Origin of the sequence: Nocardia vaccinii NBRC 15922 (genome assembly GCF_001613305.1) — a bacterium.
GTDB lineage: Bacteria > Actinomycetota > Actinomycetes > Mycobacteriales > Mycobacteriaceae > Nocardia > Nocardia vaccinii.
The window spans coordinates 1-57,671 of the sequence record NZ_BDCC01000047.1 but is presented as its reverse complement, the minus strand read 5'-3'; the positions used below and the strand labels follow the sequence as shown (position 1 = coordinate 57,671).

The 57,671-nt window shown below is 63.9% G+C and carries 46 protein-coding genes and 6 pseudogenes (1 of these 52 running past the window's edge); 23 read left to right on the top strand and 29 right to left on the bottom strand.

Going from position 1 to position 57,671, the window contains the following annotated elements:
- A protein-coding gene (locus NV1_RS27305) for an ABC transporter ATP-binding protein (RefSeq protein WP_067897377.1) crosses the window boundary here: on the bottom strand, window positions 1–723 show its 5' portion. The gene continues 222 nt to the left of window position 1, outside the view; only the first 723 of its 945 coding nucleotides appear in the window; it begins with the start codon at window positions 721–723; the stop codon falls past the left edge of the window.
- Between the two features lie 423 nt (window positions 724–1,146).
- On the opposite strand from NV1_RS27305, the gene NV1_RS27300 reads away from it, so the two are divergent.
- Together NV1_RS27300 and NV1_RS42505 are read left to right on the top strand one after the other, a co-directional pair.
- A complete protein-coding gene (locus tag NV1_RS27300; RefSeq protein WP_067897373.1) occupies window positions 1,147–1,710 on the top strand; it encodes a nitroreductase family deazaflavin-dependent oxidoreductase in 564 nt (187 codons plus the stop codon).
- Window positions 1,711–1,712: 2 nt separating this feature from the next.
- A complete protein-coding gene (locus tag NV1_RS42505) occupies window positions 1,713–2,390 on the top strand; it encodes a PNPOx family protein (RefSeq protein WP_084525822.1) in 678 nt (225 codons plus the stop codon).
- A 62-nt stretch (window positions 2,391–2,452) separates the two neighbouring features.
- On the opposite strand, the gene NV1_RS27290 is transcribed toward NV1_RS42505, so the two are convergent.
- A complete protein-coding gene (locus NV1_RS27290; RefSeq protein WP_245713950.1) occupies window positions 2,453–2,743 on the bottom strand; it encodes a hypothetical protein in 291 nt (96 codons plus the stop codon).
- Between the two features lie 77 nt (window positions 2,744–2,820).
- On the opposite strand from NV1_RS27290, the gene NV1_RS27285 reads away from it, so the two are divergent.
- Window positions 2,821–3,195, top strand: a complete 375-nt coding sequence (locus NV1_RS27285; protein ID WP_067897371.1) for a dihydrofolate reductase family protein — start codon at window positions 2,821–2,823, stop codon at window positions 3,193–3,195.
- Window positions 3,196–4,108: 913 nt separating this feature from the next.
- Window positions 4,109–4,987, top strand: a complete 879-nt coding sequence (locus NV1_RS27275; protein WP_169813409.1) for an alpha/beta fold hydrolase — start codon at window positions 4,109–4,111, stop codon at window positions 4,985–4,987.
- Window positions 4,988–5,107: 120 nt separating this feature from the next.
- On the opposite strand, the gene NV1_RS27270 is transcribed toward NV1_RS27275, so the two are convergent.
- Complete coding sequence (locus NV1_RS27270; protein ID WP_067897363.1) at window positions 5,108–6,289, bottom strand: CapA family protein; 1,182 nt, start codon at window positions 6,287–6,289, stop codon at window positions 5,108–5,110.
- A gap of 610 nt (window positions 6,290–6,899) precedes the next feature.
- Here NV1_RS27270 and NV1_RS27260 point away from each other — a divergent pair.
- Window positions 6,900–7,298 carry a DUF4870 domain-containing protein gene (locus NV1_RS27260; protein WP_067897356.1) on the top strand — a complete coding sequence of 133 codons (399 nt, stop codon included), beginning with the start codon at window positions 6,900–6,902 and terminating at the stop codon, window positions 7,296–7,298.
- A gap of 311 nt (window positions 7,299–7,609) precedes the next feature.
- Here NV1_RS27260 and NV1_RS27255 read toward each other — a convergent pair whose 3' ends face one another.
- Together NV1_RS27255 and NV1_RS27250 are read right to left on the bottom strand one after the other, a co-directional pair.
- Window positions 7,610–8,209, bottom strand: a complete 600-nt coding sequence (locus NV1_RS27255; RefSeq protein ID WP_067897353.1) for a dihydrofolate reductase family protein — start codon at window positions 8,207–8,209, stop codon at window positions 7,610–7,612.
- An 87-nt stretch (window positions 8,210–8,296) separates the two neighbouring features.
- Window positions 8,297–8,596, bottom strand: coding sequence for a hypothetical protein (locus NV1_RS27250; RefSeq protein WP_067897350.1), 300 nt, complete (start codon window positions 8,594–8,596; stop codon window positions 8,297–8,299).
- Between the two features lie 181 nt (window positions 8,597–8,777).
- On the opposite strand from NV1_RS27250, the gene NV1_RS27245 reads away from it, so the two are divergent.
- The gene (locus tag NV1_RS27245) at window positions 8,778–9,815 is read left to right on the top strand and encodes a sigma-70 family RNA polymerase sigma factor (RefSeq protein ID WP_067897346.1); all 1,038 of its coding nucleotides are present in this window, start codon (window positions 8,778–8,780) and stop codon (window positions 9,813–9,815) included.
- Window positions 9,816–10,057: 242 nt separating this feature from the next.
- Here NV1_RS27245 and NV1_RS27240 read toward each other — a convergent pair whose 3' ends face one another.
- Both NV1_RS27240 and NV1_RS27235 read right to left on the bottom strand, forming a co-directional pair.
- Window positions 10,058–11,635, bottom strand: coding sequence for a glycoside hydrolase family 172 protein (locus NV1_RS27240; RefSeq protein ID WP_084525821.1), 1,578 nt, complete (start codon window positions 11,633–11,635; stop codon window positions 10,058–10,060).
- A gap of 278 nt (window positions 11,636–11,913) precedes the next feature.
- On the bottom strand, window positions 11,914–12,276 hold the full coding sequence (locus NV1_RS27235) for a hypothetical protein (RefSeq protein WP_157117400.1): 363 nt from the start codon (window positions 12,274–12,276) through the stop codon (window positions 11,914–11,916).
- 207 nt (window positions 12,277–12,483) lie between these two features.
- On the opposite strand from NV1_RS27235, the gene NV1_RS27230 reads away from it, so the two are divergent.
- On the top strand, window positions 12,484–12,828 hold the full coding sequence (locus NV1_RS27230) for a YrdB family protein (protein WP_067897336.1): 345 nt from the start codon (window positions 12,484–12,486) through the stop codon (window positions 12,826–12,828).
- A gap of 156 nt (window positions 12,829–12,984) precedes the next feature.
- On the opposite strand, the gene NV1_RS42495 is transcribed toward NV1_RS27230, so the two are convergent.
- From NV1_RS42495 to NV1_RS27200, 6 genes are all read right to left on the bottom strand, one after another.
- Window positions 12,985–14,958 carry a WD40 repeat domain-containing protein gene (locus tag NV1_RS42495; protein ID WP_169813408.1) on the bottom strand — a complete coding sequence of 658 codons (1,974 nt, stop codon included), beginning with the start codon at window positions 14,956–14,958 and terminating at the stop codon, window positions 12,985–12,987.
- A gap of 201 nt (window positions 14,959–15,159) precedes the next feature.
- Window positions 15,160–16,671, bottom strand: a complete 1,512-nt coding sequence (locus NV1_RS27215; RefSeq protein WP_067897326.1) for an nSTAND1 domain-containing NTPase — start codon at window positions 16,669–16,671, stop codon at window positions 15,160–15,162.
- Complete coding sequence (locus NV1_RS27210) at window positions 16,668–18,080, bottom strand: toll/interleukin-1 receptor domain-containing protein (RefSeq protein WP_067897323.1); 1,413 nt, start codon at window positions 18,078–18,080, stop codon at window positions 16,668–16,670. Before NV1_RS27210 ends, NV1_RS27215 begins: the two co-directional genes overlap by 4 nt.
- A 289-nt stretch (window positions 18,081–18,369) precedes the next feature.
- On the bottom strand, window positions 18,370–18,639 hold the full coding sequence (locus tag NV1_RS45970) for a DDE-type integrase/transposase/recombinase (protein WP_067897320.1): 270 nt from the start codon (window positions 18,637–18,639) through the stop codon (window positions 18,370–18,372).
- A gap of 124 nt (window positions 18,640–18,763) precedes the next feature.
- Window positions 18,764–18,877 carry a transposase gene (locus NV1_RS46935; protein WP_373864658.1) on the bottom strand — a complete coding sequence of 38 codons (114 nt, stop codon included), beginning with the start codon at window positions 18,875–18,877 and terminating at the stop codon, window positions 18,764–18,766.
- Window positions 18,878–19,250: 373 nt separating this feature from the next.
- On the bottom strand, window positions 19,251–19,994 hold the full coding sequence (locus NV1_RS27200) for a S1 family peptidase (protein ID WP_067897318.1): 744 nt from the start codon (window positions 19,992–19,994) through the stop codon (window positions 19,251–19,253).
- A gap of 280 nt (window positions 19,995–20,274) precedes the next feature.
- Here NV1_RS27200 and NV1_RS42485 point away from each other — a divergent pair.
- Window positions 20,275–20,466, top strand: a pseudogene (locus NV1_RS42485) (hypothetical protein); the annotation flags it as partial.
- 54 nt (window positions 20,467–20,520) lie between these two features.
- Here NV1_RS42485 and NV1_RS27195 read toward each other — a convergent pair.
- From NV1_RS27195 to NV1_RS27185, 3 genes are all read right to left on the bottom strand, one after another.
- Window positions 20,521–20,949, bottom strand: a complete 429-nt coding sequence (locus NV1_RS27195; RefSeq protein ID WP_067897315.1) for a lipocalin-like domain-containing protein — start codon at window positions 20,947–20,949, stop codon at window positions 20,521–20,523.
- A 305-nt stretch (window positions 20,950–21,254) separates the two neighbouring features.
- The gene (locus NV1_RS27190) at window positions 21,255–21,989 is read right to left on the bottom strand and encodes a dienelactone hydrolase family protein (protein ID WP_067897313.1); all 735 of its coding nucleotides are present in this window, start codon (window positions 21,987–21,989) and stop codon (window positions 21,255–21,257) included.
- Window positions 21,990–22,258: 269 nt separating this feature from the next.
- Window positions 22,259–23,638, bottom strand: coding sequence for an immunity protein Imm33 domain-containing protein (locus NV1_RS27185; RefSeq protein ID WP_444980812.1), 1,380 nt, complete (start codon window positions 23,636–23,638; stop codon window positions 22,259–22,261).
- An 868-nt stretch (window positions 23,639–24,506) separates the two neighbouring features.
- On the opposite strand from NV1_RS27185, the pseudogene NV1_RS46930 reads away from it, so the two are divergent.
- Window positions 24,507–25,001: pseudogene (locus NV1_RS46930) on the top strand (SMI1/KNR4 family protein); the annotation flags it as partial.
- Window positions 25,002–25,060: 59 nt separating this feature from the next.
- The gene (locus tag NV1_RS45965; protein WP_245713949.1) at window positions 25,061–25,933 is read left to right on the top strand and encodes an SMI1/KNR4 family protein; all 873 of its coding nucleotides are present in this window, start codon (window positions 25,061–25,063) and stop codon (window positions 25,931–25,933) included.
- 159 nt (window positions 25,934–26,092) lie between these two features.
- On the opposite strand, the pseudogene NV1_RS45960 reads toward NV1_RS45965, so the two are convergent.
- A pseudogene (locus tag NV1_RS45960) lies at window positions 26,093–26,293 on the bottom strand (TetR family transcriptional regulator); the annotation flags it as partial.
- A 96-nt stretch (window positions 26,294–26,389) separates the two neighbouring features.
- On the opposite strand from NV1_RS45960, the gene NV1_RS27165 reads away from it, so the two are divergent.
- Window positions 26,390–27,346 (top strand): NADP-dependent oxidoreductase, encoded by a 957-nt coding sequence (locus tag NV1_RS27165; RefSeq protein WP_067897300.1) that lies wholly within the window; start codon window positions 26,390–26,392, stop codon window positions 27,344–27,346.
- Between the two features lie 103 nt (window positions 27,347–27,449).
- On the opposite strand, the gene NV1_RS42470 is transcribed toward NV1_RS27165, so the two are convergent.
- Both NV1_RS42470 and NV1_RS27155 read right to left on the bottom strand, forming a co-directional pair.
- On the bottom strand, window positions 27,450–27,989 hold the full coding sequence (locus NV1_RS42470; protein WP_169813406.1) for a DUF4232 domain-containing protein: 540 nt from the start codon (window positions 27,987–27,989) through the stop codon (window positions 27,450–27,452).
- 445 nt (window positions 27,990–28,434) lie between these two features.
- Window positions 28,435–29,595 (bottom strand): epoxide hydrolase family protein, encoded by a 1,161-nt coding sequence (locus NV1_RS27155; protein ID WP_067897297.1) that lies wholly within the window; start codon window positions 29,593–29,595, stop codon window positions 28,435–28,437.
- Window positions 29,596–29,719: 124 nt separating this feature from the next.
- On the opposite strand from NV1_RS27155, the gene NV1_RS27150 reads away from it, so the two are divergent.
- Both NV1_RS27150 and NV1_RS27145 read left to right on the top strand, forming a co-directional pair.
- On the top strand, window positions 29,720–30,319 hold the full coding sequence (locus tag NV1_RS27150) for a TetR/AcrR family transcriptional regulator (protein ID WP_157117397.1): 600 nt from the start codon (window positions 29,720–29,722) through the stop codon (window positions 30,317–30,319).
- Between the two features lie 357 nt (window positions 30,320–30,676).
- Window positions 30,677–31,804: an alkaline phosphatase family protein gene (locus NV1_RS27145; protein WP_067897292.1), complete on the top strand. Its 1,128-nt coding sequence runs from the start codon at window positions 30,677–30,679 to the stop codon at window positions 31,802–31,804.
- A 205-nt stretch (window positions 31,805–32,009) separates the two neighbouring features.
- Here the strand turns inward: NV1_RS27145 and NV1_RS27140 are convergent, their stop codons facing one another.
- From NV1_RS27140 to NV1_RS27120, 5 genes are all read right to left on the bottom strand, one after another.
- A complete protein-coding gene (locus NV1_RS27140) occupies window positions 32,010–33,353 on the bottom strand; it encodes a family 1 glycosylhydrolase (RefSeq protein WP_067897289.1) in 1,344 nt (447 codons plus the stop codon).
- A 375-nt stretch (window positions 33,354–33,728) separates the two neighbouring features.
- On the bottom strand, window positions 33,729–35,708 hold the full coding sequence (gene mdoH / locus NV1_RS27135) for a glucans biosynthesis glucosyltransferase MdoH (protein WP_067897287.1): 1,980 nt from the start codon (window positions 35,706–35,708) through the stop codon (window positions 33,729–33,731).
- A 182-nt stretch (window positions 35,709–35,890) separates the two neighbouring features.
- Window positions 35,891–36,307: a hypothetical protein gene (locus tag NV1_RS27130; RefSeq protein WP_067897285.1), complete on the bottom strand. Its 417-nt coding sequence runs from the start codon at window positions 36,305–36,307 to the stop codon at window positions 35,891–35,893.
- A gap of 495 nt (window positions 36,308–36,802) precedes the next feature.
- Window positions 36,803–37,363, bottom strand: coding sequence for a hypothetical protein (locus NV1_RS27125; RefSeq protein WP_067897282.1), 561 nt, complete (start codon window positions 37,361–37,363; stop codon window positions 36,803–36,805).
- 613 nt (window positions 37,364–37,976) lie between these two features.
- Window positions 37,977–38,513: a helix-turn-helix transcriptional regulator gene (locus tag NV1_RS27120; RefSeq protein ID WP_067897279.1), complete on the bottom strand. Its 537-nt coding sequence runs from the start codon at window positions 38,511–38,513 to the stop codon at window positions 37,977–37,979.
- 422 nt (window positions 38,514–38,935) lie between these two features.
- Here NV1_RS27120 and NV1_RS27115 point away from each other — a divergent pair, with 422 nt between their 5' ends.
- The 5 genes from NV1_RS27115 (at window position 38,936) to adhE (ending at window position 46,150) form a co-directional block, all read left to right on the top strand.
- Window positions 38,936–39,547, top strand: coding sequence for a DUF2589 domain-containing protein (locus tag NV1_RS27115; protein ID WP_067897276.1), 612 nt, complete (start codon window positions 38,936–38,938; stop codon window positions 39,545–39,547).
- Between the two features lie 27 nt (window positions 39,548–39,574).
- Window positions 39,575–40,264 (top strand): hypothetical protein, encoded by a 690-nt coding sequence (locus tag NV1_RS27110; RefSeq protein WP_157117396.1) that lies wholly within the window; start codon window positions 39,575–39,577, stop codon window positions 40,262–40,264.
- A gap of 148 nt (window positions 40,265–40,412) precedes the next feature.
- On the top strand, window positions 40,413–42,749 hold the full coding sequence (locus tag NV1_RS45955; RefSeq protein WP_245713948.1) for a DUF4185 domain-containing protein: 2,337 nt from the start codon (window positions 40,413–40,415) through the stop codon (window positions 42,747–42,749).
- A 156-nt stretch (window positions 42,750–42,905) separates the two neighbouring features.
- Window positions 42,906–43,169 (top strand): hypothetical protein, encoded by a 264-nt coding sequence (locus tag NV1_RS43855; protein WP_157117395.1) that lies wholly within the window; start codon window positions 42,906–42,908, stop codon window positions 43,167–43,169.
- A gap of 320 nt (window positions 43,170–43,489) precedes the next feature.
- A complete protein-coding gene (adhE, locus tag NV1_RS27100) occupies window positions 43,490–46,150 on the top strand; it encodes a bifunctional acetaldehyde-CoA/alcohol dehydrogenase (RefSeq protein WP_067897270.1) in 2,661 nt (886 codons plus the stop codon).
- Between the two features lie 50 nt (window positions 46,151–46,200).
- Here the strand turns inward: adhE and NV1_RS27095 are convergent, their stop codons facing one another.
- Window positions 46,201–46,479, bottom strand: a complete 279-nt coding sequence (locus NV1_RS27095; protein ID WP_157117394.1) for a hypothetical protein — start codon at window positions 46,477–46,479, stop codon at window positions 46,201–46,203.
- 416 nt (window positions 46,480–46,895) lie between these two features.
- Between NV1_RS27095 and NV1_RS27090 the strand changes: the two genes are divergently transcribed.
- The 3 genes from NV1_RS27090 to NV1_RS27080 all read left to right on the top strand — a co-directional run bounded on the left by NV1_RS27090 (window position 46,896) and on the right by NV1_RS27080 (window position 50,455).
- Window positions 46,896–47,219 (top strand): hypothetical protein, encoded by a 324-nt coding sequence (locus tag NV1_RS27090; protein WP_067897264.1) that lies wholly within the window; start codon window positions 46,896–46,898, stop codon window positions 47,217–47,219.
- Window positions 47,220–47,311: 92 nt separating this feature from the next.
- Window positions 47,312–48,910, top strand: a complete 1,599-nt coding sequence (locus NV1_RS42465) for an asparagine synthase-related protein (RefSeq protein WP_084525814.1) — start codon at window positions 47,312–47,314, stop codon at window positions 48,908–48,910.
- 90 nt (window positions 48,911–49,000) lie between these two features.
- Window positions 49,001–50,455, top strand: coding sequence for a glycoside hydrolase family 27 protein (locus tag NV1_RS27080; RefSeq protein ID WP_157117393.1), 1,455 nt, complete (start codon window positions 49,001–49,003; stop codon window positions 50,453–50,455).
- A gap of 419 nt (window positions 50,456–50,874) precedes the next feature.
- On the opposite strand, the gene NV1_RS27075 is transcribed toward NV1_RS27080, so the two are convergent.
- Both NV1_RS27075 and NV1_RS46460 read right to left on the bottom strand, forming a co-directional pair.
- The gene (locus tag NV1_RS27075) at window positions 50,875–52,503 is read right to left on the bottom strand and encodes an AMP-binding protein (RefSeq protein WP_067897252.1); all 1,629 of its coding nucleotides are present in this window, start codon (window positions 52,501–52,503) and stop codon (window positions 50,875–50,877) included.
- 561 nt (window positions 52,504–53,064) lie between these two features.
- A pseudogene (locus tag NV1_RS46460) lies at window positions 53,065–54,282 on the bottom strand (CocE/NonD family hydrolase C-terminal non-catalytic domain-containing protein); the annotation flags it as partial.
- Between the two features lie 73 nt (window positions 54,283–54,355).
- Between NV1_RS46460 and NV1_RS46925 the strand changes: the two are divergent.
- Together NV1_RS46925 and NV1_RS27060 are read left to right on the top strand one after the other, a co-directional pair.
- Window positions 54,356–55,006 (top strand): annotated as a pseudogene (locus NV1_RS46925) (MFS transporter); the annotation flags it as partial.
- A gap of 23 nt (window positions 55,007–55,029) precedes the next feature.
- A pseudogene (locus tag NV1_RS27060) lies at window positions 55,030–55,674 on the top strand (integrase core domain-containing protein); the annotation flags it as partial.
- A gap of 447 nt (window positions 55,675–56,121) precedes the next feature.
- On the opposite strand, the gene NV1_RS27055 reads toward NV1_RS27060, so the two are convergent.
- Together NV1_RS27055 and NV1_RS27050 are read right to left on the bottom strand one after the other, a co-directional pair.
- Window positions 56,122–57,018: an NHL repeat-containing protein gene (locus tag NV1_RS27055; RefSeq protein WP_067897246.1), complete on the bottom strand. Its 897-nt coding sequence runs from the start codon at window positions 57,016–57,018 to the stop codon at window positions 56,122–56,124.
- Window positions 57,019–57,332: 314 nt separating this feature from the next.
- On the bottom strand, window positions 57,333–57,671 hold a 339-nt coding region (locus tag NV1_RS27050), incomplete at its 5' end, for a hypothetical protein (RefSeq protein ID WP_218027217.1).

Genomic DNA, 57,671 nt, shown 5'->3' with positions numbered 1-57,671 from the left:
GCCCGGGACGCGGCTCAGATCGCCTGGATCGCCGGTCAATTCGGCCTTGATCGAGGTCCGGCTGAGATGGCGCATCTCGGCCAGCGTGCCGCTTTCCACGGTCCTGCCGGCGCGGATGATGGTGACTCGATCGCACAGCGCTTCCACCTCGGACAGGATGTGGCTGGACAGCAGGACGGTCACCCCGCGGGCGGCGGCCTCGCGGGCGCATTCCCGAAATACCTTCTCCATCAGCGGGTCCAGGCCGGAGGTCGGCTCGTCGAACAGCATCAGCCTGGCCATGGAGGAGAACGCCGAGACCAGGACGACCTTCTGCCGGTTACCTTTGGAATAGGCACGGGCTCGCGTGCGCGGGTCGAACTCGAAACGCTCGGTCAGATCCCGGCGCCGTGCCGGGTCGAGTCCGCCGCGCATGCGAGCCAGCAGATCGATGGTCTCACCACCGGACAGTGACGGCCACAGAGTGACGTCGCCGGGAACGTACGCGACGTCGGCGTGCAATGCGACCGCATCGGCCCACGGGTCGTGACCGAGTACCCGGACCTCACCCGAACTGCGGGCCAAGATACCCAGCAGAATGCGCAGCGTCGTGGTTTTGCCCGACCCGTTGGGGCCGAGGAAGCCGTGTATCCGCCCTTCACCGACATCGAGGTCGAGACCGTCCAGAGCCCGCACATGTCCGAACGTCTTACGCAGATTTCGGACAACGATAACCGACGACATCGAAACTCCTTATAAGGTCAGCGTTTACGACTTCTCCTCGCGAGCTTTCGGCATAACGAACGCGGCGAAACGTGGCGGCTCTCCGCCTAGCGGCCTACTTCGCCCGTTCCCGGATACCACCCTGGCCCAGTCGATGATGCGCCGTTGGCGACCAGTGAACCAGGGCCGTTGGGCATACCGCGCCGAGTCGATCGACCCGCTGTGCCTGCCATTGCGCGGCGATCAGCACGTGCGTCCCGAGATCCCGTCGAGGTGCGGGCCGACGGGGGTAGTGCGCGAACGCCCCGACGATCCGTGCCGACTCCGGCGTGTGGGTTCATCGTCCGATCGACGAGCGACCTGGCGGGTCCTGGGCAGCGATGACCTTCGTCTCTGGTGTCGCGCCCGGTGCCCGGTGTGAGCTTGTCGAGGAAGGAGGCGCTCATGAGCAGCGACAATGGATTCGGTCGGCAACGGCTCGCCGGCGTTGTTCTCGTCGTGGTGTCGGTTCTGGCCGGTGTGGTGCTGGCGTGGCTGGTGATCTTGCCGAGGATCGTCAGGCGGTACCGGGACACCCTGCTCGGTCGCGGTCCTGTCCGAAAGCTGGTGCACAGGTACAACGACACGACCCGCGCGATCTCCGGCACCGAGCGATCATCCTGGGGACTGCTGACCCACGTAGGGCGTCGCAGCGGCCGCGTCTACCGGACGCCGCTGGGCGCGCATCCCTACGGTGACGGCTTCCTGCTGCCCCTGGGCTATGGCACGCACACCGACTGGTACCGCAACCAAATGGCCGCGGGGACGGGCGAGCTCGCCTGGAAAGAGCGCACCTACCGGCTGGAGCGGCCGGAGATCGTTTCCGGGCGCGAGGCAATGTACGCGTGGCCGACGCGGGACCGGCTGCTATTGCGGCTGGCCGGAATGCACGAGTTCGTCTGGCTCCATGCAGGCGCGGACCAGCCTGCACAACCGCAGGCCGAATCACCGGTCGAACACGCACAGTGACCATGCGCTCTCGCACCGTGACTCGACACCGCGGCAAGCTGGGGTCGATCCCCGCAGGGGTGCCGCACACCGGTCCGTGCCGGTACTCCGGCGCCGAAGCCGCCATCGGGTGCGGCACCCGATGGCCGGGAACGGAGCGGGAGACCTCCTCGGTCGGCCGGACCTCGTCGGCGCAGATGTTGCGGATGCTGGTGTCGGTACCTGTCATTGCGATCGGCGTCGCCCTCGCGTGCTATCTGCTCTTGCTCGGTTACACCGGGCTGATGCGGTTGGGTTGGGTCAGCGACCGCACGCGCCGGTTCAGCAGAACGGTGAATCGGCGTCTGCCCGATGGGATCGCCGGAACGCGCCTGGGGATGCTGTACTTCGACCTGAGCGTCCTGCACCATGTGGGGCGGCGCAGCGGCAGGCCGTATTCGACGCCGCTGAGTGCCTTCCCGCTCGGCGATGGCTTCGTCCTGGCGGTGGCCTACCCCCGGGTCGACTGGTGCGAAAACGTGCTGGCCGCCGGAAGATGCACGCTCACCCGCAACGGGGAACATCATGCGCTGGAACGGCCCGAACTCGTTCCGATCTCGGACGCGCTGAAGGCATATCCGCTACTGGTGCGGCCGTTCATCCTTGCGGCCGGAATGGACAAGTTCCTGTGGCTACACCGCTCGGCACCGGAACAGTCCTGACGCCGACCTCACACCGTGTCGGACAACTATCAACCGCGGTATGTGGCTCCGGCGGCGGTTGCTCAGCTGGCGGGGATGGCGCGTTCCACGATGGTGTGCACCAGTTCGGCGGCGCGCTGGTCGTCGAAAACGCCTGGGAGGGTGAGGCGTTCGAGGATGAGCCAGTTCAGGGCGAGGTACAGCAGCACGGCGGCGTCCTCGTCGCCGGGCAGCTGCGATTCCCGGTAGTTGCGGATGTTGAAGTCGAGCTCCGCGCGCACTCGATCGGTGAGCAGGGCCTGGAGTTCGGGCCGCCGCGTGGCCTCCAGCCGCAGTTCGAGGATCGCGAGATAGCCGGTGTGGAAGGTGGACACTCGCTCGACCAACGTTCGCCCGCGAGCACGTCGGCCTGCCGCTCGATACGCCGAACAAGACCTTCGACACTGTGCTCATGGGCCGGGGCAGCTATGAACCGGGCCTCGCGGTCGGCGCCACCAGCCCGTACAACCACCTGAAGCAGTACATCTTCTCCAGCACCCTCGCACCGGTGGACAACCCGCGGGTGAAGATCGTCGACACCGATTCGGTCGAGCTGGTCCGGCAGCTGAAATCCGAAGAGGGACTGGATATCTGGCTCTGCGGAGGCGGCAATCTGGCCGGGCAGCTGCTCGGTGAGGTCGATCGGCTGATCATCAAGAGCTACCCGGTGATCGCCGGCGAGGGCGTGCGCGCCTTCGCCGGTAACTTCTGCCCGACGCAGTTCACGGTCACCGGGCGCGAGGAATTCTCCAGCGGCGCGCAGGTCACCTGGTGCGACCGCGCATGACTCGTTCTACCGCCATCCCCGCCCACCAGCTTCGTGTCAGGCGATACCGATAGGCGAAAGCAGCACGCGTGGCAGACCCTGTGCGATCACTTGGCAGCGGAATTGTCCGAAGCGGAGCGCGGGCGAACGTCGCCGTGCATCACCGCTTCCCACCAGGAAACCAACGGACTGGGGTCAGGCCACACGACCGAATTCCGAGATTCATCGTCCGGGTGCTCGGGCCTGTTCTGAACCATGGAGTGCTCCTGTCCGTTGGATCGGGCGGCCGCGCCGATCCCGACACGGACGTCCATGTCCCATTCTCGCCGCGGCGCCACTCGCCGGACAGGGCAGCACGACACGCAGAGTGCAGGACTTTCGTCTCCGGCGATTCCGCTCCGGTCGCGCCGCCGACGATCGCGCTGCGTGCGCGGTCACTCCGCCCGCCCGCGCACCGCATGCGCAGATCCGTCGACAGTCCGTCGGTGCCGCAAGCATCGGCCACTGCCGCGGCTGCCATCGCCTGCTGCGCGAGGGCACTCCGCAGTGGATCGACGACTACGCCGGTGTCGACGACGTCCCGCACGAACCGAGGATCACCAAATCAACACGCGGCTGTGATCCATCACATCACTTCCCGTGTATGGCGAAGCCGGTATTCGCGAAAGGCGCGTTGCCGCGGGAGCGGCAAGCAGCACAGCACGGGATCGGGCGATGCCGAAAGTCCCGGGATCGAGAAACGGTCTACCCGGACATGCCCGACGTTGCGCCCTTCCGACCGTATCCACTCTCCGACGATTCTCGATATGAGTTCGCTTTCTGTAGTGGCGGGACAAGTAGAAGCCCCTGTCGCTGTGGCTCCGCTACGCACTGCCTCGATGTGCGGGGTCTGTTCACACACTGACGCGATAGCCATGCGGTGGTAGGTATGGACATGAAACAGTCACCACAGCCCGACTCTGCTCGACTACGGTGGCGGTCGATCTCGGTCGAGGGCCGCCTCACCCGATACGCGAGCGGCGGGCATGGCCCCGACGTGCTGTTCTTGCATGGCTGGGGACTCGGCGGACGCGCCTACACTCGCCCGCTCAAACAACTCATCCGCATGGGAGTGCGCGTATACGCGCCTGCGCTGCCCGGGTTCGGCGGCACCGCCGGCCTACCGACCGAGCAGCGAACCCTCACCGGGTACGCCTCATGGGTCGGCCACTTCGCCGACGCGATCAGCCTGCCCCGGCCGGTGACCGTGGTCGGGCACTCCTTCGGTGGCGGCGTCGCGATCAAAACCGCCCACGACCTGCCCGACCTCGCCGCGCGGCTGGTACTGGTGAACTCCATCGGCGGCTCCACGTGGACCGACGACCGTGGAATCGCACGCGCGCTGCGCGACCGCCCGCTGTGGGACTGGGGCCTGCACCTGCAGGCCGATCTGCTCCTCGGCCGCCAACTGACCCGCGTCATTCCGGTGATCTTGCGCGATGCGGTGCCGAACATGCTGCGCAACCCGACCGCAGTATGGGAAGTCGCTCACCTCGCCCGCACCGCCAATCTGGCTCCGGAACTTGCCGCGCTGGCAGAACGCCGGCTACCCGTCTTCGTGGTGTGGAGCAAACGCGATACGGTCATCCCCGAATCCACCATCATGTCGCTGCAGACCGCCCTCGGTGACCCGCACAGCATCACCGTGCCCGGCGGGCATACCTGGCTCATGTACGAACCGCGCGCCTTCGGCGAACTCATCACCAACGTGATCCGCGAACCGGACACCGGCCCGATGACACCGCCGGACCTGCAACAGAACAATCATGGATGAGAGCGGACATCCCGGCCGTCGACAGATCCCGTTCACGGCCGCACCAAGCGCTCGCGGCACGCGCGAGATCGGGCAGGCAATTCACAGAATCACGCTGGATGACAACATTTTTCGGCAGCGTTATTCGTGGGCGTGGGGTGGCGACGTGCTGCGGGCGAAGTGACCGGCGAACAAACCTCGAGTGTGCTCGGCGACCAGCAGCCCATCCGGTCCCGCCACGATCCCGGTGTGGAATGGGCGGCTGATGTGATCCATTGTGGCGCACAACCACTCGGCTTCGGCGGCACCGGCGGGTTCCAGGCGCATCCGCCGGATCCGCAGCGGCAGCATCCGCACCCCCGAGTCACCTCCAGGGGCAACCGAGACCACGAACAGTAAGTGCAGGTCCGGGTGATACCACTGGTAGCCGCGAATGCCTTCGTAGTCGTTGATCAGATCCCCGCACCCGTACAGGATCGGACGGCCGCGGTAGAACTCGAGCGGGCGCGGATGATGGCAGGAATGCCCGTGCACGACATCGATACCAGCGTCGATCAGCCGGTGCGCGAACACCATCTCGCTGTCGGCGACGCCATACCCCCAGTTCGGTCCCCAATGCACCGACACCACCGCCACATCACCGGCCCGCTTGTGCGCCGATACGATCGCAGCGACCTGATCCGAGGCGGCCGGTGACGACAAGTCGTCGATGCGCCATACGCCGGGGCGGCGCGGTTGGGCCGCCCACGACCCGGGCACTCCGCTCGAGGCGGCGGCGACCGCCGCAACGATGACATGCCGACCGTCGTCGAGGTCGACGACCGCAGGCCGGTACGCGTGATCGCGGGTGAGACCCGCGCCGGCGGTGGCGATCCCGGCGTCGGCAAGTGCGGTGAGGGTGTCATACAAGCCGCGAGGCCCGAAATCGAGGACATGATTGTTGGCCAGCACGCACACATCGGGCCGCCCGGCCGACAGGGCTGCGATATTTCGCGGACTTATCCGATAGTGAATGCCCTTGCCGCGAGCGAACTCCCCATCCGCGGTGATCGCGGTCTCCAGATTGATCACCCGGGCGCCGATGTCGAGGTGACCCAGCATCGCCGAGACCTCTCCCCACGGCCAGGCAGGTGCGACAGGGCGGGGAATCGGGCCGCTTGCCTGCTCGGCCAGCTCCACGTAGCGGCGGGCGTCGTCGACGCAAGGTTCACGCAGCTCCGGATCGACCGGATGGGCGAGAACCTGATCGATGCCGCGACCGAGCATCACATCACCCGCCAGCGCCAGCAGCACCGGACCGGGCTGAACCGGCGGGCTGGTCATCTTCCACCTCGAGCCAGGTCGGCCGAATCACAACCCCGGGCCAGAACGGTAACGCGGTCACGATGTGACCGGGCGACCTCGAACGCGACCGGAACCCCGCCACGTGGCAGTCCGAACACGACCACATTCGCGTGGGAGAGCAACCGAACATACGCCGCGAGCCGACCGCCTGCGTCAGCGCGATCGCGGAACAGCATGGCAACCACCTCCGGACTCTCTTCGTCTCCCGGTCCGCCGCACCGTGTAGTGACCACGCTCGACGGCGTCGCGCACCTCACCGGACGAGGACAAGTCCGGTAACAGGATCATCTCCTGTGGTGGGCTGGGGAATTTCTGCGCACCACCCGATTCCACCGCCATCAGCCGATTCCAGACAGAGTCCGTGGACCGCGCCCGGTGTGACGATCGTCGTGCGGCATGCGGACCAAGACTGCGGTCCCACATCACATCGACCAGACGTGCCGGTGAACCCACCGCGACCGCAGCCGACGACGACCGGTTGCGCGTTCTCGGACTCCGCCGGCACCGAGCGCGCGGGCTCCTCAACCACCAGCGCGGTCGTGCTGAAAGTTGGGATCGGTAGGAGGCGCGCGCCGGATCTACTCACCCCATGACATCTTCTCAACCTCCCGCGAACCAACCGCAGTCCGCCGGCCCGGACAAGAAGACCAGCGCGATCCTGTCGTACGCGCTGGGGTGGCTCACCGGAATCATCTTCCTGTTCGTCGGGAAGAACGATCCCGATGTGAAATTCCATGCCTCGCAATCGATCGTCTTCTTCGGGGCGGTATCGATGGTCAATATCGTCCTGAGCATCGTCGGCTCGCTCCTCGGGGTCCTGGGGATCATCTTCAGCCTCGCCGGACTCGCGGTCGCGATCTTCGCGGTCGTCATCTGGATCATGGCCATGGTCCAGGCGAACAACACCGGCGGGGTCCGTGCGGGGCTTCCCATCGTCGGAAAATTCACTGCCCCTTATGCCGATCGGTTGGCCAACTCGATCGAATAGCGGCGCATTCGAAGTCCCAGCCGAATTTCGTAATCGATGATGCTGTCGGCATCCCTGCACGGGAGCCGGATGCGACAGTCTGGAGATCAACGGCCCGAGCTCAGCTCGGGCCGTTGGCGTCCGCGCAGAACGGGAGCGCACTTGCCGAAGAACCACCGCTCGGAATTTCGCAGGTCCGTTCGGTTCGAGCTGATTGTGATCAGTTCCAGATGCCCTTCGTGAGCCTACGGCGTTCCCGGCCCCACCGGCCGCATCGTGTCGCTATCCCAGCAGGTCAGCCGGGGGCGGGTGGTACAGGCAGTGTTCCCCGTTCAGTTCTTCTCGAATTCGTAGGTGCAGAACAGCAGGCCGTCACCGAGTTTTCGTGTGTTGACCAGGTGTAGCGGCTTCGTGTCGCTGTTCTCGTCGAAGATGCGCAGGCCGGTTCCCAGCACTACCGGGAAGACCACCAGCCGCAATTCGTCGGCCAGGTTCTGTTCCATCAGCATGCGCACCAGCTGATAGCTGGCATAGACCAGGATTTCCCCGTCCACTTTGCGCTTCAGTTCCGAGATCTCCTTTACCGGATCGCCGTTGAGGACCGCGGTGGCGTTGCTCCACCGAGGATCATCGAGAGCCGACGACACGATGTACTTGGGCATGCTTGTGATTCTGGCCGCCCACTCGGGACCTACACGCACATCCGCGCCCGCGAGCGCCATCCGGGACGCGAACCACGCACTGGTCCGCCTGCCCAGCACCAGTGCCTCGGCGCCCAGCGCTTCCTCCGTCTCGCGGGTAACCCAGTCTTCGAGGTCCTCGGCCCCCACGTACTGGTGGAACCAGCCGCCCCGCTCGAAGCCCTCCTCGCCGTCCGGGTCTTGGACCACGCCGTCGAGTGTGACATTCGAGCTGATGACAATCTTTCCCATTTCCGTGCTCCTTTGACAATGTTGACAGTGGTTGTCGGCTGTTACCGGTCTCGACGGCGCGCCATCGTTACGGTCGGGGCGCGGCGCTCACGACCCAGCCACTTCCATCACGGGGCCGACCTCGACGCCGCCGCCGACCCGCAGCGCCGGGCAGTCCTCGGCCAACGCCAGCGCGGAGTCCATGTCCTCGGCGGACACCACCGAGTGGCCGATCATCCGGGAGCCGCTACCGCCGACCTCGCCGAGTGAGCCGTACTCGGTCACTGCATGGCCGACGTCCACCAGGGCCGAGCCCAGCCCGCCGAACCAGGCCCGCCAGTCGGCCGGCGTCCCGGCGTCGGGCCTGTAGTCGGAGGGCACACGGTAGGAGAAAACATAGTTGGCCATGATCTGTGGTCCTGTTCTGTATCCGGGGGCGCGCCCCGGATCGGGACCGCCTCTGAACAGGTAGACGCCGGCCCGGCAATGAGATTGGGCGCGTGGACACCGCCCAATTCGCGGGCCCGACGGCGTCGACATCAGTAAGCGAGCCGAACGCGGCCTGCGGAAAGAAGAAGAGCGAGGATGCATGGAGATAGATACGACGGACCTGATCGCCCGGGCTCGGGCCGGCGACCACGACGCGTTCCGCGACCTGGTCGAAGTGCACTCCCACGAGTTGCAGGTGCACTGCTACCGCATCCTCGGGTCACTGCAGGACGCGGAGGACGCGCTCCAGGAGACCCTCGTGTCCGCCTGGCGTAGCCTCGGCGAGTTCGGCCGGCGGTCCTCGCTGCGGACTTGGCTCTACAAGATCGCGACCAATCGCTGCCTGGACATGCTGCGCGCCGACAGTAGACGCCCCCGCATCGCTCCCCCGCTGCCCGAGGCCACCCTGCCCGAACCCACCGGCGCCGGCGACCCGCCCTGGTTGGAACCCTACCCCGATGTCCTTCTCGACCGCTTCGTCGACCAGCGCCCCGGACCGGAGGCCCGCTACGAGACAACCGAGGCCATCTCGCTGGCCTTCATCACCGCCCTGCAACTGCTGCCGCCGCGCCAACGCGCCGCGCTCGTCCTGCGCGACGTCCTTGACTATCACGCCGCCGAAGTCGCCCGGATGCTCGATGCGACCCAGGAATCGGTTCAAAGCGCCCTCAAACGCGCCCGCGCCACCGTCGACAACCACCTCGCCGACGCCGGCGGCACCGGCGGCGGCAGGCCTGCGCGCCAACCCGACACCGCGGCCGAACACCGGCTCGTCGCCCGGTTCACCGACGCCCTGGAACGCGCCGACCTGGACACTCTGATCGAACTGCTCGTCACCGACGTGAGACTCTCCATGCCCCCGGCCATGCTGGAATACCGCGGCATCGAATCCGCACAGCGCCTGTTCGCAGCCGTTGTCTTCCGCCCCGGCCGCACCTACCGCGTGGTACCCACCCGTGCCAACGGCCAGCCCGCCTTCGGTTTGTACCTGGCAGACCCCCACGCAAGTGTCTACCGCGCCTACACCCTCCTGGTCATCGCCACCGCAGGCGACCACATCACCGCCATCACCGGCTTCAGCAATGTCAATGTCATGACGCGCTTCGGACTACCCCGAACTCTGCCCGAAACAGATTGACAGACTTCCGGCGCCACCCGCCGTCCGCGCCTGAAGGTGTGCGGACGCCGCTGTTCGCCGGCAAGAGGGTCGTCGCTCACGCGGCGACGACCGCTCTCGCGGGGCCCGGGTAACGGGCCCGAGAGCGCTCGGCCATCGATTACTCGATGCACATATTTCGGCACCAGGTATTCGGCCGGCGCGGGCACACCAACGGCCGTACGAAGGAACGGCCTCAGCTACCCCGCTCCTCGTTCGCCGGACTACCGGTACAGGAAGGCGGTCGAACTGTAGTCGGCCTGCTGATCATCGTCGAAGGGGCCGTGCTGGATTCCGAACCGTAGGGAGAACAGGTAGTTCACGGCGTCGGGGAGCATCAAGCGGTACGCGGTCAGGCAGTAATCAGCGCATCCGGGGCCACTCGAGCGCTCGGTGGGCGAACCGGTCAGCGGCAGGCTGAAACGCCGTCCGAAATCGAAGAACCAACCGCCCTCGTAGAAGTCCTCGGTGCCGGTTCCGGGGATCTGCGGAGTCGATGCGCCATCCACATAGGCGCGTTCATTACCTTCCAGGAACGCCGGCCACCGAATACCCGACGACGTACCGATTCGGTGACCACGCATCGTGTGAGATACCCCGACGAACTTGCCGTGCCCCAGTTCGTCGGCGAAACTCCAATCCTGCCCTGGCACAGTCGGTCCCGCGTGTGAGTGAGTACTGAAGTGTCCCGCCGCGCCGGTGGCCAGCGCCACTGCCCACAGCGGATCCGGGTCGACCACCATATCGGTGTCGACGCCACGCACGGGCACTCCCGTCGTATTCACCAGGCTCACAGTGACGTTGGCGATGAACGGCATCGGCCACCACGCCGAGAGCCATCCGCCGGGAGCGAGATCTGCCCCGAACATCAGTGACCGCACCGGAATCGCGCCGGGAGTACCGAGGCCGAGGCCGAAGAACTCCGAGACCGGGGCATCGACCGTCTGCCGGCCATCGAAGCCGATTCGCAAGCGCAATCCCGTGAACGCGGCCTCGCTGGGCATCCTCAACCGCAGTGCCGACACAGCGCCCGGGCCTGCCGCCCGCGCCACCGGCACTGTCGCGCCGGGCAGGATATCGACTGTGCGCGTTTGCCTTTGCGCGTTGGCCTTGGGCGGCTTGGGATCACTCATGCCCGCCCTGCGGAGCATGGCCAGCACATCCTCGGCGCGGTCCGAGCGGTCGAAGGTCCGCACACCGATCGGATCCGGGAACCGGCGGTAGGTCACGTGGTAATACTGCAAATTCCTCGCGATACTGACGCGCATCGAATCTCGATACGGCATAGGCACTTTGATGTATACACCGCCCGGCGAACGACCGGCGTCGGCCACCAGCGGAAAGGCGAACGGCGCACCGACCGAGCCGCTCACCACAGCCTGCAACGGCGCATCGAGGACGATTGCCCCATCCAGTTCGATACGGATGTTGCCCATGGATGCGACATTCCCACGGTCCCGCGTGAACCAGATCGAATCGATCTCGCCGGGACCATGATCCTCGGCCACCACACATCCCGCACCGCCGCCGTGCAGACAACCGCCGCCGCCGTCGTTGTTGCCACCGCTGCGGTCATAACTGGAGAACTGCTGCGTCTGCACCCCGGGGGCCAGGTACGGCAACCGATCCAGCTGTCGATAGGTATCCCAGCCCACCAGTGCGCCCGGTGTCGGGGCGAATGGTTCCGCATGGACCGACACGGTCACCGCCGCCGGCAATGCCGCCGCACACGACACGACAGCCGCGCGCAGCACGGCCTTGCGCAGTGTTCGACGGCAATTCTCGATTACACGTAACGGCATAGGCCGACCTCCTCGCCGGGCGGCGGTCTGCGAAGCAACGGCACGATCCTGCGAAGGTATCAGCGCACCCAGGCAGAACCGCGGAGCTCGTGCCGCGTCGGCGCGTATCGGTCAGGAGTCGGAGCGACCGGTCCAACCACCTCATCCAGCCGGCGACAGATCGCCGGTCTGCGCCGTGGATCCATGAATGGTGTTGCCGACGAAGCCTTCTCGTCACCTACGCAGCAATAGTCCAGCAGAATGCGAACGGCACGTCGCCAGCGCCGAACCACGCGAGGTCACACGTCGGCCGTGCTCGCCGAACTCGGTGATGGTGATGATGTTGCGGCACTTGTCCTCTGGCTCGCGCTCGGCACGGCTGCGGGCCCGAACAAGGACAGCTGTGTGGCGGCGGGCGCGATACTGGCCCCGAGGATGCGCAGACACCGCGCGCAAGTGACCGGGGCCGAGGTCGGACGTAGGACATCCGGGTCCCACCCGGACACCCCGGTGTGGCACAGCAGCTCCGGCGCGAGTTCCGCCCCGACCCACTGCCCGAGCTGCACCGCGTGCACGGTCCGGCCGCTACGGACGGTCGCGTGCGCAGCCGCAGTCCCGAAGCGCGCCCGCGCGCCCGCGGCGAGCGGGCCGATATCGGTCATGCCCGGGACGATAGCGCTAGGCTCCGACATTCCGGACTCGGCAACAGAAGGCACGCACGTCGTCCGGACGGAACTGCGACGCTGCCCGAACCTGATCCGGCTATCGGCGTCCCACCCTGGGAGGCGGCGACTTGACGAAGTCGAACCAGCCGTACACATTGCTCTCATCAGAGAGCGTTGCTCTCACGTGCCCGAGGGAGAACGGAAATGCAGGAAGCCTGGAAATGGGCCAACCTCACGCTGGCATTCGTGATGGAGCTGGTCGCGCTCGCGGCGCTGGGGCTGTGGGGCTGGACGACCGCCGGTGCGACTCCGATCAAGTTCGTGTCGGCTGTGGTCGCGCCTCTGCTCGCGGCGCTGGCCTGGGGCCTGTTCGCGGCGCCGAATGCGGCATTCCACTACCCACTGCTCGCGGGCGTCACCAAAGTCGTGGTCTTCGGCGGTGCTGCGGTCGGGCTGTGGGTCGTGGGCTACCGAGCGGCCGCGGTCGTCTTCGTCGCCGTCCTGGTCGCGAACCTGCTGGCGATCCGGCTCGGGCACCTGACCTCGTGAGCAGTTCCGGCTACGCGTGGCGTCCGATCGTGTGGGGAACTCGAACCACGAGCGGGCTTTTCGCCTGAAGGAGATTGCGTAGAGCAGGTGTTGCTGCCCTCGACTTCTAGTACACCTCGCCCCTCCGCGACTGTGAGGGTCCGATGACCCATCCGCTCAGCGGGTTTGGTCCCGCGCGTCCGGGAGGTCCGGGCAGGTCTTGATGTAGTCGATATCCGGTGAGACCCATTCTCGCCACTGCTTGTGGCTCATGTTCTGCGTGAGCTTACTGCATAGCTGATGCTGAAGCGGCAGGCAGATTTTGTGGTAGTCCTTCTGGAGTGACACCCAGTTTCGGTACGGCTGGTGGCTGATATCGATGGCGAGCTTTCTGCAGGGATCCGGCGGGGGCACCGGCGCCGGCCAGACCCGTACCGTTCCGTCGTGGCTGCTGGAAACGATGTTCTTTCCGTCGGGACTGAATGCCAGCCCTTGGATGAGATCTTCGTGCGCGCCTATGCCCGCACCAACAGTTACGCCATTCACGGCATTCCATAAGCGGAACGTTCCGGATGCATCGCCTGTGACCAGAAAGCGGTCATCAGGGCTGAAGGCCACGCTCGTCACCTGCTGTTGGTGAGACATAGTTGGCCGGCTCATCAGTTTTCCGTCCTTGGCATCCCACAGCATCACGGTCCCATCTTGACCGATGGTGGCGATGCGGCTGCCGTTGTGACTGAATTCAATGTCATACGAAATCGAATTGTGATCCTCGAGGGGAACGCCGATCTGGTCGCCGGTACGGGCGTTGAACTGCATAACTTTCGAGCCAACTGCGGCGAATATCCGCTCCCCATCCGGGCTGTACGTAATAGCGTAAACCGCATACGGTTGTTGCTTTAATGACAGCATCCATTGACCCGTACCGACGTCCCACACCTGAATGGCACCGTCTTCGTGAGATGTGGCGATACGCTGGCCATCGCGGCTGAATGCAGTCCCTTCAACAGGACCACGTCCGGTAGGCACATTGAGGATCTGCTCGCCGGTATCAACGTTCCAGAGTTGAAGTGTTCCGTTTTCGTCGGCGATTGCCATTCGGCGCCCGTCGTAGCTCAAGGTATCGCTGGATTTACCTTTACTGGCAAGTGGCGGGCCGATGGCAGCCCCGTTTGCCGCGTCGTACACCTGCACGGTGCCGCCCCCGTCGGAAAGTGCGATGCGAGTTCCATCGCCGCTGAATGAGGCACCGCCAAGCTCGGGATATTCGATAAGCGGATGAACTCGGGGCCAATCCCACCGCCGGATTGTTCCGTCCAGGCTCGTGGAATAGATCTGGTTGCCATCAGCACTGAACGCCACATCCCGAACGGGGGCGGTATGGCCGCGCAGTGGTTGGCCGACAAGCTGGAGTGGGTCGACCTTCCACAGCCGGAGGGTTCCGTCTTCGCCGCCGGAGATGACGTGATGCCCGTGATGACTGAACGCCAAGCTGTCCACTGTAATTTTGTCGGCGTCAACCGGTTCGCCAATAGGCCGAGCCGTATCGGCGTCCCACAGGCCAAGTTTCCCGCCGCCGTGCGCGGAAACCAGGCGATGGCCGTCAGGGCTGAATGCGAGGCTGGTGACTTGCGGCTCGTGACCACTCGGCACATCGATGGTGAGTGCCCGACCGATCGGTTGACGAGTGTCGGCATTCCACAACCGTATGGAGTTGTCGTCGGCCCCGACTGCGAGACGCTCGCCATCGTTACTGAACGCTATCTCATCAACTTTCGGCCGCTTCGATTGGCCGGCCAGTGGTTCGATAGTGAGTGGCCCGCCGATGGGTTGGCCAGTGGCTGGATCCCAGATGCGAACAGTCCCGTCGGGACTGCCAGACGCCACGCGGCGACCATCAGGACTGAATTGAACTGCCGTTACCCATTGTGAATCGTCTGGTTTGGAGTGGCTGATCAGTTGGCCAGTTTGTGTGTCCCAGATGACAATCTCGCCCTCGTCGCCTCCTGCGGCAATACGCTTGCCGTTGGAACTGATCGCGAGAGAGTAAAGCTTATTCTGCGAGCCTGTGAGAGGTTTGCTGATAGCCGCGTCGTCTTGTGTAATACTCCAATTTTCGATCTGACGCCGATCGCTGCTGATTGCCGCCATGCGACTTCCATCGGCACTCAACTTCGGGTATATATTCATCATTCCAGAAAAATCGCGGATTCCTGGAGTTTTGATGACCTTGCCGGTGCTGGCCCGGTTTACCGCTGCGACATAGAGAGGGGCCGAGCCAGGGGTATTCTCGAGCGACTGGGCAGCAAGCAGCTCTTGAAAAGCCCGGATGTCACCGCCGGTCCGGGTGCCCTACAATATACCCTGCGCATCGTTCTCGAGTTTCTCACCGGTGGCATCCCAGAAGCTGTTCCGCGCTTGATCACCTTTCGCGACTGCCACGACACCGAGAACCACAGCCACCACGGTGGTGATGGCGGTCACCGCGAGTGCCGCCATGAGTATCCGTGAACGTTTCCGCAGCGCGGCAGCCTGCTGCTGGGCGGTTCGGAGTTCGGCCCGCTGCTGTTCCGCGCGGGCCGCCAACGCCGCCTTCTCCTCTTCGGCGCGCCGCCGGTCGCGGTGTTCGCGCACGACTCCGGTGAGGACATCGTGGGTCAGTTCGATCCGTTGCGCGCCGTAGCGTTCCTCGAGGCGTAACAGCCGCAAGCGAATGAGCCGGGTGAGTTCGTCGTCGGTCAGATACAAAGGCACAGCGTCTTCGCGGGCGTAGCTATTGCGGTACCCCTTTTCGGTGATCAGTTCGGACTCGATGAAGCGGGCGACGCGTGGCGGCAGATCACGCACACACGACGAATAGTAGTTGGACAGGACGTCGCGCTTGGCGTCCTCGACCAGCTTCTCGTCGAAGTGCGACTGGCAACGCCGCTTCCGCTCCTCATTGAGCTCGCGGCAGAATAGGCTCAGCAGCGCAGGCTCGACTTCCGCGCCGTCGAGTTCGTCACCGGGACGGGCGCCGTCCGGCGCGGCGGTATCGCGATCGCGGTGCATGCCTTCGCCGGCGATGATGCGCACCACCCGGCGCGCCAACGCATCCGTCATCAGGCCCGCAGCTGGTTCGTGCACCGCATCGAATGCTTCGGCTGCCCGCAAGCGAAGCAGCCGCATCCGCTTGCGTCCCAGCGCGGGAATAAGCTGACGCCATTCTTCGAGTTCGGGAAGGAAGTCTTCCCGCAGGCTTATCACCAGCTTGTAATTGCGCGACCGCAACCGAAACCGCGCAGCTACGGTCTCATCAGCCTCGATCCGCGCGACCAGATCGTCGGGAATGCGGTTCTCGGCCAGGTCGCCGAGATCATTCCGGAACGTCTGGACGAGATCGCCAACCCGCTCGCCGAGCGTAAACAGCTCTTCGAATTGGTCGAGCACGATAACCGGCGTCAGGGGATAGTTATCCGCACTCCATAGCTCGAAGTCCACGCGATGCAGGTATTCCCATACAGATTCCTGGTCCGAGGGCAGAATCGCGTCGGGAACGTCGGCGCGGATCGAGTTCCGGATAATCTGATGTAGCTGATGATTGAGCGGCGCCGCACCCGGTGTGACATCGAAGCGCACATAGATCGGCAGAAGATTATTTTCGCGCAGCATGGGGAACAAGCCCGCTCGCAGCAGAGATGTCTTGCCGAGCCCCGACCGTCCATACAAGACCGTAACCGGCGCGTCGAGCACGTACTTCAACAACGATTCTGCTTCACGGTCGCGCCCGTGGAAGAACGCGCGCGCGTTTTCCTCGAACGCCTCGAGCCCCGGCCACGGGTTGTCGGCGTCGAGTTGCACGGCCGCCGCCGTTGCGCTGATCACGCCGCTGCCTCGGCGCTCCGCATAGCACGGATTTCTTCCTTCAACATCTCCAGCAGAGCCGTATCAGGGTCACCGCCCGGCGCGCGACCGAATTGCAAGTCGCTGAAACCAGGCGGAATCCGTTTGTACCGACTTGGATTACCCTGGTAGTCGTTGTCGACGACGACGGGCACAATGAAGTGGCGCCCCAGAATGGAGTGCGATTGGTCTACCGCTTCGTACCACTCCTTGAACACATAGGCTTGCGATTTCAGCTCGGTGTTGGCCGAGATGACCGGGATGAACAATCCCACAGTTCTGCGGATGGCGGTCAGAATCTCCTGCTCCCAGACATCGCCCGGATTGAGTCGGCGCTCGTCCAGCCAAGGATCCCCACCCAGCCTTTTGATCGCCTCGCACAGCCTCCGGGCAGCATAGATATCCTCGTGCGAGTAGCTGATGAAGATCGCCGGTGTGTGCGGAGCAGGAGGACTGATGGCATCAGAGGAGGTGCCTCGCCTCGGGGTGGATTCCTCCCACCGCCTACGCAATTCCGCAGCGAACGCGGCCGGTTTCATCTGCAGCTGCCGGATCTGTGTCCTGCGACAGTATGTTGTGAAGAAGTCCGATAGTGACGGTTCGCCGGAGGAACAGACGAAGAAGAACTGCTTGGACTGCAGGGACAGGCGAGTTGGGCTCTCCATGCGCAGGAGAAACCGCGCGTGCCAGTCGGGGATCTCGCAGCCGACGAACAGCATCGGCTGAGACTTCAGCGGTTCAGCAAGCCAGCCGGGAAGGCGAGCGGCATTACTGAGCAACGCGTGCAGCCACTCGAGCTTATCCTCCTCGTGAATCGCATACTGCGGAGTGGAGGCCGCTTGACCGAACAGGCTCAGGACCACGGTTTCGGCGGGGCCGGCCGCTTGGTCATTTCGATCATGTTGATTAGTGGACAGATTCAGCGAGAATGGGACTTCACGTGTCGGCGGCAATCCATGGGAACGGACCTGGTTGAGTGCTTGCGCCAGCAGCCGGTCAGGCGTCGTACTCACGAACAGGCGCAAGTCAGTGATCGCGGCGAGGTTTCGAAGCGCGTCCCCAGGCGCCGGATCGAGTTCCTTGATTGTGCGGTTGATGATGCGATATAACTCGTCGAGCACCTCTGCCCTGTCTCCCGGGTGCTGTCGCAGGATGGCCGCCACCGCTTCGCCCATCGTGGTCGTTCCCGGTGGCAGGGACAGCTCATACTGATCAACGAGGCATTGGCCGATGAGCGTAGTAAGCGTTTGTTCGGTGCCGTCGGCATTGACCGTCGTCAGCTCGGGTCCGACAACCGGTATCAGTACCTGCTCCCTGATATGGTCGAGCAGATCATCCCAAAAGTCTTCGTTCGCGCCCTCACACGGGCTCGTCGCATTGACTTCTTTCACTGGCTCCTCCCGGTGTGGTAGCGACGGGCAAAGTAATTGGGAGTAGCCGAGATCGCAGCGACCACTCGACCAGCTTGCTCATCGTTAACCATATGATTGCTAGCCGGGCTGATTAAGTCTCCTTAGGGCTCAAACCGGATGACCTAAGTCCTGCAATCCGCTTGGGCTTTCAATTTGCTTGATTTCGGCAAGTCCCTGGTTCTCTGTGCATCAGTGGCACTGTCGTGATGTATTCGGCAAGTGAGATCCTTTGGCTTGCAGCCGGCGTCGGTGATGCGGCGGCTGACGCTCAGGAAATGAACTGGGTGCCGTGGTCGCTGTGAACGACGGTCCGGTCGGGTGAACGTGCCGCAATGGCCATGTCGAGTGCGGCGAGCACGAGCGACGCGGTTGGCCGGAGTCGATGGCCCAGCCCACGATCCGTCGAGAGTATGCGTCGATCACCGCGCAGCAAAACCTTGCCCTCACCGGTGCGGTGTTCGGTTATGTCGGTGCACCACAGCTGATTCTCTCGCTCAGCGGTGAAGTTCCGTTTGACCTGAACACCAATACTTTTCATGCCGGCCGCGCTGCACGCAGCTCGTCCTCGAGCTGTTTGATGCGGTTCAGCGCGTCCCGCAGCTGTGCCGATTCCACCGTGGGGATGCCAGGTGCCTCACCGCGGTCGACGAGGGCTTGCTGCGCTATCGGTACAGGCTGCCTTCGGCGACTCCCAGATCTTGGGCGACGGTGGCTACGCGCCGACCTTGTTCGAGGATCAGACCGACTGCGCGCTCCCGGGATTGCGGTGAATACATCATCGGCACGGGCGGAGATCCTTCCATCGAAACGGGTAGGAATCTCACAACCTGGCGGACAGAACCTCAGGACAGCCCACCCAGGGATATCAGCTCCACCGTGTCGGTATCGGTGTCGGCGACATAGGAGCCGACCATGCATGCCTCCCCCGGCACCACAAGACAACCACGTTGAGCGGTACGTCGGTGATCGATCGCATCGCGACCTGGCCCCACACGAATCCACGCGCAATGCCACATCGTACAGGGCCAGGTCGGCGGTGGGCGACGCCGCGCAGCCGGGTCGCTGTCGGCCTGTATCGGCGCAGCCCTTCGTCGGACACCCGCACATATTCCGCGAAGCTGCGCACTGCAGGTGTAACCGGGGTGTCCTTCACAGGAGTATGAATCCGGCTCCTACGGCGTTAGTGCTGCGGTTGATATCGGCGAGCGCGTAATTGATCTGGAGGGAATCCATCGGGCTGTGGATAGGGTTTTGAGGATCGCGACACCGGTATAGTTCGGAGTTCTTGAAGGCGATCTCGAAGTGGTTGATCATTCCCACCAGTCGGTCACCGAGCAGGACCGGGCCGCCGGAGTCTCCCTTGTCCACGCACGCATAGTGGATGAAACCTTGTGCATCGGAGTCCAGGACGGCGCCGCAGGTGAATCCGGTACTGCGGCCGTTTTTGCAGATGATCTGGCCAGGTACGGGTGGCACGCCGATCCCGTTGATAACGGTGGCGCCGACCTGGCGTACCGGGTTCACCCGTGCGGGATCGAATTCGATGATCTCCCAGTCGTGGTCGATGCGATCCTTGTTAGGGTCGTATCGAGGATCTACCCGTGCGACGTGACCGATTACCCCGGACTCCGGGAATTTCTCCGCCAGAACCGCGGTTCCGCTCGGGGCGCAGTGCCCCGCGGTGATCCCGACGAGCCGGCCGGCATGGTCGTGTCCGATCGCAGTCAGCGTGCACAGTGCTTGCTTGCCGGAATCGTCGGTCTCGAGGACGATCCCGGAGCCGCCGCCGATGACCGCGGGCGGCGCGGCGTGCGCGTGCCCTGCAGCTGGCCAGGCCGAGACCGCCAGTATGAGGACGGCGGTCCTGGCGAGGAGTTTTCGTACCGTTGTCATGCCGACTTCCTTCCCGAACGAGAGGTGTCAGTGATGCCGCACAGTACAAATCGGTTGCTACTTTAATGAGGCCGTGGTGGCGGCTCAGTCTTGTGGCCGGACCGTGTCCGGGTCGATATTCGGCCGTGTTTCACGCTCGGAGGCAGGGGTAAGCTCGCCGCCTGATACCACACTGCCCGCTTCCGGCTGATGCCCGCGCCGGCGAAGGCATTGCGTTGGTCCTCGGCAGAAGAAGGTTCGCGAGTATCGGGGTCGGATACCGTCTCCGGATCGGCCGACGACGGACCTCTCTCGCTGGGGCGCACGGGATATCGCGGCCATCGCACACGCCCTCGACACGCGACCCCGCAAGACCCTCGGCTGGAAGACACCCGCCGAAGCCTTCGCCCAGCAACTACGATCACTCCAGCGAACCGGTGTTGCGACGACCGATCGAATCCGGCCCAGCCACTTCCAGCTGGTCGGGTATTAGCGGCCGGAAATGTCGGAAGAACTCGAACAGAGTCCGGCCGGCGCTTGTTGATCGCTACTCCGCGCGGACCCAGTACAGCCGGTTGACCAGGACGTACTCCCCTACCCGGGTCGGCGGCGTAGCGAGTACCAGCCGGTCGCCGGACAGTTCCGCCGTGCGTCGCTGCTCACCGCCGACCCAGTTCGGGAACAGGCTCATGCGCAGCGTATGCACGACCACGTCGGCCTCCAGCCGGTATTCACCACAGTAGGCGATGTAACTCGAATACGCCTCGGCCCGTTCACCTTCGGTACCGGCGAGCACCATCGGTGTCGACAGCTCCCGCCGATCGGCAACGGCGAGTTGACCACTCATCCACCCGCCGGAAGTGTAGATCACACACCCTTGCGGCTGATCACCGAAAGGCGTTGAGATCGAGCCATTTTCGTCGATGGCAGTCCACGCGACCAATTGCCACCGCCCTACCAGTTCCTCGACGTCCATGTCCCGATGCTAGCCCCGCCCAACGGGGCGGCCCGGTTGGCGAGCAGACGATGCAGGGACGCATCCGCACACACCGACCGGCGCCGGACCATCCAGCCGGCGGGAGGGGGCGCGTCGACGAAATCCGTGCGCACGACTATCGTCTGGCCGAATCTGCCACTCAGGCTGTGAATGGCGGAAAACCGCTCGATAAGCGGCTACCGTGCGTCGACGGCGGCACCGCTATCGAGGAGGGCCGGGACCTGTCCTCGATAGCGACTCCGGCCGACGGCTCTATTGTCTGCAGTTGGCCTGACGGCCCGGCCTCACTTCAGGTGCCGGGTGAAGAACCGGTTCGCCTCCTCCCCGGCGTGCTGCGGGACGCCGGTATGCCCGCCCATATTGGCGTGCAGCGTCTTCTCCTTGGAGCCGAAGGCGTCGAACAGGTCCAGGGCCATTTGCCGGTCGTTTCCTTCGTCGTCCCATTGCAGCAGGACGTGTAGCGGAATGGTGACCTGCCGGGCCTCCTCGAGTATGGCGCGGGGCACGAAACTACCGGCGAACAGAACGGCGGCCGCGATGCGCGGCTCCACCACCGCCAGCCGGGTGCCGATGGAGATCACCCCGCCCGAGTAGCCGACCGGGCCGCCGATCTCGGGCAGCGCGAGGAGGGCGTCCAGGGTGGCCCGCCATTCCGGGACCGCCTTGTCGACCATCGGGAGGATGAGCCGGTCGACGATCTCGTCGTCGACCGGGCCGTCAGCCGCCAGCGCCCGGTGCAGGTCGGCGAGGGCCTGATCGGCGGCTGACGAACGGGGCCGGTCGCCGCTCCAGGGGAGCTCGATGGTGGCTACGGCGTAGCCCTCCGCCACGGCGTGCCGGGCCCGGGCCAGCAGTCGCGGGTACGCCCGGCGCAGCCCGAGGGGAGGGGGGCCGACCAGGATCAGCGGCACCGGTGTGGACGCGGATCCGGGCGTCCACAGGATGCCGGGGATCTCGCCGAGGGTGAACGCGCGTTCGAGGATGTGGTCGTCGAGGCGCTGTTCGGTAATGAATTGCACGGTCGTGCCTTTCGGGAATGCTGTTGAACGGCGCTCCCGGACGACCTATCGCCCGACCGTGACCCCGGAGGGGAGCACCCATGTCGATACTGCGTTCACGGGTACCACCTCCTCGTTCTCTGGCACGGCCTCCGGAAAGGTAGCAGTGGTCGCAATCGTTCGCCAACGGATTTTTGCGGCGGCTCCGCGGCTGGACGCACACAAGTCGGCAGTTGCGTACGTTCCCAGAGATGTGAACGACCCGGTTCGCACCACGCTCACCGACCGCGTCAGCGGGTGAGGCCCAGGAGTTCGGAGGTGTACGAGCCGGGTTCGGGGATGAGCTCGTTGCCGAATATTCGGACGCTGGAGCGGATTTCGGAGCCGCGCGGGCCCTGCGGGGTTTCGATCAGCACCTCGGTCCCGCGCGGAAGGGCCAGGAATCGGGTCAGGAAGGGCAGGGATCGAGTCAGGTCCCACAGGCTGCGCACGTGTCCTGCACCGTGCTCATGCTGCCGTGTGCAGCGCAGGGTCCAGCCGGAGTGAGCCGGATCGTCGATGGACTCGCGGAACAGGAACACCGCCGAGTCGGAATCGGTGACGCAGTCGGTGACGGTCGCGTCCTGAGTGTCGAGGGGAAATGTGGTCCACTCCTGCGGCCCCAGCCCGGCGACCACCTGCTGCTGTGCCCACAGCTCACGCAGTGTGAGGTCGATCTGCTCGGCCCACGTCTCTCCGGCGGTCCGCTCCTCGAGGCCCAGCATCCCATCGGGACGGCTGATGAGCCGCAGTGTGCGCCAACCGGATCGGACGGTCTGACCGGCTGCGAACCGAGTACCCTGTGCGATCGCGTCCTGCAGCTCGTCCAGCACCAACGCGGCCCAACCGGACCCGGGCGCCGTCGCAGGCGCCGGCAGGACGGTCCAGGCTGCGATATCCGGCAGGCCCGATCGCTTGCCCACGGTGGTCCAGGTCATTCCCCGGCCGTCGGTCAGTAGCGCGTGTCGGGCCGGGGTCGGCTCGGTCAGCGCCGGCTCCGGTCCGAATCGGGTGCCACCCGCGGTCAGATCGTTTCCGTGGTGCAACACCATCGCTGTGACGGCACCGTCCGGGCGCTGCGGCGGGGACATCACGACCGCGGTCTCGGGGGGCAACGCCAGGAACTGACGCAGGTACGGGAAATCCGCCATAACCTGCCCGAGTTCGACGTCGATGACCTGTTCGTCCTCATGTTTGTCCAGGCAGATCACGCGCCAACCGGACACCCCCTCCCCGTCCGGGGTATGGCGGCTGAAGGCGATCTTGTCCGCCGTCGCAGCGCAGCGGTGCATGATCACCCGATGCTGTTCGGTGATCTCGCCCCAGGATTGCGCGAGGCCGAGCTTGCGACACACGACGGATTGGTTGTGCAGATCGGTGATCGTCTCATCGACCTGCTCCCGCCAGACATCCGGCGCGACCGTCTCCTCGAGCCCCAAGGTGCCGTCCTCGCGCGCGATGACGCGAAGCACGCGGCATCCGAAGCGGAAGGTCGCTCGCGGCTCGATCCATCTCCCCCCGAGCACCATGTCCCGGAACGCGTTCAGAACCGAGAACACCATGGATATCTCCGGAACCTCCCCAGACACGGTCGCGGTGAATTCGGCATGACCCGATCCGGCCTCGGTCATTGTTCGCACACGCATCACCCCGCCGACTCAACCCTTCGCGACCCGATTTCGCAATACGTTGCGGCGGAATCGGTTTCGCGTCCCGGCGGAACGCAATATCACCCGACTACACTCCCGGCGCATTTTCGACCGGAAACCGGGTGGGGCTCAGCAGATATCGCGCTCGGCCCGGGTCGTGCTCGTTCTCCGTGCGGGGCACGATCACCCGGCGCAGCTCCGAGCTGTTCCAGCTCCTCGCCGTCCGGCCATAGCGCGCGCTGTCGGTGGCCGACGAGATCCCTTGCCGGATAGGCATTTCGTGGTCGAGATTGGGTGTCAACTCCGAGATCAGCACGGTGTCAGCTGGCTGTTGTGGGTCGTGACGCCGGTGACGCGTGCGCGGGTGGGGTGAGCCGAAAAGGGTCGGTCCGAAGGCGTGAACCTGCGGCGCATCGGAATTGCCCCATCCCAAGTGTTCGATGTACATCGCGCACTCAGCGGCAGTTGCGGTCGTTCAGCCGATCCAAATGATCTCAGCCCGTTGATCTTTCGAGCCCGTCAAGATCACCCCGAACCGCTCGCGCAGCGGCATTACAGGATGTTCTGCGTGCGGTGCCATCGCTCGCTGTGTCGATTCGATCGAGGCCGGTGCCGGCCTTGTCGGCGATGGGATTTCTGTGGCGATCTGGCATGGTGGTAACGGACGTGGTCGACGGGTGGGAGAGGGCTGGGCGTGCAATCGGAGATTCGACAGATCGCCGAACGGATCGCGACGAGTGCTCCCGGCGGGTGGACGCGGGCCGTCGTGACCGGTGTCGCGGGCCGGAGTGGAGGTGTCAGCGTGCTCGGGACCTACCTGGTCCCCGGCGCGCCGAACGGGCAAGTCCTGATGAAGCCGATGATCGTAATGGGGATGATGCCTGGCTTCACTCGAATGCTGGTGCGGACGAACGGATGGCAGCAGGCGTGCCTGGAACTGTGGTGCGAGCCGACCGGGACGTTCACGTTCACGGCGGCCTCCGGTCCCATCACGCATGAAATCGTCGGAGGGCAGAGTTGTTATGTCGCGATTCTCGACGGCGAATACCGGTTGCCCAGGTCCGGCGCGGCGCAGCAGGCGGGCAACTCGGCACCTACAGGCGATCCGGACCTCGCGGTCGCCCGGTTCCGGACGTACCTCGCACGCCGGGACGCGATCCTCGGAAGGCCGGCAACGCTGTCGCCTCCCGCGACTTCGACCGCGATCGAGGAAACCGAGCGTCGACTCGGCTGCCAACTGCCGGCAGATCTGCGGGCGCTCTACCTCATCGCAGACGGCGAAGCGGACGACGACGGCGATCTGTTCAACGGCTACCGATGGCTTCCGCTGAACTTGCTCGCGGACTACGTCGAGGAGTTCCCCTCGATGTGGGATTACGAGAGCACGTTGGACAAGGCGCTGTATTGGCAGTGGGTGGTTTCGACGCCGATCCGCCGGAGACGGTGCGGCGCTGCGCCGATCATCCTGCGTGGCTGCCGTTCGCGGCCAGCGACGGCTTCAATTTCCTGGCGGTCGACCAAGCCCCAGCGCTCCGGGGCCGTCCTGGCCAGGTCATTTCCATCGGTCGTGATTTCCGCGAGTCCGTTTGGTACGAGGCCGATTCGGTCACCGCGTTGCTCGGTCAGTACCTAGCTGAATTGGACGCGGACAACTATCGGGTGGACGGCGATCGCTTGTCGTTCATCGAGCCCCAGCGGCGTCTCGGGCCGGAGATGCTGAGCACGACCACCCTGCCGAGGGAGATCGCTCCCGCTACCCAGGACGTACACATCAACCACGTGGTCGAACCGGTCGATCTGTCACCGCTGGCGGCGGCACCGCGCATTCGACGTCTCAGTGTGACCGGGCGCGGGGGAACCACAGATCTGTCACCGATTGCGGGGATGCCGGTGGAAGTGTTGTCCGTTGCGCTGGCCGGCGGGGATCTGACACCCCTCGCTGGGCACCCGGATCTCTTTTCGATCCAGGTGAGCACTACGTCACCGCTGGATATCACGCCGTTACGCGCCAATGCCAGCCTGCGGTGCCTGGACTTGTCGGCCGCTGAGGTCATCGACCTGACGATATTGGCCGATATGCCCGAACTTCGTGCGCTCGCGCTCACGGCGCCGCAGTGGGCCGCGTTCCTCGATGAAGCCACGTTACCGTCCACTCTCGCCGTGGCGCATCTGCGTGGCGTCTCGTCCATCGACGACGCGCTGACGTGGTCCACTCGACTCGGTCTCCCCGCGGGAGAGGTCGTCCGCATCGACGGAAGCGGCGCTGTGGCCGGCTGATGCAGCAGCCCGCGAACTCGCAAGGGCTTCATCGAAGGTCGAACCCGGTGCCGAGCTGCAGATCTGGGGCGACCCCACCCCGAACAAATCCAAACCATCCGCCTGGCCTGGGCAAACGCTGCAGCCTGACTGCGAAACACGAGATACTCGGCCACACCTTTGGGCACGGTAAACCGCCTCCACCAAGGACACGCGGGTGGTGAAACGGCGGCAGAGCGTGCCGATGCCGACGCCGGCCTCGCGGGCGATGACGCGCATCGACGTCTCCGTCTCGATGGATGCGAACATACGCGCCGCGACCTCGATCAGCTGTTCGCGGTTACGCGCGGCATCGGCCCCGCGGCGCCCGCGGTTCCCGATCCATCAAACGGATCGCGCTCCGGTTATGCTGACTTCCGTAAACGGAGCATAGTCCGTTTCAGGGCGGATCCGCGAATGCGAGGGAGACGAGGAAGCATGCAGCAGCACGACGACGGACTTCGAGACAACACGAGCAGGGCGGTCCGGCTGGAGTCGTTCGGCGGCCCGGAGACACTGGCCGTCCTGGACGGGCCCGAACCCCGAGCGGAGCACAGGCAGATCCGCGTCCGGGTGACAGCAGCCGGTCTGAACCCGATGGACTGGTTCATGACCGCGGACGCCGAGACTGCGGCACGGTTCGGCCTGAGCCTGCCCGCCGGGTTCGGGACCGACTACGCGGGAGTCGTCGACCAGGTCGGTGCGGGCGCGGTCGGCTACGCGGTCGGCGACCGCGTATTCGGGGCGGCATTGTCCCGAGCGGTCGCCGACTTCGTCGTGGTCGACGCGAATGGGAACATCGCGAGCGGCGTCGCCCATCACACCCCGGACGACGTCGATGATCGCACCGCCGCCACCCTCTCGATCGCGGGCAGCACCGCGGCCGCCGCTCTCGCCGTCCTCGACCTCGGTCCGGACGATACGGTGCTGATCGGCGGCGCGGGCGGCGGAGTCGGCGTGTTCGCAGTGCAGTTGGCGCGAATCGCAGGTGCGCGAGTCATCGGAACCGGCTCGCCATCGACGGCGGAGTACCTGGAAAGCCTAGGCGCCGAACCGATCGCGTACGGCGACGGCCTCGTCGACAGGCTCCGCGACCTCGACGCGGGCCCCATCACCGCGGCACTGGACCTACACGGAACGGATGCGGTGCACGCCGCCCGCGAGCTCGGAGTTCCGGATGCTCGCATCTGCACCATCGCGGCCGTGGTCGACGGAGTCCCGGCTGCCAACGGCGCCAACGCCGCGCCCGATGCTCTCGACAACATCGCGCGCCTCATCGCAGCCGGCCGTCTGCGCGTACCCATCGCAGCAACCTTCCCTGTCGAAGACATTCGCGCGGCCGTCGATCTCCAGGCGGCCCGGCACGTCCACGGCAAGGTCGTGATCGACCTCTGATCGGCGAGCTCGATCCGGTCGAGGCCGCCACCACCTCGCGGGAGGGGCAGAACGCGGCATGGTCCCGGCAGGTCCGAGGCCCGGCACCTGTCGGGCTCTCGACCTACGGGGTGATCGGGTGGACGAGGACGTTGCAGGGGAACATGTTGCCGGTTTCCACCGGTTGGGTGGCGGTCATATCGGGTGGGGTGACATTGAGGGTGTGCGAAACCGGGCAGGGCTTGCCCGCGTCGGTTGTGGTGGTGCCTTCGACGATGGCGTGGGCGGGCCGGCCGGGTTTGATCGTGACCTGCTGCGGGGCCGAGTAGCTGTGGTCGGGGTTGCCGCCGAGGAATCCTTGCAGGGAGCGCTGGGCGTGCTCCCAGTTGTTGTTCGGAGCCCACATGTCGACGCCTGGGAAGCCGACCATCCAGCACGCGGTGTCGCCGGTGGTTTCGAAGATCAGCGCGGTGCCGACGTGGTTCCGGTTCGAGACCGCCAGGTTTTCGGCACGAACGTGGATCTGACCGTTCGCGCATTCGGCGATGGGCGCAACCGTCGGCAGCCCCGGGGCATCTGCGGCCGATGGCCGGGAGCCGCCGGAATCCGGCGCACCCCCTGACCCCGGCGACACCTGTACGCCGCCCGGCGTCGACGGTGCCACACTCGAACCCGACGGAACCGAGCTCGACACGGTGACCGGCGCACCCGGGCCGGGCGTCACCGCCGGCGATCCGCTTCCATTCGCAGAGCAGCCGGCGGTCACCGCAACGAACGCGCAGGTCATCACTGCCGCACTCGCGATATTCCGATTCATGATCGCGATCCCTCCCTCGTGCTCGCCCGTATCCTGTTGCGTCGCAAACCGATCGGCGAACTACTTCGACGGTGGGTATGTCTGCGCAGCCGCCACGGGCGTTAGCAAGCAATGTTGTTTCGGTTGACTCCCGATCTGTGCGGGATCGCCCCTCATCCGGAGTTGGAACGGCAGCGCTGTCACGCGGTGACTCGTCCTGCCATGAGCGCGTGAGACGAAAATGTAAATACCTCAGCCCGGCGGGGACTGTCCCAGGTTGGATGAGACGATGTGCCCGGCATGAGCGTTGGCGTCAGGAACGAAGGGTGCGCAGCCCGGTGCGGATTTCGCTGACCAGGATCTCGGGCTGTTCCAAGGCCGCGAAGTGCCCGCCCTTGTCGGCCTCGCCGTAGTGGATCAGATTGCTGTAGGCGTCTTCGATCCAGCTTCGTGGCAGGCGTGGGATATCCCTCGGGAAGACGGTCACCGCGACCGGAAGCGTCAGCTTCGGGCCGGCGAAAGTGAGCGACTTGTTCTCCCAGTAGATGCGGCCGGACGACGCTGCGCTGTTGGTGAACCAGTAGAGGGATATCGCGTCGAGCATGTCGTCGATGCCGAGAGCGTCCTCGGCGAGCCCGTGGTTGTCGGTCTTGGACTGGAACTTCTCGTAGATCCAGGCTGCCTGGCCGGCGGGAGAGTCCGCCAGGGCGAATCCGACGGTCTCCGGCTTCGTGCCCTGAAGGTGGTTCGACCCACCGAGATCGCCGGTGTAGAGGGCCAGGGTCTCCACGGCGTAGCGCTGTTCGGGCGACAAGGTGTCGGGTATCTGTTCGGGAAAGGCGTACTGAGTGTTCAGATGAATTCCGAGGAGCCCCTCGGGTTGCATGGCCCCGAGGGCGGTGGTGACGACGGCGCCCCAATCACCGCCTTGCGCAACCCATCTCGGGTAGCCGAGACGCTTCATCAGCTCCACCCACGCGCTTGCGATGCGCGATACGGTCCACCCGGCCTGGGTGGGCTTCCCGGAGAACCCGAACCCGGGGAGCGACGGGACGACGACGTCGAACGAATCGGCGGCGTCCGCTCCGAACGAAACCGGATCGGTCAGAGGGCCGATCAGCTTCAGGAACTCGACGATCGAGCCCGGCCATCCGTGCGTGAGTATCAGCGGCATCGCGTTGGGATTCTCGGACCTGACGTGGATGAAGTGGATGTCCAGCCCATCGATCTCGGTCAGGAATTGGGGGAAGCGATTGAGCTCGGATTCCAAGCGCCGCCAGTCGTAGCCGCGCTCCCAGTAGTCGACTAGAGATCTGGCGTTCTCGACGCGAACCCCTTGCGACCAGTCGCCCACCGTTTCCCGATCCGGCCATCGAGTTCTGGCCAGTCGCTGCCTCACGTCGTCGATGTCCGAATCCGAGATCGAGACGGTGAACGGGCGGACCAGGGCCGAGGTCGGCGGCGGTGTGGTCATTGCCTTCTTCTCCTGAGCTTCGAAGCACAGCGCAACTTTTCGTTGCACACTAGTGTGCAGCCTAATTCATTGCACACTAGTGTGCAGTGTGATTCATTGCACACCAATGTGCAACACTGGTGTCGTGCCCACCGAGTCCTCCCGTGTGCGCTCGATGAACGAGACACGCGACCGCATCCTCGACGTCGCCCTCGATGTGCTGGGAGAAAACCCCGACGCCGGAATGGGCGACATCGCCTCCGCTGCCGGCGTCGTGCGTCGCACCGTCTATGGCCATTTCCCCTCGCGCCTCGACCTGGTTCGGACACTCACGGAACGGGCCGTCACCGAGATGACAGCCGTGCTCACCGAAGTCAACGCCTCCGACGCAGAAGCGGACGCAACCTGGGTCGAATTCATCGCCCGCCTCTGGCCGGTGGCGCACCGGTACCGAGTGCTGTTGGCGCTGCGCCGCGGCGAGTACGGCGAGGCGATCCACGGCCTGCTCGGGCCGGTCGATGAGCTTCTCGCCGACCTGGTGAAACGGGGCCAGGACAACGACGTGTTCGCACAGCACCTGCCGGCAGACATTCTGAGCCAGGTCGCCTACGGCGCCGTGTTCGCCATCGCGGACAGCGACCTGTCGAACGGGACCCTCGGCGCCCGAGCAGCGACGATCACGAGCCTGCTGATGCTGGGAGTTCCCGAGACGCGCGCAATCGCTCTCGTGGGCGACCAGCCCTGACCCGCAGCACTCGAACGGAGCCGCGGATCGTCCTGCTCCGGGCCCTGGCGGTGAAATATGCGGAATTCGTTCGCGCCCCGTAACTCGAACTCGACTGAACGCCCCTGATCGCCGCTCGCGCGAATACGAACCGCCGGACCCACCGCAGCTCCGATAACTGGGCGGATCGGCGGTCACTGCGCCGTCGTCTCGGTGTGCGTGGACCGAGCGGCCGCTGGGAGGCCGTGGTGGACGACGGTGGCGATCGCGTGTTTCGGCGATCGACGTTTGCCGTCGGTTCATTCGGTCGGGGAGGCTCGGTCACTTGCTGCTGGTTAGCTCTGTCGCGGCATCTTGCCAGAGACAAGGAGATACCCCATGAAGAAGCCGCAGATCCAGCGGGCCTTCGCCATTGCCGCCTCCGTCGCGGCCATGATTCTCAGTAGCGCCGTGGCCGGCGCCGAGCCCGGTCGAGGCGATGCTCCGGACCACATCTTCTACATCATGATGGAGAATCACGGGTACTCCCAGGTCATCGGCAACACCGCCGATGCACCGTACATCAACTCGCTGACCACCCGGGCGAACGTGGAGACCGCTTTCCACGGTGTGACTCACCCGAGCCTGCCGAACTACCTCGCCGCGTTCTCCGGCGACTTCCAGGGCATCTGGGACGACTGCGCCGCCGGCGCCAATATCACCTGCGCCCCTGAGGAATTCGTACCGACCTCCGGCGACGCCTCCGCGAGCGCTTCGCTGACCCCGGACCAGATCGCCGGCGCGACCGCCAAGCGGCACATGTTCAACGGCCGGAATCTGGTCGATCAGCTCGAGACCGCCGGCAAGTCGTGGAAGGCGTACATGCAGTCCATGCCCACGGCCGGCTTCACCGGCGCCAAGGACCCGAAGTCGCTGTACGCGGTGAAGCACAACCCGTTCATGTATTTCTCCGACATCGCGAACAACCCGGCACGCACGAACAAGGTTGTGCCGCAGGAGGGTAACCTCGACCAGGACCTGTCCACCGGCAACGTCGCGCAATTCACCTGGATCAGCCCGGACGTGTGCCACGACATGCACGGCGCGTCCACCGCCATCGCCACCGGCGCGGGCATCTCCAACTGCGCCTACCCGGCCTCGAGCCTGGACCACAGCGTGATAACGCTGGGTGACCAGTACCTGAAAGACACCATCGGCAAGATCACCAGCTCGCCGATCTGGTCGAAGGGCAACAACAGCATCATCATCGCCTGGGACGAGAACGACTACGCCGGCTATTCCGGCGGCCCGGGCAGCCCGGTCGGCGCGAAGGGTGCCGTCCTCGGCGGTGGCGATGCCCCGATGTTGGTCCTGAACAACAAGGGTAAGCAGGGTCACAAGATCAACACCCGGGCCGACCACTACACCACGTTGGCGACCATCGAGAAGCTGTGGAAGCTGGGCTGCCTGGCCAACACCTGCTCTCCGACCACCTCGGGATCGATCGAGGAGATGTTCCACGAGTAAGGCACGGCCGCTCCGCGGCAGTGACACCGGCCCGGTCGCTCTCCGAGCGACCGGGCCGATTTCGTCTCGGCGCCGGTCGGGGCGCTCAACTATCCGATCTGCCACGAGTGCCGGATCGGGTTCATCGGCAACATCGATGTCCGGACAGACCTGCCGAGGGTTCCGAGCGGTGCCGCGCCGAATCGGGCAGCCGTGGATTCCGGATCTACGGCCCCGCGACCGGGTCGAGACAGCTGGCCGGCGGGTCGACGAAAATGCACAGAGCCGGGGCACGGGTGGGGCGATAGCCGACGGGGACTCCACCCGCGGCGACGATCTGCGCATAGCCTCCCACAGCGTCGGTGGGGCGGCGGGTGAGCGACGGGTCGGTGCGTACATCGACCGTATAGAGGCCGAATCTCGGTGTGTAGCTGCCCCATTCGTAGTTGTCGGTGAGGCTCCAGTAGTTGTACCCGATCAGGTTCATACCGGCGGCCTTCGCGCGCTGCAGCCAGTAGACGGTGTCGCGCAAGTGGTCGCTGCGGGTGTAGCCGTCACCGCGAGGCCGACCGTTCTCGGTGGGCATCCCGTTCTCCACGACGTACAGCGGCTTCCCCGGAAAGCGGCGTGAATAGTGCTGCAGCGCATAGTAGATCCCCTCGGTGCGCAGCGGCATCTCCCAGATGCGCGGACCCGGCAGGGTCGGCAGCGCCGAACCGGTGGCCCGCCCGATCGCCCCGTACAGCGACTGCGCCGGGTCGAAGCCGAAGTAGTAGTCCACGCCCACGTAGTCGAGCCGGGCGGCGACCCGGTCGACGAACGCACCGTTGACCTGGTCCTCCGCTCCTGCGACATATCCGACGTTGGCGGTGACCTGAGCGCCGGGTTGTTTGCTGTGGATGTAGTCGTAGCCGGCGTTGTGCACATCGACGATCTCGTTCAGCATCCGGTCGGCGTCGGCACCGCCCTCGCGAACCTCGTTCCGGATGTATGCGGCGGGCTCGTTCACGGTGACCCACAACGGATTCCGCGAGGAGTACCGATCGACGACGGCACGCATATCGGCCAGCCAGTCCCCGACCATTCCCGGATTGCGCCAGCCGCCCCGGCTCGCTTCCCAGCCCGGGTACACCCAGTGGTCCAGTGTGATCATCGGCCGCATGCCGGCCCGCACGATGCTGTCGACGACAGAATCGTAGAAACGAAAGGCACGCTGGTCCCACACCCCGGGCGCGGGCTGCAGGCGGGCCCACTCGATCCCGATACGGAACACCCGCATCCCCATGTCCGCGGCCAGCCGGATGTCGGACTGGTAGCGGTCGGCGAAGTCGACCGAATTCCCCAGTGGCTCCAATCCTCGATCCCGAGCGATATAACGCGTCCAATTACTGTCGGGCGCACGACCTTCGGACTGGAATCCCGAACTGGCAACCCCCCAGAGGAATCCGGAACCCAGCGACGAGAGCGCGGCCGCCCGCGGCGGTCCCGCCAGGGCCGGAGTCCCGGCCTGCGACACCGAGGCGGCAGCGACGAACACCGCGGCGACAATCCGAAGAAGCCAGGATCGCATCGATTCAGGGTAACGAACGGACCCCTGCCCGCGCAGGCGATGGCGCCATTCCCACTCCGCCCGCCCGACGTCGCGGGGTGATGCGTATTCGTCATTGGGTCGTCGTGGTCTGCGCGGCGACGCGGGCTCGGCGTAGCTCCGGTACAGGGCCGGCGACCGCCGAACTCGCGAGCTCGGGGTCACCCGATCGTGCAGCAGCCCCCACAGGGCGATCGGCCGATGGCTGCCGGCGGTTCAACGCGCCTGTGGTTGACGAGCTTCCGATTCGAGATGCGAGCTGTGCGTCAGCCGGTTCTCGTGGGGGCATCGGGCACCGATATCTCGACGGCATCGAAGTCGTCGATACTCCCAGCACGCACGGGAAAACCACCGGGTTCATGTGCGGACGAGTGGTTGTTCAGGCATCGGTGTCGGCCGGACCTGCGGGTAGTCGATCGTCACTACCGGTGGGGCCTCCGCCCACAGATGGTGGGGGTCGCGCAACAGGGCGTTCTTCTCCCTATCGGTGAGTTCGCTCGCTGGTGTTGCGCTGGCACAGTACTTTTCGGCTGCGGTTGCCGCGGCGGCGCGTTGTTGCGGTGTCATGGGGGCAGCGTGGGCGAGGAAACCTTGATGCACGGCGATCGCGGTGTCCTCGGTCAGCGCGGCTCGCCATGGTTGTGAGGGGAGCTCTCGGCCGATGAGTTGCGCCCAGTGTCCGGATCGGGTGATGATCGGCGGGGCATCGGCCTCTTCGGGGATGAGCAGGATCCGGGCGCGCCGGGTAAGGGCGGCGATGCGCTCGGAGGCGAAGGTTCGTGCGATCGGTACGGTGCAGATCCAGGACATCCACATCGGCGAGAGCCACCACAGCGCCCACGAGTCCGTGAAGAACAGGGTCGCTGCGACGCATGCACCGAACGCCGTGTGAGCGAAATACAGTCCGAGGCTCTGGCTACGGGTCGACATTCCCGTGGTACGACGCAGGGTGGTCCATCCCACGTCACGCCCGTAGCCGAGTTCGACCACGAACAACGCATGGGTCAGCAGCCGAGTCGGGGTGGTTGCCAACCACAAGACCTGGTCCAGCACACGGTTTCCCAGCGAACTCCAGACGGGCACGCGTTGGTCGCTGATCGACCGGTTGCGGACCGCGATCCCGAACCCGACCGCAGGTACCCCGGCCCAAGATTGACGGGCGGCGAAGTCCCACACCAGCAGCGGGACAAAGATCGCCGCGGCTCCGTAACCGGGTGCGTGGGCCATTGCGATGATCAGGCCGCACAGCAGCAGAAGCAGCGGTGTGGACACATCACGCATGGCGGCCATGGCGAAGCGGATCCGCCCCGCTTGTGGGAGTTTCGAGGTGCCGATGAGCCGGAAATTGACGAAATCGCCTTGGAACCACCGACGGTCGCGGCGAAAATATTCGTCGAAAGTCGGCGGGCACTGCTCATAAGAGCCCTCCAGTTCAGGTACCAACCACACCTGCCAGCCTGCCCTGCTCAGCAGCGCGGCCTCGACGAAGTCGTGGCTGAGGATCTCCCCACCGAAGGGCGGACGTCCTGGGACCATGGGCAGCCCGCAGTGCTGCATGAACGGCGCGATCCGGATGATCGCGTTGTGCCCGTAGTAGGCGCCGGCGCCGCCTTGCCAGACTCGCTCGCCCCACTGCACGATCCGGGCGTTGCTCCAAATCGTGAACTGTTGCAGACGCGCCCACAATGTTCGGCCTTTGATGATGTCGGGTGCGGTCTGCATCAACGCCGCCGCAGGGTTGGCCTGCATCAACTCGACCAAACTCAGCAAGCACTCCGCCGACATCAGGCTGTCGGCGTCCATGGTCACCATGTACTCGTAGCCGGCACCCCAGCGTTCGCAGAACTCGGCGATGTTGGCGGGTTTGCGACCCTGCTCGCGGTGGCGTCGCCAGTAATAGATCCGCCCGAAAGTCCTCGATACCGCGTGCCATGCCAGTTCCTCCTCCACCCAGCAGTCCGGATCATCGGAATTGCTGATGACATAGATATCGAACAAATCCTGGGCGTCGGCTCGGCATAGCGACTCCGCGATCGCGGCGACGTTGGCGAACACCTCGGCGGTGTCCTCGTTCTTGATCGGAAATACGATCGCGGTAGCCACACGCGAGTCTGTCACCGAAGACGATGATTCCGGCCACCGCAACCCTTTCGGCACCGTGCGTCGCGCCGCCGCGACCGCACCCAGCACCCAGGTATTGGCGCCGATGGTCAAGAACACCGCAAACGGCGTCGCCAACACCATGACCGCGGTTATCCCGGCGCCGGACAATCCGGCAGCTTGTAAGAGTTTGTGATATCCGGCGAGCAACACCAACAGACTGGTCGGCCAGCCCACGCATATCAGGACAAGGCCAGCAGGACTTTTCGCGCTGCCACGGCCCCCACCCATGCCAGTAGAGAGGTGGGGAGGGTTCATCGGCTCATCGGTCGTCAATTGGATCCTCCTACACATCGGTCGAACAGGACCTACGGGAAACACGCACGGCTTTGAATTGCGCGAGTATCAAGCCCTCGCCGTCAAGCGCCCCACCGGACCACATTCACCCTTGGGTCCCTGCGCCGACCCAGTCTGCGAAGCCGACCGGCGCTCCCGTGGAGACGTTCTGCTGCTTCCTTGGGTAGCGCCTCGATGGACGATGAGTGGATGAATTCGGGATGCACAGTGATCACGTCGACGGTAGCGACCAGGCCGGCCGGGATCGCGGAATCGAGATGATCGACACCGGGGGTAAAGACCGCGTTGATGCCGAGGTTGTTTACCATTTCGATCAGCTGGTCGGTCGGGCGGTCGGTGTTGGCGCTGAAGACGATCGTCTTGGTGAGGTCATAGCCGAGCCTTTTGGCGAGGCTTCGGATCTGGGCCTCATTCGAGCTCTGCTGGGCACCCGCAATGTCGCGGCGCAGGTAGCCGATCGCGGTCCGGTTCGTGCGCATCCTTCCTCCATCCGATTGACTGGCAGGCAGCCCTGTAGCCGGTCGACAATGTTGGTCTGTGTGAACTCGTCAAGAGCTCGTTCGAGCAAGTGCCATCCGGAGTCCGGCCGAACCTCATTCCGGCGAGAACGATGCACATGGGTAGCAGATTGACTTCCAGCTTGGGTGGGAATTTTTCTCGCTTGCCAATATGCGTGGGTCGGGATCACGATTCCTCCTTTTCCAGCCGGCGTGCGGAGCCTCCTCCCTCGCCGACAATTACATCTGCAAGAATGGCCCGGGGAACTCGAATACTCGAGGGCCTCGAGAGGTAATCCAGAGGGCTCATTCGTAAGATGGTTGTTGAACCGAAGAGCTGCAGAATTCCCACGGACGCCGCCGATAGGCCGCCGATGTTGTAGCCATAATCGGCATGGGCACATGCGTGAACAGGTGACGAGCCGTTATTTGGACCGTCAGAACTGCGGCCATGTGGGGCGCGTGACGGTCCGAATGCTACTGACTGGTGGTGGACACGCCGTCCACCTCGGCGTCTTGTTCTTTATGGTCGCGCTGTCTGCCCCGTGGCTGGCCGCCGAGGTCCGCGGCCAATAACACGCGACCCATGAGCCCACGTGTAGCGAGCCAGCTGGACATGAACCCCAGTACGGCCGCGAATATTGTCAAACCGCTGGCAAAGGCCTTTCCCGAGGCGCCGGTCCCCAGCGCCTGTCCCATAGCGGTGAAGATGGAATCGCCGCCCGAAGGTATCTCGTTCATATTCGCGAGGGTGGCACCCACAAGTACCTTTGTGAGCCAGTCCGAGATCTGTTCCAAATTGGTGTTCGGCAGGACTGGATCTCGTCCCTCGGTCATTGCCCCCGTCCTTGGCACCCCGAAAATAAACCCGAAAAATCCTCCCACAAAAAAGGATGCGAGCGCATACACGTTGAGTAGCCCGAAGACCTGCCATCGAATATCGGAGCGAACTGAGAACGCATAAGCCGATTGGGCGATGAGGCCGCCCGTGATCGCAAGTCCGAGGAGGAAGACGAACCAGAAAATCGCCTCCGCCACACGTTCCTCCAGAGTCTGCGTCCTACGCCTTTGTTGCGGGATAAAGGTGTGTGCGTACCACGCGAGCCATCTGGGCAGATTCGAGGAGGAGTCATCGATTTTTTGTCGAGTGGGTTTCTGCCTTCCCTGTGATGCCGGGCTCATGATTTATGCCTCCCAACTACAGATCGCGGTTACCTTGATCGGCCTGTCGGCGGATTGTGCGGAAGCTGTTCATCAGCCCATCTGCGGATCGAGGTGCACTTGCTCGTACCAGTAGCTGCACACGAAAGGTATATGTGGAGTCCGTGATCTTTCTGTCTCCGGTAATACCATCTGTAATAGTGGACGCGCGTGTCGGTGGCCTTCAAGCGCCGCGGTGAGGAATCTGCGGTGTTCGTCCGCAAGGTGGATCACAGGCCTACGGCCGCAGTCCACAGGCGGTCACCACCGTCTTCCGGATAGTTCGATGACGCGAAGTTCCCCGGACCGCAGTTCTATTGTCGTCGGGATACATCCTCCGCGTGTATCCCGACGACAACTCGCGGCAGAGCCTCGACTGACCTTTGCCGGTTCCTATGCCCCTCCTGAAACCAGCCCAATTGAACTGCTCAATGGAACTGAAGGAAGGGCGTCACATTCCCTCGGTTCCCTCTTTACACTCGGCCGTGCTGTCGGCGAAGAGCCCGGATCGCCAGGCCAAGACGATGAGTTGTTCCCGGTTTCGCAGATTACAACGTTGAAGTATCCGTGAAATATGGCTTTTCACGGTGCTGACCTCCAGGGTCAGCCGGTCGGCGATCTCGGCGTTGGCGAACCCTTGCGCTACGAGCGAGAGGATTCGCTGCTGATGATCTGTGAGTCCTGCGATAGGAGCCTCGGGACAATCCGCGAATCCGGTCGCAGGCGCGCTGTGGGCTGACGCCGCATGTGCGCTTGCGCTCCGACCGGAATCCGTGGGTGGGGGCGCTTGTTCGTCGGTGCTTTCACTGACGTTACCGAGATCTGGTGGGGGATCGACGGGCTCCTCGTACAGCTGGTCGACGAGCTGTTCCAGAAATTGACGTTCGATGCGCAATTGCCCGAGGATACGAAATGCCGGCAACCTGCCGCTGGATACCAAGCTGATGACATGTTCGGCCGACAATTGAAGCTCACGCTGAACTTGCATGGGTGTCAGATATTCACGACGAGCGTGCAAAGTTTCCCTCCACGGTCTCGGGCAAGACCATCGGCTCGCACACCAGAGAGCACACCTGCCAGCTGCCTGAACTACCAGCTACTCAGGAAATTCTCGCGAGTGTGTCAACCCTTCGGCGGTGCCCGGTGGCAGTCTGCAATCCACCTGGATCGTGCCATCCGTCGCGGGAATGAGTACCGTAGATTCCCTCTCCAGACGCTTGAAGGACCTGGACGCGCAAGCCAGTCTTGCAGATATCACTAATCCGACCTGAACAGGAGATCACAACAGCGCCCTGACAACTTGCATCGACTCGCAGACAAATATCGAGTTCGCCGTAGCAAGGCACACTCGACGGCTCTTTCGATGTAGTCATCCGACCGAATGGCACGTAACACAAGGAGGTTGCAGAAATGGCTATAGGTCAGGAAATATCCAGCCTGGATTTCTCCGCTATGATCGGTGGTCCGCTTATCGCGGTCGTCAAGGCGCAAGCCCAGTCCGCCCAGGCAACCGCTGATTTCGTCAGGAAAGTCGGCTTCACCGCAGATGGCAAACTCGAGACGATGTCCTTCAGCTATTACAAGAATTCGACACCGACCGACGCGAAGGGCACGACGTCCGATTTGACGAAGATTGATATTCCAGTTTTGACCATGCTTCCCATTCCATGCCTCAGGATTCAGGAAACCGTCATCGACTTCAATGCCAAGATCAACTCGGTGGAGGAGACTCAGACGACGTCGAGTAGTGACCTATCCGTTGACGCACAGGCCAAAGCTGGATGGGGGCCGTTTTCGGCCAAACTCAAAGCTTCGTATTCCCACAAGTCTTCGAATTCTCAAGGGCAGAAGGTCGAGCGCCAGTATGGGATGTCGGTCAACGTGAAGGCTGTACAGGACGAACTTCCAGCTGGATTGGACCGTCTCCTCAGCTTACTGGAGGGCGGTATCGGAGAAGGAACCGCCCAAGCTGCGCCCAGTGATAAAGACCGCACCGGACCGCGTGGTACCGCATCAACGTAGCGCTCCCGACCTGAAATGGGCCTGAAAATGACCGATTTTTCGACGATGCTCGGCTCCGTGTTGGCGAGCTTGGCCAAAGCTCGGTACATGGCCGACTTGGAAACGGCAGCCATTGCCGAGCGATATAAGGATCATGAACTGCTGGAACGTTTGAGCATCCCCCGTATTCGTGTTCCCGAACTACAGCTCGACCTGCCGATTGCCGTCGGGGATATAGCAGAGGGAACCCCAAGTAGGTTGCAGGACCCGCAGATGATCGCCGACAGCGTTCGCGCTGTCATCGATGACGAACTGGATGCTCTCGGAGAGGCCGGGCGCGAGATCCGGGCGAATGTGCCGCGTCAGATCTTCGATCAATTACATGTGGACTTGTGTCGGACAATCAAGCCAGGCCATATGATCCCGAAGGAAACGGTCATCCGCAAGGCCGAATCGATTGTCGGCAAGATAATTTCTTCGGAAGAGCATAAGCGGATCGGCTCGAAGGAGCGGCGGGTCCTGATCGACGCAGTGCGTACCCGAGTCGGCGAAATTGCAGAACTGGAACAGAATGTGTCATCCGCGATCACCGTCTCCGTCAACACAGACGACATCAAAGAGCGCTACTCCCCAGCCGACCTCGCGCGTGTGCGTGTTGTCCTGCGGGAAGATGGAGTTGAATGGGAATCAAGCCGTTTGCAGAACGGCGCCACGATGATGCGTTTGTCCGCCGAGTAAAGAGAACCATCCATGTCACGAATCGAGGTGTGTGGTGAGCAAAGAGGATCATGCTCGCGCCATCATCCGGGAAGGGAAGGCGAGAGGCGTATCGCCTCGGGGTATCGTGATCGCTCTGGCGACTGCGTTGGTGGAATCCAACTTGGTGATGTATGCGAATCGGAACGATCCCGAATCGCTGAATTACCCGCATGAAAGACTGAGCACCGATGCGGACAGTTCCGGTTTGTTCCAGCAGCGTCCGCCCTGGTGGGGTACTGCGGCGGACCGGATGGATCCAGCGCGCAGCGCGGGATTGTTCTACGAAGCGTTGCAGAGGTTGAATTACAACGATCTTGCGAATTCCCCCGGGCGGTATGCCCAGCAAGTGCAGCAATCCGCCTATCCGGGCAGGTACGACCAGCGGATGAGCGAGGCACAGGCAATCTACGACAGGTTGGCGGAGGCTACCACGCCCGACGGCGGGAAGGCCACAGGAGCCGAACGAGCCGCTGCGGACAAGCCGGACTACACCGAGATCGAACGTATGGGGGCTTCCCGGGATGTTCGTTCTTCTCCCCCGACGAACTTTTTGTTGCATACCGAAGAAGGCGATGCCTCGGCGGAGAGCTTGGCGGCGTATCTCAACAATCCTGACAATGGGGTGTCGTATCACTACACCCTGCGCGATGAAGTGCTGGTGGATGTGGTGGACACCGACTACGCGTCGTGGTCGGTGTTGGCGGCCAATGCTTTCAGCCTCAATTTGTGTTTCGCAGGCACACGGGCGGCGTGGCCTCGTGACCAGTGGATGCGGCGCGAGCGCGATATCGAGATCGCGGCGTATATCGCGGTCCAGGACTGCCGCAAATACGGCATCCCGGTTGAGGTCATCAAACCCCCGTATCATCAAGCGCCGGGGATCTCCGACCATCGGTATGTGACCGAATGCCTGGGCATCGGCAACCACACCGACGTGGGCGACGGCTTCCCCTGGGATGTGTTCGAGGCCTCCGTCGACAAATGGGCAGGCAAGACATCCGCGGCCGACGACCATCCCATCAGGCGCGAGGGCACTGCGGTTCCTGCTGCCGCACCCCCGGACCCGGATGCATATCCACTGCGGTGGGACGAGACCGTCCGTGAGTGCTGGGGCCCGCTGGATGGGCCGGATTGGTGCATCAGCAACCAGTGCGGCACCGAATCACAGGCAAGCAAAGACGGATTGGCGCGCTGGCAACAAGAATTGGGCCTTCCCGGCACCGGCGTCTACGACGGCGCCACCAAAGCTGCGGCCACCCGCATGCAGCAATTGCGGCATTGGCCCCCGCATCCGGAAATGGGTTACGGGCTGGTCTGGATGGGCGAATGGGATGCTGTCATCCGCGATGGCTGGCGCTTCCCCGAGCAGGCCCCCCTGCCCACACTCGCACCGCCTTCGCCATCGACCAGAACCATCGACCCAGGGCCGAAAGTCACACGGCCGAAGAAGATCAAAGATGTGACCGGCCCCGGTCACACCGACGGTTTCGGCATCGGCGGAACCGACCTCGGCGTGATGTGCCGGACCCCGTCCGGGCGCATCCTGGCGGTCTTCGGTGACACGTTCCGCGACCCGGGCGTCGGTGGCCCAGAATGGCGGTCACCGGTCGGGTTGTTCAGCGACACCACCGCACTCGACGACGGTATCGAATGGAGCGAGGCCTGCGGGGACGACCCGAAATACGCGGGCCAACTGATCGACTACTCCCACGACAACGGGGAATTCACCACCATCCTGCCGTCGGACGTCATCACCGTCGGCGACAAAATCTACCTGCACGTCATGGTGAACAACGGTCTACAGCACGTGATTCGCACCGAATTGTGGCGCTCCGACGACGACGGCAGACATTGGACGAACACTGGTGTGCGCTTCCCCGCCGACCTGCACCACAATCTCGCACAACTGATCACCTGGGACCTGCACCCCAACGGCTGGGTATACATCATGTCCACCAGCTTCACCCGCAACGACCCGCTCATCCTGCGCCGTGTACCGCACGACCAGATCGAAAACCCAGACGCCTACCAAGGCTGGGGCTGGGCCGATGGCGGCTGGAACTGGGCCAGCCCACCCACACCGGTCCTCGAAGACGTCACCTCTGGTGCGAAATTCGGGGAAACGAGCTTGCGCTACATCCAGGGACAATGGTTCCTGGTGAACTTCGACGCGAGCACCAGCGACGGTTCCGGCATCGACGTACGCGTCTTCGCCGACATCACCGAAAACCTCTACCAGACCCGCAAGACCACACCCATTCGAGGAACGGCCTGGGGAATGGAAGGCGACGATGCCGTCGCCCAACTCTACGGACCCAGCATCATCCCCGGATCGACACCCGACGGCGGATTCCACATCCTGCTCAGCCAATGGAACACGGCCGCCGCCAACGGATGGCCGTACAGGGTAATGCAATTCAAAATCCCCGTCGACCCTGCCATCCCGCCGGACGATCTGCCCTGACGAATACTCAGTCGGGCCAGGAGTTGAAGGAGCTGTGCAGATCGACGGCCAGACCCGACGCGCCCGGGCAACGGTTACCCGGCATTCGATAAGGAGATTCTTCCTCTGTACTCGGATCGAAGCGCCTACCACTCACCGGAAGAAAGGGGTATAAAAATGAATGATGTCGAAAGCACGAATGGCACCTGGTATAGGTGCACTGTAAAAGCTGCTGGTCCAATAGAAGACGGCTCGGTATACATCGGCCTGGAAGGTCCACCCGATCACCATTTCAACCACTTTTTCTGCCCTGTCGAGGAAGCAAACGAACCAATGCTGCTGGTTGCGCTCGGTGCGATGATATCGGGTAAACAAGTCGATGCTGTTCTAGAATCCGAGGAGGCGGAAAGCGCCATCTACCGACTTTACCTGGTGGGCTGACGGCGACCGGATACACAGGCGCTCAGCACCACCACATCGGCAGATGCCTCGATCCAACCCTGACAGCCCCTGCGGCATCCACCCGCAGGGGCTGTCGTATGCGCGGGAGAGTGTCGACTCGTGTGCTGAGGACTCACTTGCCGAATGCCAGCAGGGTTCGGGATGACCAGCAGCGACTGTGCTCACCGCTGCATCTGAGGGCCGAGCAGGACCGATGGCAGGGTACAAAGACCCCGGTCAACGCCGGACTGCGCGAGTACCGTCACTGGTGAGCGCCTTCGAAGCCGAAAAGCAACGAATCCCCGATTCGAGAAGCTCTGATGACCGACATCCGGATCGGTCCCGAAGCCCGGGACGTAGATCGCAGCGTTGACGCAGTCACTGCCGATACTGGTGCGGCCGATCGCGGCCCGACCCGGTTCGCCGAGGTCGACGCGATAGTAGACAGTGCGAGGACCGCGGCGAAGGCGTTTCGCGAACTCGATCAGCAGCAGGTCGACGCGATCGTCGAGGCGATGGTTCGCGCTGGGATCAGGGCGGCGGCCGAATTGGCGCGGGTGGCTATCGAGGAGACCGGTTTCGGGGTGTTCGAGGACAAGGTCGTCAAGAACTACGTCGCCACCGAGTTCCTCTACGACTATCTGCGCGGCAAGAAGTCCGTGGGCGTCATCGAGGAGGACGTCGAGCGCAGCATCGTTCGCATCGCCGATCCGATCGGAGTGGTGTTGGCCATCACCCCGGTCACCAATCCGACATCGACCGTGCTGTACAAGGCGATCGTCGCGGCCAAGACACGTAACGCGATCCTCTTCCGGCCGTCGCCGGTCGCCGCGCGGTCGTGTGAACGCACTGTTGAGATCCTCCAGCGAGCGGGGGATTCGGCCGGTTTACCGACGGGCGCGTTGCAGGTGATTCCCGACGCCGCCCACGAGGTGACCCACTATCTGTTCAAGCATCCGGGGGTCGATTTCATCTGGGTGACCGGTGGCCGGAAGATCGTCGCCCTTGCCAACGCGGCCGGAAAGCCCTCCCTGAGTGTCGGTCCGGGCAATGCGCCCATCTACCTGCATCGGACGGCCGACATCAAGGCCGCCGTCGTCGACATCTTGATCTCGAAGACTTTCGACGCATCGGTGATCTGCCCCGCCGAGCAGACCTGCATTGTCGACGACGCGATCTACGACGCCACTGTCGCCGAATTCGAGCGGATGGGCGCATACCTGCTCACCGAGGAGCAATCCGATACCCTCGCGGAATTCGCGTTCGGCTGCGGCGACACGGCCAACCTCGAGGCTCTCGGCCGTCAGGCACCCGACCTGGCCGCCCGGGCTGGATTCCGCGTAGACCCGTCGGTCAAGATTCTCCTTGCGCCGCTGCCGGCCGAGCTCGACCAGCTCGACACACATCCGCTGGTACGCGAGAAGCTGATGCCGGTTCTCGGGCTCGTGCGCGCCCGCGACGTCCAGCACGCTATTGATGTCGCGGTCCTGGTCACTGAGCACGGTGGCCTCGGGCACACCTCCGCGATCTACGCCAACGACAAGGCCGTTGTCGATGCCTACAGCCTGGCCGTGCGCACCGGGCGGATCTTGGTAAACGCGCCCACGGCGGTCGGGGCCCTCGGCGGGATCTACAACAACCTCACCCCGACCTTCTCCCTGGGTTGTGGTACTTGGGGCGGTTCGAGCACCACCGAGAATGTCAACTACCAACAGTTGCTCAACATCAAGACGGTATCGCATCGGCGAAGTCCGCCTCAGTGGTTCCGGGTCCCGTCGAACACGTTCTTCAATGCGGGCGCGCTCGAGAACCTGCGGGATATCGACTGCGACAGTGTCGTCGTCATTACCGACGCGCCGAGCGAACAACGCGGCTTGGTGGACGAATTCCGCGACAAACTGCGCGCCCGGCACATCAAGATCTTCAGCGAGGTCGAGCCGGAGCCGGGCGAGGCCACCGTCCGGCGCGGCGTCGACTTGCTCGAGGCATGTAAGCCCGATGTACTCATCGCCGCGGGCGGTGGATCGGTGATCGACGCGGCCAAGGCGATCCGCCTGTTCTACGAGCATCCCGAGAAGGGGCTGTCCGAACTCACTCTGCCCTTCCTCGATCCGCGCAAGCGCATGGCCGACTATCCCCAGGATCCGCACACGGTGCGGTTGGTGGCGGTGCCGACCACCGCGGGCACCGGATCGGAGGTCTCCCCCGCGGCGGTACTGACCTTGGAAAACCGCAAGGAGACACTTGTCGACTATTCCCTGGTGCCCGATATGGCGATCGTGGACCCGCTGCTCACCGTCTCGATGCCGCGGACTCTTACCGCTGACACGGGCATCGACGCCCTCACCCACGCCCTCGAGGCCCTGACCTCGATCTTCGCCTCGCCCTACACCGATGCCTTCTGTGTGCAGGCAGCGCGGCTGATCTTCGAGGCGCTTCCCCGAGTCTGCGACGACCCCCGGAATCTGCTCGCCCGCACCGATATGGCCAACGCCGCCACGCTGGCCGGCCTGGCGTTCTCCAATGCCTTCGTCGGCACCAATCATGCTCTCGCCCACGCTGTCGGCGCCCGGTTCGGCATCGCCCACGGCCGGGTGAACGGCGTCTTCCTGCCGCACACCCTGCACTACAACGCCGGCCTGCCGACGAAGTTCATGCCCGCTCCCGGCTACTCGGCCTATGTTGCCCCCGAGAAGTACGCCGAACTCGGGCGGATCGTTTTCGGCGGGCACGATCCGGGAGAAAGCCGCCGGCGGCTCTTCCGGGGGGTGCAAGAGCTCCTCGACCGGCTCGAGATGCCGCGCACACTCCAGGAGACCGGTATCGCCGAGGACGAATTCCTCTCGGCCCTACCGGAATTGGCGATGACCGCATTCCAGGACCTGAGCAATCGCACCAATCCGCGGATGCCGCTGATCAGTGAGATCACCACCCTGCTTCGACTCGGTTACTACGGTGACGGTGACCATGCCGGCCGATAGTGCCGCGATCAGCGGCGATGATCCCGAAAACAACAGCCCGGCAACATCATTCACCTCACCCACTGCGGCATACTGCCGTCGCTCAGGGCCGCACGCGCCACCGGAAGTGCACCAGAGCCGAAGAAAATATCCACAGTCCCAACACCGGTGCCGTCGTCGTTCGAGCTGGGGAGCAGGTCGGTAAAGACCTCCCAGGTCAGCGGTGGGTCCGGAGCATGAACAACCAAAACTGCCACGGCCGCGCCGAACATTTCCTCATCGACGCCGCCACGAATACGGGCCGGATATCGAAATGGATATTGTTCACCACAAGGAGACAGCCTGCTCACGGAGGCCCTCAGCCCTACGGATGAACGCCCGACAGGCTTCTTACTTCCCAAGATGCGTTTCGAACCGCAGACACTGCTGTGAGTGCTGCGGATGTCAGCGCCGGATCGCAAGGCCTCGTCTTATAGATTACGAGTGAGTGCAAGTGTCGAGTTCCAGCAGTTCGGTTCCAACGAATCAGAAAGGTGAATCGCGTAACCTCCCAGCATCAGTTCGGCGCCCGATGGCATCATCGGGCCGACCAACAGGACCTGTATCAGCGAGGTTCCGTCAAAAGTACGCAGCGACGGTCGATCGTTCTTGCGGATGAGGACTGCAGATTCCTTCTGAGGGCTACTTGAGGTGCACCGGCACGCGAGTCAGCATTGAAGATGTAGATACCGACAAGAGGGGACCAGAACTCAGAGAGGAATTTGCCATGATCAACTTGACGCACGCCGGGCAAACTATCAAACAAGAGTCTGCCATTCCCCAGGGTGATGAGCTGTTTACCGAGCCGGCCTGCTACGACCCCCCCGAGGATGGGAACAAAAAGGTAAAAAAGCGCAGCTCGGGTGAGGATGCGCAAAATAGAAGCAAGGACGAGCCGCACCGGAAGTACAGCTCAGGTGAGGATGTGCAAAATAGAAGCACGGACGAGCCGCACCGGAAGTACAACTCGGGTGAGGATGCGCAGAATAGAAGCACGGACGCTCCGAAAAAAGGCACCGCGGGGCAAGATGCGCAGAACCGCCGTTGGTGATGCGAGAGTTGACGCAGGCGATCCGCCAGTAGCGACAATGCATTGATCAGTTCTACCGGATACAGTTGGCATTGGAGGGAACGGAGCAGCCTATGTTCAGCTTTCGGCTCCGAGCCGATGACGCCGATCTCGAATGGCGGCAGACGCCGACCGGGTTCGCACGCGGCTCGAGCTACATAGCACCCCTGCGACACCCAGCACTCGAGGAAATCAGCTTCGTCGAAGGCAAGCGAGCGGTGATTTGCGTACGTGAAAAACCCGCTGGTACACCGGCACCGAATATGCCCGTGCTGCGCGCTGACGCCGTGATTGATCAGGTAGCTGAAACGTTGCGTTCCTGGCCCCTCCAATGGCACATGCTCCTCGCCAACGGTGCGACGGTGGAACTCGAGGCGGGACATTGGGGCACTGCTCCAATCTTTTTGGTGGCAAACAGAGAAGTATTGTATGGCGACTGGGACGCACACAACCTACTCCCTCTCGTACGGAAAAACACACTGAATCCCGGACGCGCTGCGCGTTGGCTGATGTATTACGAAACACCATATTCGACACATACCCTTTTCGACGATCTCCAAATGTTGCCGGAACGTTGGAAAGCGCGCTGGAACAGTAGCCGAGATGGCCTGTCAGATATCGTCTTCGAAGCGCCGGCATCCTGGCCACGCCCCTATGCTGGAACACTACGTGACGGCACGAACCCGATAAAAGCGCTGGGCGACATCATCGACGCCTCCCTCCGACGATGGGCATTCGCAGATGACGATGGCTTCGCGTGCGAAGTAAGCGGAGGGTTGGATTCGTGCATGGTCACAGCCGTCGCGAATCAGCAAAGCGCCATGCCACGCCGCAGCTACGGCCTGACGGTTCTCGGATCGCCGCAGGCCCAGCGCGATCAGCGCGAGCGCCGGACCGAGATTGTCGAACGCTTCAATCTGCGTGACACAGCAATCGATATGGCCCAGTTTCTACCGCTCGCACCGGAAAGTGGCCGGCTCAATGGACGGTTACCGACAATGCCATGGGAAGAAGGATATTACGAGGCCATGGACGAGTTGCTCGAACGTGCGCGCGCGGACGGAACACGAGTACTTGCGACCGGATTTGGTGGAGATGAACTATTCGGCCTGCGGCCCTCGGAACGCCGCTCAGTGACCGGCCGGTCGACGTTCGATACCGACAACGCCGATACCCGCTTCGGGCCGGATTTCCTCACCTCTATGTCCAAAGACGCGGTACGGGCAGAACAAATGCCGCGTTCCTCCAGCTCGGAATCGGCAGTGGAAGCAGCAGCCTTCAGTGCGGCTCGGTACCTACGCCACGGGATCTGGCCCATCCACCCTCTGTGTACACCGGAACTCGTTCACTACTGTGCGCGTCTGCCGGTGCCGTGGCGACGCGACCGACACATTGAGCGGGCCTACCTCTCGCGCCGAGGTTTGACTCCGAGGGTCACCCATCCGAACTTTCGCGACGATTTCTCTCCCTCGATGGAGCGAAGCATGAGGACAATCGCGCGTCCTGTGCTCGACCGTCTCTTCCGCACACCAGCCCTCGCCGATCTAGGCATAGTGGACGGGACTCGGCTCCGGCATGAGTACTCGGAATGGTGCGGCAACGGCATCACCGCAAGCGCCACCGTTTTCTATGCAACGGCAATTCTGGAATTGGCCTTACAGAAGAGCCGTTAACTGGCTCAGGCAGCCCGGAATCCCACGCTCGCGTCGGCGAAGAAGCCTGACCGATCCTTCCCATCAGCGAGACGCTGTAACCATGGCGTCGTGCTCCGAACTACCACGGTGAAGATCGCCGCCGCCCGACGTCGCGGCGTGATGCGTATTCGTCATTGGATCGTGGCGGTCTGCGCGACGACCGCGGTGCTCGGCGTGGCTCCGGTACAGACCGCGACCGCCGAACCCGTGAGCTCGGGTCCGCCGATGGGATGGAACTCGTGGAACTCCGGAATCCCGTTGACCGAGGTCGATATCCGAGCCACGATCGACGCCCTGGTGAGCTCGGGAATGCGGGAGGCGGGCTACCGCTATGTGAACCTCGACGCCGGATGGGCGGCAGCCGCACGCGATGCGGCCGGGAACCTGGTGGCCGACCCGCAGAGATTCCCCAGCGGAATCGCCGCGCTGGCGCACTACGCGCACGATCGGGGGATGTTGCTGGGGCTGTACTCCAGCCCGTACAACGAAACCTGCGGCCAATCACTGCAGAACGCGAGCGCCGGGCACGAGAGGCAGGACGCACGGACATTCGCCGCCTGGGGCGTGGACTTCCTGAAATACGACTGGTGCCGCAACGACGACGACCTGACCGCTCAGGTACGCGTGTTCACCGCGATGCGAGAGGCGTTGCGCGCCACCGGCCGCCACATCGTCTACAGCATCAACCCGAACAGTTCCGCCGGACTGCATGCCGCGCAGGACTACGACTGGTCCCGTATCGCGGACCTGACCCGCAATGCCCACGATCTGTACCCGTTCTGGCACAACGGAACTCCAGTCGTTTCGGTGAACGACTTCTCGTCCGAACAGTTCTTGGGCATCACCGATCAGCTGGCCGCCGCGACTCCCGTCGCCGCGCGCAGCCGTCCCGGCTACTGGAACGATCCCGACATGCTGGTCGTCGGCACCCAGTTGGCCGAATTCCTCGGCATGCACCCGGGCACGGTGCCCAGCGCGGTACTGAAGGCGCTGCCGCTGACTCTGCAACAACGGATCTCCGCCCGCGCAACCGTCAAGCAGGCCACATCGCTACTGACGCTCACCCCGGAACAGATTGCGGCCCTGCGCGATCCGCAGTACAGCCTGACAACCGAGGAACAGCGCACGCATTTCTCGCTGTGGGCCATGCTGGCCGCGCCCCTGATCGCGGGCAACGACGTGCGTGCCATGACCGAGCAGACCCGGACGATACTCACCAACCGTGAAGTCATCGCCGTCGACCAGGACCCGGCATCGGTACAGGGAACCTTCCTGCCCAGCGACGACCATGTCATGATCAAACCACTCTCCGACGGCTCGATGGCGGTCGCCCTGTACAACCCGGACGACAACCCCGCCGACATCAGTACCACGGCCACCGCGGCCGGATTGCCCGGCGCACAGTGCTATACGGTGCGCGACTTGTGGGCCCACACATCAACGACGACAACCCGCGCTGTCAGCCGGGTCGGCGTAGCGCCCCACGGCCTCGTGCTCCTGCGCCTGACTCCCAGGTGCGGTTGAGCCCGGATGAGTAATTCCCGGGGTCGGCTGCCGGTGCGGCGAGTGCCGGGAATGTGTCGTCTCAGCACGGGCCCGACCGGGTGGAGTCGCGGGTCCTTCACGCGAGCGAGTGCGGCGCGTTACGGCTCTGCTGCCGCCGCCTCGGTGCTCTTCTGGTCGACAACCTCACGGTAGGTGAGTTGCCGTACCGGTCGCCAACCGGTTTCCGGACACCTGCGACATCGATTCCGGCGAACGATTCAGCGGCGTTGAGCCGTATGAAAAGTGGTGCCAGACCGGTGCACGGCACTGCCGCCGCCACGGCGGCGGGAAGTTCTGGTTGGCCGGGCAGAAGATGGATCGGCGTGCCTGCGGCAGCCGCGTTGTAGACGACCGTCCGCATCACGCCCGCTCAGGGCGACTCCGATCGGCAGTCCACCTCACGACCGTTCCCCGGTCAACCCGAGGGCGCGGGCAGACCGCTCCCTCATCACGATCTTCCGAATCTTGCCGGTGACCGTCATCGGGAACTCGTCGACGACCATCACGTAGCGGGGGATCTTGTAGTGCGCCAGCTTGCCGGTCGCGAACGAGCGCACCGCCTCAGCGTCCAACGGATGCGCACCGGTGCGCATCTTGATCCAGGCGCAGAGCTCCTCGCCGTACTTCTTGTCGGGTACGCCGATCACCTGGACATCCTCGATGTCAGGGTGGGTGTACAGGAACTCCTCGATCTCCCGCGGATAGACGTTCTCTCCTCCGCGGATCACCATGTCCTTGATCCGGCCCACGATGTTGCAGTAGCCGTCCTCACGCATCACGGCCAGATCGCCGGTATACATCCAGCCGTCGGCATCGATCGCCTCCGCGGTCTTCTCTGGCTCGTCCCAGTAGCCGAGCATCACCGAGTAACCCCGGGTGCAGAACTCCCCGGCTTGTCCGCGCTCAGCGATCTCCCCGGTCAGAGTATCGATGATCTTGATCTCCAGGTGGGGGTGCACCCGCCCGATGGTGGCGGTACGCCGGTCCAGGTCGTCATCGGCCCGGGTCTGCGTCGAGACCGGCGAAGTCTCGGTCATCCCGTAAGCGATCGACACCTCGGTCATGTGCATATCGCTGATGCAGCGCTTCATCACCTCGACCGGACACGGCGCCCCCGCCATGATCCCCGTGCGCAAAGACGTCAGGTCGTACGACGCGAAGTCCGGGTGGTTCTGCATCGCGATGAACATCGTCGGCACGCCGTAAACGCCCGTGCAACGCTCGTTCTGGATGGTCTCCAGGCTGATCGCCGGGTCGAAACCCGGTGACGGGATCACCATGGTCGCCCCGTGGCTGGTGCAGCCGAGGTTGCCCATCACCATGCCGAAGCAATGGTAGAACGACACCGGAATACAGAGCCGGTCTTCCTCGGTGAAATTGATCAGCTCGGTGGTCGAGTACCCGTTGTTGAGAATGTTGTGATGGCTCAACGTCGCACCCTTGGGATTCCCGGTGGTGCCGGAGGTGTACTGAATGTTGATGGGGTCCAACGGGTCCAAGGCCGCCATCTTCTCGGCAACGGTGTCTCGCGGGAGGGAATCGCCGTGCGCGAGTAGGTCGGTCCAGTCATCGGTGTCGAGGTAGACGACCCGCTTCAGAGTCGGGCAATTTTCACGGGTCTCCTCGATCATGCCGCGATAGTTGGAGGTCTTGAAGCTGGTGGCCGCTACGAGCAGGGACAATCCGCTGTGGTTGACCGCGAAGCTGAACTCGTTGGCGCGGTATGCGGGGTTCACGTTCACCAGAATCGCGCCGATCTTGGCGGTGGCGTACTGGGTGAGAGTCCACTCCGCACAGTTCGGCGACCAGATTCCGACCCGGTCGCCCTTGGTGATACCGGCCGCCACCAGTCCACGTGCGGTCCGGTTGACATCGGCGTCGAACTCGGCCCAGGTCCATCGCCGGCCACTCGCGACCTCTACCAGAGCCTCACGATCGGGATGCGCGGACACGGTGCGTTCCAGATTCGCGCCGATTGTCTCGTGCAGAAGATCGGGATACTCCTCGCCGCGTACGTATGACTCCAATGTTCACTATCTCCAGTTTCGGGCCGGGTCGTCCTGCACCCCGACTTTCGTTGCCTCGGTGCGTCATCGGCTCGAGCGCACGCCGATGGCCCTGGAACGCTATCAGCGCAGGCCGCTACGTCTGATGCGTTCCGATCACTGGCTGGTGAAAAAGGGCGAACACGAACTCGAGCGTCGCCCCCACTCAGCGGCCCCTCCGAGGCAGTCGGGGATGCGCGACCAGATAGGTATCAATCCGCGTACGACCTGTTTGCCTGCGTTCCGCAGAACAGAAAACCTGCTGTTCAACCGCATTCCGATACAGCGAACACGGCCGGAACCACGCGATGCATGTTCGTTGTCACGGTCCGCCCGGACCTACAGAACGTCGACAGGACGTCGTGGAACCACCGGCACCGACGGCGTCCCTCCGAAAGGCCGATCACGCCTTCGATCAGCCGTTGTCCCAGAGCAACGAATTCGTGCCACTGTCGAACTCGTTCTCCAGCAGAGAGTTCCAGTGCATCGTCCCGGGCAGTGACAGGGTGGACAGGCCGCCGTCACTCGGCCGAGGCGTCCTCCTCAGTCCGCGGTGCGAGTGGTAAAGGGCAGCACCAGCCGCGACCGGTGCGTGGTGTCGCGGTAGATCTTGTGCGTGACCGGGCGGCCGACCGGCAGGTGGAAAGCGTCCGGCGGTAGCAGCGCGTTGTGGTCGTCGGCCAGCGGCTCGTTGTTCGACAGTTCCACCACCAGCCGGTGCCCGGGCAGGAAGGTCGCCGCGAAGGGGTAGAGGCGCAGCACGTACTCCTCGATCTTCCCCGGCTCCACGGGCACGGCGCGGGTGTGCGGGTGGTAGGGGTTGCCCTCGGTGCTGCGTTCCTCGTCGAGCTCGCGGTGCGAGGCCTTGAGGTAGCCGGTGGTGATCAGCTGACGCTTGCCGCTGGGAGCGGTATCCCACAGGCGCAGAATGAAATTCGTGTCGGGCTGGTCGATCTCGGCGAACAGGTGCGCGGCCCCCTGACCGATCATCTCGGTGGGCTCCTCGAACGGCGCGGTGCTCTAGCTCAGCGTCTCCACCTTGTCGGTGACGGTGAGCGGCGCCTGATAGAAGCCGTCCGGCGCGGCGTATTCCGCGCCGAGCGGCTCGTGCTCGAAGGAGAGCTTGCGGCGGGTGCGCAGGTACAGCGAGCGGTACTCGACCTCCTCGGGCGGCCACTGGTCGCCGGTGGTGTGCTCGCGGGTCCCCTCCACGAAGACGTTCACCGGGGGCTCGTCCATGATTCCGTTGTCGATGCCCTTGATCCAGTAGTCGTACCAACGGAACATCTTGTCGTGTTCCTCGATGAACGGGCGCGACTGCATCGGCGGGTAGGGGCCGATGTCGAGCTTCTTGGGACCCTGGAGCGCGTTGAACAGCTCGATGGTGCCGTCCATGGTCCAACCCCGGCCCTGGTCGATCTGCAGGTACACCGGGATGTCGATGTTCGGGGCCAGCGTGATGGGATTGCGCTCCTCGTACCACTCGCCGTCGAGGTGGTTCATCACGATGTCGAACCAAACCTCATGGTGCTGCGGGTAATTCAGCACATGCACCAGGTTCGGCCAGGCGGCCACGTCCGGATCCCGCAGACGCTCGGCGACCAGCTTCTCGATCTCATCCGGCGAAAACGTCTCGAGCATGCGAGATTTCACGTTGTCGGTGAATGCCCAACCCGAGTCGCCACCACGGCCCTCGCGGGCGGCGCGCGGCATGAACCACATGACGCCGCCGTGATAGGTGGTCTCGTAGAAGTCGTGGTGCGGGCTGTACAGCTTCTTCATCGACGCGCCGGAATCGGTCACAGCGTTTTTGGGGCTGTTCTGCGCCGCTCATGTGGTCGGTGCTGTGACAACGGGGTTCACGGTGCTGTTGGTGACTCGCGTTGTCGCGGCGGTCGCGAATGCTGGGTTCTTGGCGGTCGTGCTGGCTGCGTTGCCGAGGTTGGTCGGCCCGGCGGGGATCGGGCGCGCGAGCGCGGTGGTGGTGTCCGGTGTGACGGTGGCCTGCATCGCCGGTGTTCCCGCGGGCACGGTGCTGGGGCAGGTGTGGGGGTGGCGTTCGGCGTTCTGGGCCGTTGCCGTCCTGAGCGCGGCAGTGCTGATTCCAGTGTGGATGATGCTCGGTCGTGGCATGTGCGAGGGCGATACGCCGGACGGGCAGGCACCGTCGATCCGGCGCGAGTGGTCCGTATTGCGGCAGCAGCGGGTCCTGATCGCCGTCGTGGCCGGGGTCTTGGTCAACGCGGCAACCTTCGCTGGATTCACCTATCTGGGCACCATCACGAACAACATCGCTGAGGGTGGTCGGTGGGTTCCGGTGGTGCTGGCCCTGTTCGGTGTCGGCTCGTTTCTCGGAGTGACGGTCACCGGTCGTTACAGCGATCGTCATCAGCGGCGGATCATCGTCGCCGGAACGGTCGTACTCGTCGGAGTCTGGCTGCTGGCCGCTGTGACCGCACACGCGCTGATCGGGGTGTTGGTCATGTCGGTGGTGGCGGGTGCGGTCGCGTTCAGCGGCGCCGGGACCGTCCGATCGCTCACGTCGCGACCGAGATGGGGATCTCGCGCCAGTGTGCAAGCAAGTGGGTCAACCGATTTCGCCGGTACGGGGAACTCGGTCTACACGATCGATCCTCGGTACCGCGTCGCCAGCCCACCGCGACCGCTACAGATGTCCTCGTGCGGATCGAGCAGGGCGGCGGGTGGCGCACCCACGGCAGGGGATCCGACCACGCCAAGGCCGTCGGCCGCACCAAAACCCGCGGCACCCGCACCGGATACGTATTCCTGCACACCGCGGTCGATGGCTACTCACGCCTGGCCTACACCGAAGCGTTGCCCGACGAGAAAGCCACCACCGCAATCGGTTTCGTATTCCGCGCGCGGGCGTTCTTCACCGCCCACGGAATCGACCGGATCGAAAGGATCATCACGGACAACGGGTCTTGTTACCGTACAAAAGATTTCGCGAAAGTGTTACTCGGTGCACGGCACCAGCGGATCACTCCCTACACCCCACGCCACAACGGCAAAGTCGAACGCTACAACCGGATCCTGGCCGAGGAATTCCTCTACGCCCGCGAATGGACAAGCGAAGCCGACCGCGCCGAGGCACTCGGGATCTGGAACATCCACTACAACTACCATAGGCCCACATCCAGGTGCCCTTCCCACGCAACTGGTGATCAGCTGATGGTGAAAGTGGTTGCGACGGTGCCGAAGTGCACGGACAACGGGCCCACACCCGCGAAGCCGTGCCGGTCGGTCCGACACCATTGCCACCCGAAACCGGACCCGAGTTCGGCGAAAGCGAAGCGAGAGTAGGCATCGAGCAGCCTCCGATGGTGACCTGAGATGAAAACGGCTCTGCTGCAAAGGCCCGACGATATCGGGACCCGTTGTCTCCGGTAATTCTCCATAGTCGGTGCATCGGCAAGAAAATCCGGCTCCGCTTTGGTTCGTTTTCTCTCAGCTCTCCTCGTGAAACGTCGCAGCCCTTGACCGACGTTCCCGACAGCGCAACGGGACTCATCGACCAAGGGCTGCTCACACGAACAACTATGGGCGCATCGACGATGCTCGGAGGTGGAAGGAAGCTAGTTACCCGCTCGAACCGCTCGGCAAGCACACCGAGCCGAAGCAGAGGCCGGATTGTTGCACAGCGATACCGGCCGGGTTGTTCAGGCCGGTGGCCAGGGTGGTGGGTGCGCCGCCGGTCGCGGGAAGCGATACGACCGTGCCGATGCTTTCGGTGATGTAGAGAGTGCTGTTCGACAGGGCGATGCCGACGGGGACGTTCAGCGTCGCGAGAGTGGCGGGTGCGCCGCCGATGGTCGGCACCGACACCACCGGACCGACGCTCTCGGTGATGTAGAGGGTCGTGCCGGACGTGGCGATGCCGTTCGGATTGACCAGTCCGGTGATTGCCAGTGGTGTGGGTGTGCCGCCGGTCACCGGCAGTGATACCACGACGCCGGCGGCCAGGTTCTCGGTGATGTAGAGGGTGTTGCCCGATACGGCGATGCCTTGCGGGTTGCTGAGGCCAGTGGCCAGGGTGGTGAGCGCGCCTCCGGTGGCGGGAATCGAGACTACGGTGCCGTTGCTTTCGGTGACGTAGAGCGTGTTACCTGACACGGCGATGCCGCTGGGTCCCACGAGTCCGGTGGCCACGGTTGTGGGTGTGCCGCCGCCCGCGGGCACGGATGCCACTGTGCCGTTGCCGAATTCCGTGACGTAAACGGTGTTGTTATTGGCCGCCACGCCATAGGGAGCTGTCAGCCCGGTGGCGATATTGGCGGGCGTGCCGCCCGAACTCGGTATCGAAACGACTGTGCCGTTCCCGTTTTGGGCGATGTACAGCGACCCGGCTCCCGCTCCCGATCCAGAACTCGATCCAGAACTCGATCCGATTGCGGCGGCAGGGTTCGCCGGAATCACTGCTGTCATGGCCGCCACGGCCAATGGCATGGCCAGCGCCACGGGTAACGACTTGCCCATCGCCCGCGCCGCAGCCGAAAGCCGAGGTATAAATCGGTCGTGGCAAGATTTCGAGAAAAACCCTCGCACGCTGAATTCCTCACTTTCCATGTCGTTGAAACCGCTTGTCGGGACAGTGTTCAGGACGGGTACTGGCGGTAACCGGCCACATGGGAGATATGTACAGATTGCTGCGGTACCCTCGCCGTGCCGGAAGAAGTTGGCGGAGGGAATGTCCGAATCGCTGCCATTCATGCATATGCGCTGCGGAAACCCCATCTTCGAGATGATTCACCGGCGAGCGCCGCCTCACTATATCCATGCCAGTCGGGCAGTCAATCATCGCGCCCGATCGGAAAATCTGTGTCGCGCAGGATCGACGACAGCAGCCACAACAGGGCGTCGAGTGCGGCTTCGAGAGCGCGCTCGTTGTAGGGCGACTTTCCGAATACAGCAACCAGCGCAGTCAGCACCATCGGCGCCGTGAGCACGATCAGCGGAAGCAAGACGAGATACGCGAGGTTCGGCACGGCTTCCCAAGGCGAGCCGGGCAGGTTGGACACGATGGGCTGGGCAACCCGGGATCGCTGGTCAGCTCCACAGCGGTCTCCGAGGCAGTTCTCTCCAGGCCCAGGTCGCACCGGTTCGGCGGCCGAAACCGAGCGGTCGCAAGT

Excerpts from the sequence above, each read along its gene's own strand:
- NV1_RS27130 (WP_067897285.1), bottom strand. The coding sequence starts at position 36,307 with ATGCGCACGAACCGGACCGCGATCGGCTACCTGCGCCGCGACATTGCG.
- NV1_RS27195 (WP_067897315.1), bottom strand. The coding sequence starts at position 20,949 with ATGGACGTCGAGGAACTGGTAGGGCGGTGGCAATTGGTCGCGTGGACT.
- NV1_RS45955 (WP_245713948.1), top strand. The coding sequence starts at position 40,413 with ATGTATGCGAATCGGAACGATCCCGAATCGCTGAATTACCCGCATGAA.
- NV1_RS42505 (WP_084525822.1), top strand. The coding sequence starts at position 1,713 with ATGCGCTCTCGCACCGTGACTCGACACCGCGGCAAGCTGGGGTCGATC.
- NV1_RS43855 (WP_157117395.1), top strand. The coding sequence starts at position 42,906 with ATGAATGATGTCGAAAGCACGAATGGCACCTGGTATAGGTGCACTGTA.
- NV1_RS27185 (WP_444980812.1), bottom strand. The coding sequence starts at position 23,638 with ATGACCGAGGCCGGATCGGGTCATGCCGAATTCACCGCGACCGTGTCT.
- NV1_RS45970 (WP_067897320.1), bottom strand. The coding sequence starts at position 18,639 with ATGAAAAGTATTGGTGTTCAGGTCAAACGGAACTTCACCGCTGAGCGA.
- NV1_RS27285 (WP_067897371.1), top strand. The coding sequence starts at position 2,821 with ATGGGCCGGGGCAGCTATGAACCGGGCCTCGCGGTCGGCGCCACCAGC.
- NV1_RS27145 (WP_067897292.1), top strand. The coding sequence starts at position 30,677 with ATGAAGAAGCCGCAGATCCAGCGGGCCTTCGCCATTGCCGCCTCCGTC.
- NV1_RS27155 (WP_067897297.1), bottom strand. The coding sequence starts at position 29,595 with ATGACCACACCGCCGCCGACCTCGGCCCTGGTCCGCCCGTTCACCGTC.
- NV1_RS27165 (WP_067897300.1), top strand. The coding sequence starts at position 26,390 with ATGCAGCAGCACGACGACGGACTTCGAGACAACACGAGCAGGGCGGTC.
- NV1_RS46935 (WP_373864658.1), bottom strand. The coding sequence starts at position 18,877 with ATGTATTCACCGCAATCCCGGGAGCGCGCAGTCGGTCTGATCCTCGAA.
- NV1_RS27120 (WP_067897279.1), bottom strand. The coding sequence starts at position 38,513 with ATGCAAGTTCAGCGTGAGCTTCAATTGTCGGCCGAACATGTCATCAGC.
- NV1_RS27110 (WP_157117396.1), top strand. The coding sequence starts at position 39,575 with ATGACCGATTTTTCGACGATGCTCGGCTCCGTGTTGGCGAGCTTGGCC.
- adhE (WP_067897270.1), top strand. The coding sequence starts at position 43,490 with ATGACCGACATCCGGATCGGTCCCGAAGCCCGGGACGTAGATCGCAGC.
- NV1_RS27240 (WP_084525821.1), bottom strand. The coding sequence starts at position 11,635 with ATGCCGTTACGTGTAATCGAGAATTGCCGTCGAACACTGCGCAAGGCC.
- NV1_RS27115 (WP_067897276.1), top strand. The coding sequence starts at position 38,936 with ATGGCTATAGGTCAGGAAATATCCAGCCTGGATTTCTCCGCTATGATC.
- NV1_RS27235 (WP_157117400.1), bottom strand. The coding sequence starts at position 12,276 with ATGACCGATATCGGCCCGCTCGCCGCGGGCGCGCGGGCGCGCTTCGGG.
- NV1_RS27250 (WP_067897350.1), bottom strand. The coding sequence starts at position 8,596 with ATGGCCAACTATGTTTTCTCCTACCGTGTGCCCTCCGACTACAGGCCC.
- NV1_RS27270 (WP_067897363.1), bottom strand. The coding sequence starts at position 6,289 with ATGACCAGCCCGCCGGTTCAGCCCGGTCCGGTGCTGCTGGCGCTGGCG.
- NV1_RS27260 (WP_067897356.1), top strand. The coding sequence starts at position 6,900 with ATGACATCTTCTCAACCTCCCGCGAACCAACCGCAGTCCGCCGGCCCG.
- NV1_RS27230 (WP_067897336.1), top strand. The coding sequence starts at position 12,484 with ATGCAGGAAGCCTGGAAATGGGCCAACCTCACGCTGGCATTCGTGATG.
- NV1_RS27055 (WP_067897246.1), bottom strand. The coding sequence starts at position 57,018 with ATGGGCAAGTCGTTACCCGTGGCGCTGGCCATGCCATTGGCCGTGGCG.
- NV1_RS27140 (WP_067897289.1), bottom strand. The coding sequence starts at position 33,353 with ATGCGATCCTGGCTTCTTCGGATTGTCGCCGCGGTGTTCGTCGCTGCC.
- NV1_RS42495 (WP_169813408.1), bottom strand. The coding sequence starts at position 14,958 with ATGGCGGCAATCAGCAGCGATCGGCGTCAGATCGAAAATTGGAGTATT.
- NV1_RS27090 (WP_067897264.1), top strand. The coding sequence starts at position 46,896 with ATGATCAACTTGACGCACGCCGGGCAAACTATCAAACAAGAGTCTGCC.
- NV1_RS27275 (WP_169813409.1), top strand. The coding sequence starts at position 4,109 with ATGAAACAGTCACCACAGCCCGACTCTGCTCGACTACGGTGGCGGTCG.
- NV1_RS27245 (WP_067897346.1), top strand. The coding sequence starts at position 8,778 with ATGGAGATAGATACGACGGACCTGATCGCCCGGGCTCGGGCCGGCGAC.
- NV1_RS27255 (WP_067897353.1), bottom strand. The coding sequence starts at position 8,209 with ATGGGAAAGATTGTCATCAGCTCGAATGTCACACTCGACGGCGTGGTC.
- NV1_RS27200 (WP_067897318.1), bottom strand. The coding sequence starts at position 19,994 with ATGACAACGGTACGAAAACTCCTCGCCAGGACCGCCGTCCTCATACTG.
- NV1_RS27300 (WP_067897373.1), top strand. The coding sequence starts at position 1,147 with ATGAGCAGCGACAATGGATTCGGTCGGCAACGGCTCGCCGGCGTTGTT.
- NV1_RS42465 (WP_084525814.1), top strand. The coding sequence starts at position 47,312 with ATGTTCAGCTTTCGGCTCCGAGCCGATGACGCCGATCTCGAATGGCGG.